Below are 40514 nucleotides of genomic sequence, written 5' to 3' on the forward strand. Positions count from 1 at the left end.
CCACCGATCCCTGCGCGATGTCAGTCCCGGTCCCACCTCCCACGGCCGCGCTGCCGGCCAGCAAGCGGGCGCGCTCGTCGACCGGATCAAACGCGTGCCATCCGAGGTCCGGCCTGACGAGAAGATGCTGGCAGCATTCGACAAACGCTTCACCCATATCGACCGTCGCCTCGCCGACCTCATCGAGACCGGTATCGAGAACGGCACGATCCTGCGCCGAACCCGACTCCCCCGCCTCGACAAGACCAGCGGCCAGCTCATCAAGACCGCCCGCGAACGCTACGCACCCATCGACCGAGCCACCGACTCCGATCTACCCTCGATCGTCCGCAACAAGCTCCGTCCAAGCCCGCACGCGGACCCGCCCGACGGTGCGGCCAGAAGTCGTGCAGACCTGTACGCAGCGATCGTCAGCAACACTCTCAGCCGCTCGGCATCCGCCCCTACGGGTCCTCGCTTCAGGCGCTGACCGCGTCCGGGCGGCCCACCGATCACGGCGACCACCAATCGCGCAACCGTCGGCCGGCCTCCTCAGCCGCCGAGTCGAGCTTGTCGAGGCGCCGCGCTCCGTCGAGCACCCACAGCCTCGCAGTTGGCCACAGCCACCACATCCTTGCCTGCGCCTGTTTGGAGTTCTTCTGGAAGACGGCCACCAGTAGTAAGGCGCGTCAGTAGGCTCCCCTCTGTTGTCAACCAGTGCTCGCGAATGACCCGGTCGCCGGGATCTTCCGGGTGGAGGGTGGTGCGGCGTAGCGTCGGGTCTGCGGGTCCGGGAGTGGCTGATCCGAAGTGTCGATTCGCGGGGGCAGGTCGACCGCGCTGGATTCTTGAGACGCCCCGCAGTGCCCTCCCGGGTCCGCCCCACCAGCGCGTGCGGCATCTTTGACGAGCTGTTTGTAGATGGCGTCGGAGATGCGTCGCTTGAGGCAACGCAGAGCTTCTTGTGGCTTCTTGCCGGCGGCTCGTTTGCGCCGGTAGTAGGCGCGTCCTTCGGTGTCGAGGCGCAGCTGGGTGACCGCGGCGATGTGGATCATGTGGTTGACCCGGCGGTTCCCCGCGCGTGAGAGACGATGCCGGTTCTGCTCACCAGAGGAGGCATCCAGCGGCGCCGTGCCGGTCCAGGACGCGAACCGGTTGCGGTCGGCGAACCTGGCGACATCGCCGACGTCGGCCAGGATCCTGGCAGCCACCACGGCACCGACACCGTGGATGTCCATCAGCCGTGACCCGCGCGCCAGGACCATCGCTTTCAGTTCAGCGGTGGCCTTCTTGATCTTCGTCTCGACCGCGATCAGCTCGGCCAGTTCCTCCGCGGCGATACGGCGCAGCGTCTTCCCGGCGATGTCACGTGGCCGCACGGTGGCCAGCATCGCCTTGGCCTGGCCGGTGGTGATGTCTCGTTTGCCCTGGCCAGGCAGGAGCTCGGCCAAGAGCGCCTGGAGTCGACACACGGTCTGTACCCGTCGACGGGTCAAGGCTTCGCGGCGGTCGGCCAGCATCCGCAGCGCCTCGAGCTCGCCGTCGACCTTCAGCACCCGCAGGTTCGAGGTCCGCACGGCCACGACCGCCACCGAGTGCGCATCGAGGGCGTCGGTCTTGCGGTTGTGACCAGTGTCGAAGAGCCGCACCCTCGCGGCGAGCTTGGCCGGCACATCAACAACCTGTTCACCAGCCTCGAGGAGACGCTGGGCGAGCGGACGACCAGCACCGTTGGCTCCCTCGACAGCCCAGACCCGATCCGGCCATGTCTTGGCGTAGTTCCGCATCGCGCAGTACCCGGCTTGGTCGGTGCTGAAGCGACCTGATCCGATCAGCTTCTCGTGCTGGTCGACGACCTCGATCGTCGCCGACAACTTGTGGGGATCGACCCCGATGACGACCTGCTCCATGCGCTACTCCCTGCGCTCGTTCCGGTTGGGACGGCGAGGTGGGCATTGCTACTACGAGCTGGGCAGTCCCCTCTTGAGCCACGCCTCGTCAGCGGTGCCCGGGGGCTGCAAACCGGAATCGAGCCACACCCGCACGGGCGGGTGGGCAGCCCAAAAGAGAGCGAACCCACCGGACACCTGGACCGAGTCTGGCCGGACGCCGGTCCTACGGGAATCCTCTAGTAGCCCAGAATGACACGGTGTAGCTCGCGTGGGTTGCGCCGCGGGTGACGGCATCAGGTTGCACGGCGCTTGACTGCTGCCCGTGCGGCGATTTTTCGGGCACCAGTTGCGTTCATGCGCCACCTGGCGAACTGGATACTGATACCGAAACGGCGAGCGACATCCGCGTCGGAAACCTTGTTGAAGGCAAGCCTCTTCGCGGCGTCCGTCGGGAGCAGCAACTCACCACTGAGTTCGGCAGCCTCGGCTTCGTGCTCGGCAATCGAGACCCGGCAGCCCTTGGTGTCCGTCAACGTCGCAGCAAAGGGGTGTTCCAATGCCACATGGGCAACCTCGTGGCTCGCGGTCGACACCCGACGCTCGGGCTCGTGTGAGTCATTCTCGATGATCACTGTGCTGCCGTCAGACTGTGGCACCAACGCACCCGAGAACCGCTCCGGCCGCGCCAATTGGAAGTGCCGCAAAGCCGCCGGCGAGCACTCGATCTCAGACAGACGAATCACCTCCACGCCGTACAACTCCGCCAGCACGAGCGGGTCAAACCGATCATAGGGGGTGAGATCGACCTCTCGCCGGAGTTCTAGCGCGAGACGCTTCAAGGCTGACTTATTCACTCACGCTCGCTTCGCCTTGCGGCCGCGCGCTTCAGGGTCGCTTGGATGACGTCCTGGAGCATGGCGATGTCGTCCTCGTCCAAATCCTTGCTGGCCCGAAGCAGCGGGACCAGTTCGGACGTCAACTCGGGCTCCTTCGCCGACACTGCGTCTTCATCGATCAGGAATCGCTCGGCCGGCATACCGAGCCACGTCACCAACGTCATGAAGCCGTCTGCGTCCGGTTTGTAGCCGTTGCGAAGTCGTGACAACAGAGAGGGCGTCACGCCCGCGTCAGCGGCGAGTTGCCGCCATGACATGTCCTTCGACAGTCGAGCTTGGTCGAGCGATCCAAGCAGCGACCGCGCATCAATCTTCGTCTTAGCCATACGTCCTCCGGGCGAGCATTCGAGAGAAGCGACGCGCCGAGTGTCGCACTTTCGGACCAGTGAGTGGATCTCGGCCCGCCGAGATGATACTTTCGATTCAGTGATCCGATATCGGATCATCCACCGTACACCCTCTAGGAGGACCAAATGTCCGTTCCACTCGGTACCAAGGCCCGCACCGGGCAGACTTGTCCGGGAAGTGGCGTCTGGAAGGTCGTGGGCTACCCCTCGACCACCGCGCCCATCGCCAGGAACAACACCATGCCGCCGTACAACAACCAGGCGGTCACCTGGGAGCTCATCCAGCACGCCTGATCTGCAACGTCGGCTCGATTGGGCAGAGTGGGGTGAACGACATCCCTCAAGAGAACTCAAGTAGCAAGCGTGCCGGCTGACGCGGCCCGCAAGTATCGAGCCCGGTTCGGCCGAAGTGCACCATTCACTTCGGCCGAATCGGGCTAGGTCGCATCTAAGCACACGCGCGTGGCCAAGTTCGTCGAGTTGCGGCTGTGAGCAGATGGACGACAGCCAACGTGCCTCAGTCCGTCTCCATCTAAGGCCCAGTCGCTGCAGCGGGACAAACGCTCGCGCCCTCGTCCCAAACGCCTGGCGCCACGGCGTCAACCACCGCGTAGAACCAGACCTCGAACTCGTCGTCGCGGGGAGGCCGGGGTCACTCACGGGATGGGACGTTACGTCCCGTAGTGCGCCAGAGGCGTCGTACCCACGATTCCGTCGCCAGTCTTGGGAATGCCCGGTAGTTGCACGGAAGCTCGCATGAATCTAGGCATGCGCTGGCCGGATCGAAGACTCATCGCTAAAGAGACGTCCAACAAGCCGCCGAGGTGTCCGGTTGTATAGATGTGTCTAGAGCCGCGTAAGCAGTGGTACCGATGCTCAGTCTCGATGCTTGCCTCGCCACGCCACTCACGCCGCGTCGGCCTCGGCGGTGCTTCCATCTTCCGGCTCGTTCTCTTCGAGTCGGTCGAGCACGTCCTCCTGCTCCTCGTCCAGACCCTGCAAAAGCACCGAGAAGTCTGGAGCCTCGGCCCGCCCCGTTGCCTGGACCGCCAGCATGACCTCGTGCCGCACGGTTACGTCTGGCTCGACGTAGAACCCCGCGGTGATCGCGCTGGAGGTGTGACCCAGGTGGGTGGCGGCGGCATCGAGACCGTGCGCCCTAGCGATGATTGTCGCGACGGTGCGGCGATACCACCGCGGCGAGATCCCCGAGTCCTGCAGATCGGCGAGCTCGAGGAAAGCGCGGAACGTACGCCTGAAGTTGTACATGCTCAGCACCCCGCCCCGGCGGTTGTGGAAGACCGTGTCCTCCTGGTCGCCCGGCCCCATCTCCTCGAGTCGGCGCCGAATCACCTCAGCGGCGAACCCAGCTACCGGGATCCGCCGGCGAGACGCATGGGTCTTGGGATGGTCCTGCCGGAAGGTGCCCTTGCCCTGCTCGTAAACCAGAGTCCCGCAGATCTCGATAACCATGCCGCTCTTCGTGTCTCTCACATCGACCGGCCGGAACGCTAGCGCCTCACCCGGCCGCATCCCGGTGCCGAGCATCACCTCCAGCGCATCGCGCACGTTGCCGTCGGGCTTGGGCCCCTTCACCCCTGGCCCGGTACGCCACTCGTTGGCCGCCTTCCGGATCGCCAGAATCTGCTCCGGTGTGAGCGCCTGCGGCTTCCCCTTCGGCTTGGCCAGCGGCGAGGTCGCCTCGACCGGGTTCCGCACCATCCCGTCGTTTCGGATCGCGAACTTGAACAGCTGGTTGAGCAAGGTGCGCGAGTGCTTGGCCATGGAGTACGACACGGCGTACTGCTGCTGAAGGAACGTCTCCACTCGCCCGGTTGTGATCTCCCCGAGCGTGTATGCCTCGAAGAACGGCATCACGTGCACTCGCAGGTCGTCGCGGTAGTTCTCCTTGGTGTTGTTCGCGATGTCACGCCCGGCGAGCTCCTGGAGCCACAGGTTGGCCAGGTCCGGGAAGGGGCTGGACAGCGAGAGCAAGCCGCTCGCCCCGAATCCAAGGCGCTCCTTCAACCGCTCCCGGAGCACTGCCTTGGCCTGGTTGCGCGAACGCGAGGTGGCCTTGGCCTCGCGAACCTTTCCGTCAGCGTCGCGGACCCGGCATCGAGCACGGTAGCGCCGCGGCGCCATTCGCTTGACGTGGATGTCGCCGTGGGTGCCGATCGCCAGGCGCGGGCGGCCGGCCATCACGCATCGCCCCCGTGCCGATCGGCGTCCTCTTCCTCGAGCCTGGCCAGCCAAGCGTCGATCTCGGAGCGCCGAAATCGCAAACAGCGACCGATCCGGAATCCGACCGGTCCGCGGCCCTGCGTGCGCAGGTCGTAGAGCGTCTGGACAGGCACCCCGAGCTCGGCGGCCAGATCCTTGATCGAATAGGACGCCTCGAAGGCGCCATGGACGACGTTGTCGACCTCATCGTCATGGACATCGTCGTGCCCGGCATCGGTCGTGGTGAGAGCTCTGGAGGTCTTCATGCACCAAAGGTGCGCGCCCGTTTCCGAGTTGATTCGCAGCCGTCCGAGACGGCGCGCAGAGATCCCGAAACCGGAACGATAAACGCGACAAAAACGGGTCAGGGCCATGTTCAAATCCTTTAGTTAGGATTCAGAACACGGCCCTGACCAGCATTTTCGGTGGAGGTGAGGGGACTCGAACCCCTGACCCTCTGCATGCCATGCAGATGCGCTACCAGCTGCGCCACACCCCCGTGGCGTTGTCCCGGTCGATCACCCCGGGCAACGAGAAGAACATTAGCGGAATCAGTTTGCGATCACGAAATCGGGGTGCCCATTCCGTACGTCGCGAGTCGCCATGGCGCTGATGGGATGAGTCCATGAGTGGACTCTCTGGCAACGAGCTCGATCCAGGCGCAGTTCGTCAGCGGGGCGAGGGTGGTGACGACGGACGGATCCCAACCGAGGAACGCAGCCAGACCCTGGCGGATGGCGCCGCCGTGAGCGACGACCACGACAGTCTCGCCGGGCTCGACGGTCTCGGCGACGTCGTGGAGCGCGGCGCTGAAGCGCGCCGCCACGGTGGGCCACGACTCCCCGCCGTAGGGCTCCCAGCTGGCCGGCATCTCACCGAAGCGCTCGTGGATCTGGGCGCGATTCATCCCCTCGGCCTCCCCCGCGCAGACCTCACGCAGCCGAGGGTCGTACGCAGCCTCGCGGCCGGTCTCCTCGGCGACGTAGGCAGCGGTCTGGCGTGCCCGCATCAGGTCGGAGGAGACGAGCCGGGTCACGGCGTACGTCGTCGCGAGCGTACGAGCGGCGGCCTTGGCCTGCTGATGGCCGGTCTCGGCGAGCTCGATGTCGGTCTGGCCCTGGTAGCGACCGTCGGCGTTCCAGCCGGTGACGCCGTGGCGGAGCAGGATGAGGCGACGGGGTTCCGCAGGCACGGCTGGCTCGCCCACCGGACCCTCAGTCCTCGGAGACGACGTCGGCGGGCAGCGAGATGGCGGGGCAGTCGCGCCAGAGCCGCTCGAGAGCGTAGAACTGGCGCTCCTCCTCGTGCTGGACGTGCACGACGATCTCGCCGTAGTCGAGCAGCACCCAGCGCCCCTCCTTGTGACCCTCACGCCGCAGCGGCTTCGAGCCGAGGTCGCGCAACTTGAGCTCGACCTCGTCGACGATCGACTGGACCTGCCGCTCGTTGGGGGCGGAGGCCAGCAGGAAGGTGTCGGTGATCGCCAGCTGGTCGCTGACGTCGAAGGCGAGGATGTGTCCGGCCTTCTTCTCCGAGGCCGCGCGGGCGGCCGTGATGGTGAGCTCGAGAGCGTGCTCGGTCGCGGTCATGGGCCATCCTTGTAATGGGGAGTCTTGAGGTGGGGAGTGGGTCGGTAGAGGTCGTGCTTGCCGATGTACTGCACCACGCCGTCGGGGACGAGATACCAGACCGGCTCGCCCCGGTGATGCCGATCGCGGCAGTCGGAGGAGGAGATCGCCAGTGCCGGGATCTCGAGCATGGTGATCCGGTCGGCGGGGATCTTCGAGATGACCTCGGGATCCATCGTGTAGCCCGGACGCGTGCACCCCACGAACTGGGCGAGCTCGAAGAGCTCGTCGGTGTCGCGCCAGGTGAAGATCTCGGCGAGCGCGTCAGCCCCGGTGATGAAGTAGAGCTCGGCCTCGGGCAGCACCTTGGCGAGATCTCGCAGCGTGTCGATGGTGTAGGTCCGGCCGGCACGTTCGATGTCCACCCGGCTGACGGTGAAGCGCGGGTTGGCGGCGGTCGCGATGACCGTCATCAGGTAGCGGTGCTCGGCCGGGGAGACGTTCCGGTCGGCCTTCTGCCACGGGTCGCCGGTGGGAACGAAGACGACCTCGTCGAGGTCGAAGAACGACTGCACCTCGGAGGCCGCCACCAGGTGGCCGTGGTGGATGGGATCGAAGGTGCCGCCCATCACCCCGACGCGGCGCTTGCCGGTCAGACCCTCCAGACCTGGCTCGGGCGCTCCCCCGCTGCCCATCTGATCAGCGCTCAGGAGTGCTCACGGCCACCGGCGAACCAGACCAGAGCCATCAGCGCGAAGAACAGGATGGCCAGGGTCACGCCACCGATGACCCACTCGATGCCAGAGGTGCCGTGCTCGGCCCCGTGCTCAGCGGAGGTGATGATGCTCGACAGAACGGAGTTCGACATGGCGCACAGATTACCTTGTGACCGCTCGGGTAGCCGCTTCGGACTAGCGTACGTGTCCCTCGCCGGTGACGATGTACTTCGTCGAGGTCATCTCGGGCAGGCCCATCGGGCCCCGAGCGTGCAGCTTCTGGGTCGAGATCCCGATCTCTGCACCGAAGCCGAACTCGCCGCCGTCGGTGAACCGCGTCGAGGCGTTGACCATCACTGCCGCGGAGTCGACCGCGGCGGTGAACCGCCGGGCGGCGCCCAGGTCGTCGGTGACGATCGCCTCGGTGTGGCCGCTCGACCAGCGCCGGATGTGCTGGACGGCAGCGTCGAGGGAAGGTACGACCGCGGCACTGATCTTCAGCGCCAGGAACTCGGCCGCGTAGTCCTCGTCGGTGACCGGCTCGACCAGGTCGTAGGTCTGGAAGGCCTCGTCTCCGTGGATCTGGACGCCTCGCTCCTGGAGCGCGGGGATCACCTTGGGCAGGAACTCCGCGGCGATGTCGGCGTGCACGAGCAGCGACTCGGCGGAGTTGCACACGCCGGTGCGCTGGGTCTTGGAGTTGATGACGATCGCGAGCGCCTTGTCGAGGTCGGCGGCCTTGTCGACATAGACGTGCACGTTGCCCACTCCGGTCTCGATGACCGGCACGGTGGACTCCTCGACGACGCTGCGGATCAGGCCGGCGCCACCGCGCGGGATGAGCACGTCGACCAGCCCACGAGCGCGCATCAGGGCCTTGACCGAGTCGTGCCCCTCCCCCGGCACGACCTGGATCACGTCGGCCGGGAGGCCGACGGAGACCACGGCGTCGCGGAGCACGGCGACGATGGCCACGTTGCTGGCCGCGATGTTGGAGGAGCCACGCAGCAGCGCCGCGTTGCCGGACTTGAGGCAGATCCCGGCCGCGTCGACGGTGACGTTGGGGCGCGCCTCGTAGATCATCCCGACGACACCGAAGGGGACTCGCACCTGCCGCAGCTCGAGTCCGTTGGCGAGGGTGCTGCCGCGGACGACATCTCCCACCGGGTCCGGAAGAGCGGCGAGCTCGCGGAGCGCGGCGGCGATGCCGTCGAGGCGCTCCTGGGTCAGGGTGAGGCGGTCGACGATGTTGGCCGGGCTGCCGGACGCCTCGGCACGAGCCACGTCTGCTGCGTTGGCCGCCAGCACCTCGTCGGCCCGGTCGAGCAGGGCGTCGGCCATCGCCTGCAGCGCCGCGTCCTTCACGCTGCGCGGCGCGACCGCAAGCTGATAGCTCGCCTCTCGTGCCTTCGCCGCCACCTCACGGATCACTGCCTCTGCACTCATGTTCAGAACCCTATGCCGTCCGGCGTACGCGGCGACCACTCCTTTCGCCGTGTGGACCGCACGGGCAGGGTCAGTCCTCGCCGCCCAGCCCCAGCAGCTCGCCCAGTCCCTCGAGCGGGCCGCGCGGGCTCTCGGATGGTTCCGCCGTCGCCATCGGCTCACCGCTCGCCGATGCGGACGGCGAGGGCCGCAGCTTTCGCGGCGGCTCCGCCGGCTTCGACTCGCTGGGCTCGCCCACCGGTCGGGCTCGTGGCGAGGCATCGAGCCTTTCCTGCTTCCCGGCCGGGCTCGCCGACGCCGATGCGCTCGCCACAGGCTCGGACTCGTTCATCGCCGGGTAGTCCACCGGTGGCTGGTAGGACCTCCTGACCAACGCGATCCCCGACATCGCACCGGCGAAGATCGCCGACAGCACCAGCGCCGAGATCCAGGGCGTCCAGCCGCGCCACCAACCTCCGGCCCCGCCGACCTCACTCGCTCCCACAACCATCCCCCAGGTCGCGCCGGCACCGTCCAGCGCGCTCCGAATCCTAGCGGCGTACCGCGCCCTCTGGGGCGATGTGGACATAACCGGATCGCGCGATCTCGAGCAGCAGCTCGTGCGCCCGGGCGGCCACCGGATTGTCGGTACGCCGCGCTCCGAGCTCCACCAGCGCGACCAGGTCCGCGGAGCGCGCCAGGTCGAGGGCGTCAGCGGTGCTGCCACCGCGCGCCGAGACGTAGCCCTCCAGCACGCCCGCGACGTACGCCTCCTGCCGGTCGAACCGCAGCAGATTGCCGAGATCGGCGAACGGGGATCCGGCATGGGCGAACTCCCAGTCGACGACCGCACGCACGTTCAGCGTCTCCGGATCGAGGATGAGGTTCTTCGGGTTGAGGTCGCTGTGCACCAGGCTCGCCCTGGCGACCGTGTCGAGCAGAAATTGGGCGTCGGCGGCCACCTCGCGCAGACCCTCCAGGTCGGCCGCTGACCAGTCGAGTCGATCCGCGTACGACTCGACCCAGTCGGTCAGGTCCAACGCGTGTGCCTCGACCCGCAGCTCCTTGTCGGCGAAGGTCCCGGCAGTCAGGAACGGCATCCCGGCGAGGGTCCCCGCGATCTCCCCGAGCTCACGTCCGAGCCTGCCCTGCTGCTCCTCGTCCAGGTCAGGAACCAGCAGGTCGCCACGGACGCCTTCGACGAACTCCGTCACCAGCAGTGCGGGTGTGCCCAGGTCGGGGTCGGCGCGGCGTACCTCCAAGACGTCCGGGACCGGGACGAGGCCCCGCACCAGACGGTGCAGGGCCTCTTGGATCTCCGCAGCCTGCGGGGGGTGGCGCGGGTCGGCGAAGACCCGCACGACCGACCGCTCACCACCGGCCTCCGCCAGGAACGTCTCTCCCGACCAGCCGCCGTCGAGCGGCTGGATGCCTCCACCGAGTTCACCGAAGCTCACCCGTGGAGGCTAACCGGTCAGGCGCAGGGACGACGCTTCGGCTGGCTGTAGACCCTGTGGGTCGCGTTCGAGCTGTTCCACATCCTGTTGAACCGGTCGGTGTAGGCGTTGTAGTAGCTCTTCGAGGTGAACCGGAAGGTGACCTCGTCGTTGCTGAACGACGGCGGCGACCAGTTCTCCGAACCGGTCCAGACGCTGTGCGTGCCACGGCCCGCGTAGGCGCCGTTGACGCTCATCCACTTGTAGTGCGAGTAGCAGCGCGAGCCGTAGACGATGCTGTCACCGCTCGTGGACTTCTTCTGGCCCCAGTCCCAGGCCGCGTCGCGCACCGGGATGCCGACCCTCTTGAGCTTGCGGTAGACCGGGTTGCTGGTCACCGAGCCGATCACCCGGACGACGCAGCCGCGCTTCTTCAGCCGGACGATCTCGTCGGCGATGCGCTCGCCACGGCGGCTGTACCACGCGTACATGTGGACTCGCAGGATCGTCTTGCCCTTGGTGCCGTAGCCCTTGGGTGCGCGGCAACCGACCTGGCGCAGCCGGTCGATCACCCGGTCGCCGGTGCCGCGGGCGTAGACCTCTTCGCTGGTCGCGCCAGGGCGGGTGCGCTGGAACCCGACAGAGGTTCCGCCACCGCTCCACGAGACGTAGCGCGGCGAGGCCTTCCGGTCGGCCTTGAGCTCGTTGAACATCCGCAGCCAGGTCCGCCACAGGCTGGCGCTGGCGTAGATCGTCTGGCCGTCGTTCCACTGGGAGCCGGCCGCGCCGCCACCGAGGTTGCCGGAGCTGTTGATCACGATGTTGCGCTTGGAGCCGACCTGGGTGAACGAGTGGATCTTGATGTGCAGGTTGCCCTTGTCGTACCCACGGCAGGCACCGGCACATCCGTAGATGAAGCTCGGCCGGTGGCGCTTGGTGCCGAGGCGCGCGGCCAGCTTCTTCTCGCCGCTGCTCCACATCTTCCGGTTGACCAGGATCTGCACGTGAACACCGCGCTTGTGGGCAGCGATCAACTGGTCGACGGTGTCGGCGCGATCCAGGTTGTAGGTGACGAACCGGATGTAGGAGCCCCGCACCGAGTGTCGGATGCTGGTGTTGATGCGGTTGACGACAGCGTTGCGCTGCGCATAGTTGCCTGTCGGATTGTTGAAGAACGGGCCAGCCGGCGGCGACCAGGGCGCCGCCGTCGCCGGTGTCGAGACCACCGACATCGTCGCCATGACCAGCGCTGCGACACATCCCGCCACTGCTGAGGCGATCGATATCTTCCGGGTCGTCTTCGACCTCAGCAAATTGACCCACATGGGCCCGGACTATACCCAGCGACGTATCGCGCGCGCGACTATTCGCCGAACCCGACACCAAACAGCAAGAAACCCGCCTCCGAGCGGCTGCTCGGAGGCGGGTTCTCAGGACGTACGTCCCGGGTAGAACGGGTTGGCTCGTCAGCCCTTCGCGGCCTTCACCGCGTCGGTGACGGCCGGGAGAACGGTGTGCAGGTCGCCCACCACACCGAAGTCGACGAGCTCGAAGATCGGCGCCTCCTCGTCCTTGTTGACCGCGACGATGGTCTTCGAGGTCTGCATACCGGCGCGGTGCTGGATCGCACCGGAGATCCCGTTGGCCACGTAGAGCTGCGGGGAGACGGTCTTGCCGGTCTGGCCGACCTGGAAGGTGTGCGGCATCCAGCCGGAGTCGACCGCGGCACGCGAGGCGCCGACGGCGGCACCGAGCGCGTCGGCGAGACCCTCGACGGCGGAGAAGTCGCCGCCGGTGCCACGACCACCGGAGACCACGATCGCGGCCTCGGTGAGCTCGGGGCGACCCGAGGCCTTACGCGGCTGGGAGGCCACGATCTGGGCGGTCTTGGCGGCGTCGGAGATGGTCACCTCGAACGGGGTGACCGCGGCGGCGCCGGCCTTCTCGACCGGAGCGGCCGAGTTGGGCTTGACCGTGATGATCGGGGTGCCCTTGGTGACCTTGCCCTTGACCGTGAAGTTGCCGGCGAAGACCGACTGGGTCGCCACGCCGGACTCGTCGAGGTCGACGGCGTCGGTGATCAGACCGGAGTCGAGCTTGATCGCCAGACGTCCGGCGACCTCCTTGTTCTCCGCGGAGGACGGCAGCAGAATCGCTGCAGGGGAGGCGGAGCCGGCCAGCTGCGCGAGCGCCTCGGCCTTCGGGGCCACCAGGTAGCCCTTGATCTGGGCGTCGTCGATGACGTAGACCTTCTCGGCGCCGTAGCCCTTCACGGCCTCCGCGGCACCAGCGGCGCCGCCGGCGTCACCGATGTAGACCGCGGACGGCTCGCCGAGCTTGGCGGCCAGGGTGAGCAGCTCGTAGGTCGGCTTCTTGACCTGACCACCCACGTGGTCGATGAGAACGAGAACTTCAGCCATGATTCTTGAATCCTTTCTCGGCCTCAGATGAACTTCTTGGACGCGAGGAACTCGGCCAGCGCCTTGGCACCCGAGCCGTCCTCGTCGGTGACGATCTCTCCGGCAGTACGCGGCGGGCGGGCCGCCGTCTCCTCGACCGCGGTGTACGCAGCACCGAGACCAACCTGACCGGCGTCGACACCGAGGTCGGCCAGCGACCAGGTCTCCAGCGGCTTCTTCTTGGCCGCCATGATGCCCTTGAACGACGGGTAGCGGGCCTCGCCCGACTGGTCGGTCACCGAGAGGACCAGCGGCAGCGTGCCGCCGATGACCTCGGTGGCGACGTCGCCGTCACGCTTGATGCGGATCTGGTCGCCCTGGGTCTCGACGACCGAGGCCAGGGTGACCTGCGGCAGGCCGAGGCGCTCGGCGAGCATCGCCGGGACGACGCTCATGCTGGCGTCGGTCGAAGCCAGACCACCGACCACCAGGTCGACCTTGGTCTCGGCGCCGATCTTCTCGATCGCCTTGGCGAGCACCAGCGAGGTGGCGATGGAGTCGGAGCCGGCGATCGCGTCGTCGACGACGTGGACGCCCTTGTCGGCGCCCATCTGCAGCGCCTTGCGCACAGCAGCCTCGGCGGCCTCGGGACCCACGGTCAGCGCGGTGACGGTGATCTCCTCGCCGTCGCGCTTCTCCTTGATCTGCAACGACTGCTCGACCGCATACTCATCGAGCTCGGAGAGCAGACCATCGACGTTCACGCGGTCGACGGTGAAGTCGTCCTCGAACTGCCGGTCCGCGGTCGCGTCCGGTACGTACTTCACAAGCACAACAATGTTCATGATGGTGCGGCCTAGCCGGCCCCTCCTGAATGGTCGTAGTTCGCCAGCGATGTTACCGGTCAGTCACATAAGGATGACAGGTGCCTTCGAGTTGAGAATGTCACACGGGGTCAGGGCCGGATGAAACCAGCCACGATCCGGCCGACGATCAGCCAGGCCAGCGCACCGATGCCCCAGTTGAAGAGCGCATTCTTGGTCGCTGCGTCCTCGCCGCCGAACTGCTTGATGCCATTCTCACGCGAGAACAGGCCGAGATCGGCCACGTCTGCCGCATCGAGCACGAAGGCGACGAGCGTGTTGCTCTGGTTGGCGTCGAGCGCGATCAGCAGGGCACCGATCGCCAGCGCCAGAGCGGCGATCAGGGCGATCACCCAGATCGCCCTGGAGGCGTAGGACCGGACGGTCTTCACCACGCCCGGACCGGAGGATGTCTTTGTGTCGGACACGAGAGTCACTTCCCTTCGAAGTTGGCTTTGCCCGGACCGTTCTCGAGAAACGATCCCATCCCGATCTGGGAGTCCTGCGTCGCGAACACGCCGGCGAACTGCTGCTGCTCGATGGCCAGCCCGGTGGCGAGGTCCACCCCGAGCCCCTTGTCGATCGCCGTCTTCGCCGCCGCCAGAGCGTACGGGGCCGCCTTCTTGAACTGGCTCGCCCACGCGAGAGCCTCCTCGTAGACCGAGGCCGCCGGCACCAACCGGTCGGCCAAGCCGATAGCAAGCGCCTCGTCTGCCTTGACGAAGCGACCCGAGAAGATCAGATCCTTGGCCTTGGACGGCCCGACCAGTCGTGCCAGCCGCTGGGTGCCCCCGGCACCGGGGATGATGCCGAGCAGCACCTCCGGCTGACCGAAGGTGGCGTCATCAGCGGCAATCCGGAAGTCAGCGGCGAGCGCCAGCTCGCAGCCCCCGCCCAGCGCGTAGCCGGTCACCGCGGCCACCACCGGCTTGGGGATCTCCGCGACCGCCGTCACCGCAGCCTGCACACCCGCGACCCGCTTGGCCATCTCGGAGTAGGACAGGCCGGCCATCTCCTTGACGTCGTTGCCGGCGGCGAACAGCCTCTCCCCGCCGTAGACGACCACCGCGCGTACGTCGTCGTCGCCCGCCGCCTCGGTCGCGACCTCGAGCAGCTCGGCCTGCACCTGGAAGCTGATCGCGTTCATCTTGGGCCGGTCTAGTCGGATCGTGCCGACGCCGTCCTCGACGGTCAGGTTGACGAAGTCACCCATCGTGGCGCTCCCTGTCTGTAAAAGGCGGTTACATGTGCCGGAAGACTATCTGGTGGCCTCCCGGCGCCGTACCCCTATCCGTTGCACAGGCGTTACATGTGGGGCGTAACCTATTTCAGCAAAGTGACGTTGGTCACACATGATCGAATCACGTTCCAATCGCACTCGGGTAGGCCTCGGTGCGGCGCTGAGCATCGCCCTCGGCGCATTAGTGCTGGCGACGCCGGTCTCGGGTGCCGCGCTCTCCACCACTGACAACGCAGACAACACGGCCGAGACGGCCCGCTCCGGCGGGCTCCTCGGTCACGAGGCCGATGCCGGCCTGGACGTACGCGACCGCGTGCTGCCCACCTCGGCCCAGGAGTCCGCCGCCAGGGCCCTCGACGCCGTCGACATCCGCTGGAACGACCACGGAACGCCGACATCGTTGATCACCTCCGACGGCGTGCTGGCCACTGCCGGGTCGTCCGACCCGGTCGCGGCCGCCCGCGGGTTCCTGAAGGAGAACGCGGCGGTCTTCGGGCTCTCCGGGAGCCAGATGGAAGACCTGGAGCTGGTCAGCGACCAGAAGCTGGCAGCCGAAGGTGGCCATGCGGTGCTGTTCCGACAGACCTACGACGGTCTGCCGGCCGCCACCGAGGGCCTGGTCACAGTCGGGGTCGCCGACGGCGACATCGCCTACGTCTCCTCCTCGCTGTCGAAGGTGACCGGCACCGCCGTGAAGCCAGAACTCACCCCGACCGAGGCGTGGCTGAAGGCAGCGGCCTCGGCCGGACGCCCGATCACCGGCTCTAAGGTCGGCGAGATCGCCACCACCGCCGCCGCGAAGCCGACCGACTGGACGAAGCTGACGGTGCCTGGCCTGGCGACCGACCAGCTCGTGCGGCTGCGGGCGTTCCCGGTCCCCGGCGAGGGCGTACGGCCCGTCTTCCAGGCCACCGTCGTCGACTCCGCCGCCGCGACCCTGCTGGGGCAGACGGTGCTGGTCGACGCGGTCACGGGTGACGTGCTCCTGCGTCAGGACAACGTCGACCACGAGAACGAGGTCGAGGGACCGTTCACCGGCACCGCGCTCAACGCCTGCGGCCCGAAGCACCCCTTCGAGATCGCCGACGACAAGACCCGCACCCTGGCCGCGGTCGCGGTCGGGCTGCCCACCGACGACTTCACCGTGAAGCTCTTCGCACCCGACGGACGGCTGCTCGTCGAGGGCGACCTGCTCTTCAACCCCGAGGCAGCCACCTACACCGCCGACAAGATCGACCCCGGGACGTACGCGGTCCAGGTCTGTCCCTTCGACGACTCGCTCCTCGTCGGCAGCTACACGGTCACCGTCGCCTCCTCCGACGCCGGCGCGGACGCCGGTGACCTGCCGGGCAGCAACCCGCGCTGGTCCTACTTCCCCGGCACTCCGGACGCCGCCTCGACCGGCGGCGACGCGGTCCCGGCCAACGACGTGATCGCCTGCTGGACCAAGGTCGACGACTGCACCGGTCCGGAGCTGAAGAGCCTGGCCAACGCCGGCCCGTGGGACACCCTGCTGAACACGACCGTCGGGGTGCCTTCGCTGACGACCATCGGCAACAACGCCAACACCCACGAGGGCTGGCTCTCACCGCTGGCCGCGGGTGGCCTCGCCCAGGCGCCGATCTCGCCGGTGCGTGACTACACGGGCACGTTCACCGACGCCTGGAACAACTCCAAGTGCTCGCCCACGACCCTGGTCCCCGGCGGCAACGACGTGAACTACGTGGTCGGCAACCTGTTCGCCGGCCACAACCGGATGCACGACTGGTCCTACTTCCTCGGCTTCACCGAGGAGAACTACAACCTGCAGACCGACAACCTCGGCCGTGGCGGCCGCGGTCTCGACGCCGAGATCGGCAACGCGCAGGCCGCCGCGCTCGACTCACAGATCATCGAGCAGAGCGGGGTGCTGACCGGCCGCAACAACGCCAACCAGCTGACCCTGATGGACGGCGTGCCCGGCATCACCAACCAGTACCTCTTCCAGCCCGCCGCCGGTGCCTTCTACGCACCCTGCACCGACGGCTCGCTGGACTTCGGGATCGTCGGACACGAATACACCCACGCCATCTCCAACCGGATGGTCGGCGGACCCGACGACGGTCTGACCTCCGACCAGGGTGGCGCGATGGGCGAGTCGTGGAGCGACCTGGCCGCGGCCGAGCACATGTTCGCCCACGACCTCTACAACGGCGGCACCCCCTGGGCGGTCGGCTCCTACGCCACCGGCAACACCGACACCGCGATCCGCAACTTCGCGATCGACAAGAACCCGCTCAACTTCTCCGACGTCGGCTACGACAGCACCGGCCCCCAGGTCCACGCCGACGGCGAGATCTGGAACGGCACCATGTGGTCGGTGCGGCAGGCGCTGGTCGACAAGTACGACGCCACCCATCCCTACGCCGACAAGGCGCTTCAGCTGCGTTGCTCGACGGGCACCACCTCGGCCTCGCCGTTGGCGCCCGATCACTGCCCGGGCAACCGGCGCTGGATCCAGCTGGTCTTCGACTCGTTCCTGCTCCAGCAGGGTGCGACCTCGATGCTGGACGCCCGCGATGCATTCCTGGCCGCTGACCAGATGCGTTTCGGCGGTGCCAACCGTGAGGTGATCGCGAAGGCGTTCGCTCAGCGCGGCATGGGTCAGTACGCCACCACGACCGCCGACGACCACGAGCCGACCCCGAGCTTCGCCTCGGCGGCCTCGGACAACGTCAAGGTCACGTTCAGCGCGCCCACCGAGACTCCCGGGAAGGTGTATGTCGGCCGTTTCGAGGCTCGGGCCACGCCGGTCGCCGACACGCTGGTCGACACCGCGATGGGGTCGGTCGCGCACTTCGTCCCGGGGACGTACGAGTTCCTCTACGTCACCAAGACCGGCGGCGCGCAGCGCAAGACAGTCACGCTCTCGGCCTCGAAGAAGGCCACGACCGTCTCCTTCGCCTCGACCACCAACCTCGCGGCTGCTGCCAAGGGAGCCACGGTGATCGCGTCGACGGAGGGCTCGCGCAACCCGGACGCGTTGATCGACGGCACGGAGGGCACCAACTGGGGCGGCGTGACCGAGGGCAACGTGGACGCGACCACGCCGTCGGTCGCCGTCGACCTGGCCGGCGGATCTCACACCGTCACCAGGGTGAACGTGAGCGCCTACCTCTCCCCCGCCACCGAGACGGACGCCGACTCGGGCTCCCGTTTCACAGCCCTGCGAAAGTTCGCGCTCGAGGCCTGCGTCTCTGCCTGTGGCACCACCGGCGCGACCTGGAAGCGCTTCTACACCTCGAGCGACGACGCCTTCCCCGGCAAGCGCCCGAGGCCGGTCGCGCCCAACCTCAACCTGCGTACCTTCGACGTCCCCGACACCGTCGCGGCCGCGGTGCGTCTGGTGGCGCTGGAGAACCAGTGCACGGGCTACGAGGGCTACGCCGGCGAGCAGGACGCCGACCCCCTCACCACGACCGACTGCAAGACCGGCTCCGACCGCGGCACCATCGTCCACGCCGCCGAGCTGCAGGTCTTCGGAAAGTGATCTGAGGGTCTCGGTGTCCCGCCCGCCGCGGGGCACCGAGGCCCTCCGGTCTTGTCGGGGCTGGTCTTGTCCGGGCCGAGCCTGTCGCCGGCGCGAGGATCAGTCGATCACCGCAGCGACGGCCTCGATCTCGACCAGCTGATCGTCATAGCCCAGGACCGTGACCCCCATCAGGGTGCTGGGAACGTCATGCTCCTCGAACGCATCGCGAACGACCTCCCACGCCGTGACGAGGTCCGCGCGCCGAGAGGAAGCAACCAGCACCCGGGTGCTGACCACGTCTTCGATCGTCGCGCCAGCCGACCTGAGCGCCTCGCTCAGCGTCTCGATGCATCTGGCTGCCTGCCCTGCATAGTCACCGACAGCGGCCGTCGACCCGTCCTTCTCGAGCGGGCACGCGCCCGCGAGGAACACGAGTCGGGCACCGCTCTCGACAGTCGACGCGTACGCGTACTGGGCGACATCACTGAGCTCGGCAGACCGGATGAGACGGACAGCGTCGACCACCCCGCAATCCTGTCACGCGCGCATGTCGAGCGCGTCCTAGTTACGTCGGGCGAACCGGATCCGTCCGTCCGGGAGGCGTTCATAGGCGTAGTTGGGGTCATGGATCCGGCGATGGTCACTGGGGCACAACAAGACCATGTTGGCCAGATTCGTGAGCCCGCCTATAGACCAGGGTTTCAGGTGATGGGCTTCGGTCCAGGCGGCTGGCGCATCGCAGTCTTCTGCTTGGCAGCATTTGTCTCGTAGCCGCAGTGCCCGGTGTTGGACCGGGTGGGCGAGCCTTGTGGTGCGGCCGAAGTCGAGGATCTCGGAGCCTGTGCCCAGGACGACGGGGATGAGGTCGGCGTTGCAGGCCATCCGACGCGCCTCGGCCGCGGTGATCTGCTCGCCATCGAACCCCAACGCAGCGGTGCCGAGGTCCTTGCGGAGGTCCTCGACGCTCATCGTGATGAACACCGTGGTGGCGTGGCCACCGTGGCGGGGCAGTTGGTCGACGTCGTAGGTCTCGATGACCCGGGCGAACGCTTGGCCCAGCAGCCGGTCATAGGGGGCTTTGCGGCCCCGGTCCTCCGCGGAGAGCTTCCGGGGCTGCGCCAGGGAGTCCAGGATGGTGCGGAGTCGGTGACCGACCGCGTACGAGACCCGGGCGTGGATGTCCACGGTCCCGTCGCCGTTGGCGCGCGAGGTGAAGAACGTGCGGCGTTGGGCGCGTTCTTCTTCGCGCTGCAGCGCTTTGGCTTCGGCGGCCTCGAACCGTTCGGGGTCGACCTCGGCCAGGATCCGTTTTCCGATGATCTCGAGCTTGGTCGCGGTCATCTCGGTGGCGTACTCGACCAGAAGCTTCTCCGCGAGCACCAGGTTCTCGGTGCTGGCTTCGGGGTCGGCCTCGACCGCCTCGAGGGCTTTGACGATCACCCGGGCCTTGTCGGGGGACACGACGCCTTCAGCCAGGCCGGCAGCGACGAGCTCGTACCTCGCCAGCCCGGCGGCCAGCTTCACCTCGGCACGCCCGACCTTCTTGTCGACCAGCAGCTCGGTCCACATCCACCCGGAGACGTCTCTCGCACCGGTCTCTTCGGCGATGTCACCCGCGACAGCGAGGACCCGGAGTCTCAGTGCGGCTTGTTTGGCCTGGATGATCTCCAGGCGTTTCAAACGGTCTTTCTTCTGGCCGGTGCGCCAGTAGGCGGGGTCTCTGGTGAGCAGGGTGTCGAGGGAGGATTCGAGGGCGGCGAGCTCTGCGTCGATCGGGTCATCGGGGTTGGTTCCCCAGTGGTTGATCTCGGGTTCGAGACTCATCGCTGCCCCTCCTCTCCGGTGTGTTCAGAGGCGTGCCGTGATGGGTCCGATTCTACTTCACAAAGCGTGGCGAATCTACCTATATGCGCAGGTCAACCGCTGTTCTCGCGGTGAGCGAACGACGTCAAACCTGTGGATGGTAAGTGGCCCGAAGGGCCACCCTCCCACCCCACGAACACCACCGTTCCCAGGAACGAATGCGCTGCGCCACACCCGGGCCGCCGCCCCGATAGCCAGCCATCTTTTTTCTCGACGTGGTCCGGTGTCCAGGACCGCGAAGCGGCCGGCGTAGCCGGCGGCCGAAGGCCGTCCTTGACTCCGGGGCATGTCGAGAACATCCTCGAAGTCGGGTCGGCGGCCCAGGCCGGCCTTCGGGCGAAAGGCCTCCGGCAGGGAGGTCTCGACAAGCTCGACCACCGGGAGCAAGAGACGTTCCGGCCGGGAACTGTGTTGGTCTCGACACGCCTCCGCCCAGCGGCTCCGGCGGCCCGACCAGCGGGGATGAGGCCTCGACAAGCTCGACCAGCAGGACGGCCCCTCATCCCCGATCGAACGACACCAACGCAACCCCAGCAAGCCCGGCACCAACCACCGCCGTCCCACCAAGAACCCAGAAGAGCCCGTCGTACCCACCCATCACAACAGCGACCCCAGCCCCCAGAGCCGGAGCGAGCGCACCCGCGATCCCGGCAGGCGCGGAGTAGACCCCGTTGAGCGCGGCGTACCTCTCCGGACCCCACACGTCGCTGACGACGGTCGCGGAGATGAGCGTGTAGAGGCCGCGAGCGGTCCCGGTGAGGATCGCGACAACGATCATCACCCAGCCGACCGCGGGCAGCAGCGGAAGCAGCGCCACCGAGGCCGCGAACCACAGCACTCCCCCGAGCATCCGGGTCCGTACGCCGAAGCGCCGCGCCAGCAGCGGGTAGAACGCCCGCCCAGCGACCTGGCCGGCGCCACTGAGCCCGAGAGCCCACGCCGCGGTGGCCGGGCTCAGCCCGTGCTCGACGAGGAACGGCACCAGGTGGACGATCGAGGCGAACACGGCCATCGTGACCAGCGTGCCCGCGAGCGTGAGCAGCACGAACCGGCGGCTCCGCAGCACGTCCCGGTCCCGCACCGGTCGACCGTCGCTCGAAGCCGTCGGCTTCCAGGCGAGGTCGAGCACCACGACGCTCGGGACGAACGTCAGCACCACGAAGGCGCCGGCCAGGATCACGTACGTCCACCGCCACTCCACCCAGCCCGCCAGCGCGTCGGTGAGCGGCGCGAAGATCGTCGAGGCGAACCCGCCGGCGAGAGTCAGCGTCGTGATCGCATCCACCCGCCGCGTACCGAACCAGTGCGTCAGCGCCGCGAAGGCCGGCGGATAGAAGGTGCCGGCGGTCGAGAGCCCGACCAGCAGCCAGCCCAGCGCGAAGATCCAGTACGAAGGCGCAGCAGCGACCACGAGCAGCGCGACCGCCCCCAGCAGGCTGGCCCCGGCCATCACCCACCGCGGCCCGTAGCGCTGGATGACCCGCCCGACGGGGATCCCCGCCACGGCCCCGAGGAGCGTGCCGGCCGAGAAGGCGGTGGTGATCGCGGCCGCCGACCACCCGGTGGCGTCGATGATCCGCGGCTGCAGGACGGTGAAGGCGTAGTAGAGGACGCCGTACGCCGCAGTGACGGTCACGCAGAGCGTGACCAGCACCGCGCGCAGCTGCCGAGCCTCGACCCGCTGATCCACTCCCAGACCTCCACCCAGCACGTACGTTCGTGATCCTTCCGTACGCGCTGCGCCGGATCGAGGTCAGCGTTCCAGATGGACCTGTCCGGCGATGCCGCTGAGCTTGGCCGGGTTGCGTACGTAGTAGAGCCCGGTGACCATGCCGTCCTCGACGTGCAGGGTGACGACGCCGTCGACCTCCTCGCCGAAGTAGAGCAGCATCCCCGGCGCTCTGTTGACACTGGTCAGCTCGAACCTGGGGATGCCGTACTTCGTCGCCAGCCCCGTGAAGAACCGCAGCACCTTGTCGGCGCCGTGGATCGGGTTGAGGGCGGCCTGCACCACACCGCCGCCGTCGGAGAAGAGCACGACATCGGGTGCCAGCACATCGAGCAGCGACTGCAGGTCGCCGCCGGTCGCGGCGTCGCGGAACCGCTCCAGGGCGAGACGCGCCTCGGCGGCCGAGACCGCCTCGCGCGGCCGCCGCTCGGCGACGTGGTCGCGGGCTCGATGCGCGATCTGCCGCACGGCGGCCGGCGACTTGTCGACCGCCGCGGCGATCTCGTCGTAGCCCAGCGCGAAGACCTCGCGCAGGACGAAGACCGCCCGCTCGGTCGGCGAGAGGGTCTCCAGGACCAGCAGCACCGCGGTCGAGAGCGAGTCGGCGAGTTCGGCGTCCTCGGCGACGTCCGGAGCGGTCAGCAGCGGCTCGGGCAGCCACGGACCGACGTACGTCTCCTTGCGGCGCGACAGCGTCCGGATGCGGTTGAGGGCGAGCCGGGTGGTGATCCGCACCAGGTAGGCGCGGTGGTCACGCACCTCCTCGAGCGGCACATCGGCCCAGCGCAACCACGTCTCCTGGAGCACGTCCTCGGCGTCGGCGGCCGAGCCGAGCATCTCGTAGGCCACCGTGAAGAGCAGGTTGCGGTGGGCGACGAAGCTCTCCGTCGCGACCTCGCTCGTCGGCTCGCTCATGCCTCGGACCCTACCGGCGCGGGAACCAGCGGGATCTCGCAGACGTCGGAGTAGCCCTGGCTCTGCAGCCCGGCGGCGGAGTTGAACCGCGAGCGCATGTTCTCCAGCGCGATCATCTGGGTCAGCTCCACCATCGCCTCGGCGCCGAGCTCGGCCAGCAGGTCCGCGACCATCTCGTCGGTGACGGTCATCGGCGTGGTCGTCATCGCCTCGGCGTAATCGATGACCTTCCGCTCGGTCTCGTCGAAGACGTCGGAGGTCCGCCACACCTGCACCTGGCTGATCTTCTCGAGGTCGAGGTTCCCGTTGCGAGCGAGGTAGTAGCCGAAGTCCAGGCACCAGCTGCACCCGATCGTGCTCGCCGCTGCCAGCTCGGCCAGCGACTTGTACGTCGGGTCGAGCGCCTTCCATTTCCCCACCTTGGTCTCGAACCCCATCACCGCGCGCAGCGCCGGCTTGTGGTGGAACAGGACGTAGCCGACGTCGGGGACCTCGCCGTACATCTTCTTGCTCATTCGCCGCACCACGGCGCCGTAGAGACCGGTCAGATCTGCCTTGGGGATCCTGAACGTGCTGGGCATCGTCGCCCTCCTCTTTCTGGGTCGAGCATCTCGTCAGCATCCAGACACCGACAACCATCAGGTTGTGACAACTCGGCTCGCTAGGGTGGCATTCGTGAGCGAGCCAGAGACGACGACCGTGGCGGAGGGCGTTGCCCGGATCGAGTGGGCCGCGGGCGAATCCGTCGATGTCGTACGCCGCGAGGTGGCCACCGCGCTGCTCACCCATCATCGGGTGGAGGCGCTGATCGACCCCGACGACCCTGCCGAGCAGCGCACCGCGACCTGGTCGGGTCTCCATCGTGAGGGCCTGCTCCGGGGCGTCTCGGGCGGCAAGGACCGGATGATCTACGCCCGGGTGGCGAGCGATGCTCCGGTGGAGGCTCCCGAGGGCTTCCGGGCGCTGCTCAACTCGTTCCTCCCGCGCAAGCGCGCGATCGGGCAGATGCTGGTGCGCGACCCCGAGGACCGGGTGCTGATGTGCCAGCTGACCTACAAGAAGGACTGGGACCTGCCCGGCGGGATCGTGGAGGTCGGCGAGTCGCCGAAGGTGGCGACCACCCGCGAGATCGAGGAGGAGCTCGCCCTCCTGATCCCCGCCGGCGACCTGCTCCTCACCGACTGGCTGCCGCCCTGGGGCGGCTGGGACGACGCCATCTGCCTCGTCTTCGACGGCGGCATCCGGCCCTCCTCCATCGTCGAGCAGACCACCCTTCAGCCGCGCGAGATCCGCTCAGTGGCGTTCTGCACCCTCGACGAGGTCCGCGACCGGGCCGCCGACTTCACCGCTCGCCGGGTCGAGGCCGCTCTCGATGCCCTGCGGGACGGCCGCGGCTACACCGAGTCGGGGCGCCCCTAGGGCGCGCCGTCTGAAGGCACGCCCCAGGGCCACTACTCATCGCGACGGTGTCAGCTCAGCGTCGACCACAGCCTGCGGTCCCGGCGAGAAGGCCAGTGGGTCGGTGGACGCTCGACTCCCTACTTGGTGGCGAACGTATACGTGCCGGTCCCGACCTCGAACTCTGCGAACCCGGAGACGGTCGACGGCACCTGACGCGCCCCGGCCGGCGTCGTGACCCGGGCACCGTCAGCTGCCGGGACCCGGACGGTCGCGGTGGTGTTCGGCGGGATCGTGACCTTGAGCCTGACCTTCCCCTGGGTCCGGACCCATGAGCTGGAGATCGTTCCCCGGATCGACTCGTACGAGGACGAGGCCGACTCGACGTCACCGACGAGGGCCGGCTCGATCACGACCTTCTCCCAGGCCACGGAGTCGTCGGCCTGGCTGATGCCCGCCACCCCGCTGGTGAACCAGGAATCGATCGCGCCGAGCATGTAGTGGTTCTGGGAGGCACCGGCGCTGGTCCAGCTCTCCGGCAGCGACGTCGCACCGGCGGCGAGGAACTTGCCGTAGCTGATCCCGTCGTCGCGCTGCACCCAGTCGTGGAGCACGTCGTCGAGCCGTTCCCTGGAGAGCAGGTCGACGGCGGCGTACAGGCCCACCTCACCGACGATGATGTGATCATCGGCATCGCGGATCTGCTGCACGAACCTGTCCAACAGGTCAGCTCGCAGATCAGCCGGGACGACGTCCGCTTGCAGCGCCAGGGCCTGGCTGGCCTGGTCGCCGTTGCCGTACAGACCAGTCTCCGGGTGGTAGAAGGTCTCGTGGAAGGCGCGGGCCACGTCCGCAGCCTTCCGCTCGTATGCGTCGGCGTCACCGTCACGTCCGAGTGCGGCAGCGATCCGGCTCATGTGGGTGAGGATCCGGTGGTAGGCCCACGTCTGGGTGAGCGCGGGCGGAGTGGCGGGAGAGGCCGGCGTGATCCAGTCCCCGAGACCACCGGACACGATTCCATCGGCGGAGTTCGAGGCCAGGTAGTCGGCGTACTCCACCATCTGCGACCAATGGGCGCGCATGGCGCTGTCGTCGCCGTACCACTGGTAGATCTGCCACGACGACACGGCCAGGGTCGCGCCCCAGTTGGCGTCGTGCCGGAAAGCCCCGGCAAAGAGAGCGTCCTCCGGCGCGGTGGTCGGGATCAGCCCGTTGTCCTGCTGGGCGTCCACGACGTCCTGCAACATCTTGCGGTAGTGAGCCTCGATGTCGTAGCCGAAGGCGACGGTGTCGAACACCAGGTTGGTCTGATCGAGCCAGCCGAGCTTCTCCCGGTGCGGGCAGTCGGTGAAGACGGAGTACATGTTGGACTGCACCGACCGGTCGATGATCCGGTGGATCCCGGTCATCTGCGGGTCGGAGGTGGTGAACGAACCGACCGCCCGATCACTGGCACGCAGGACGAGCCCCTTGACCGTCGCTGCGGTCGGAGCGGTGGTCAGGCCTTCGACCTGGAGGTAGCGGAAACCGTGATAGACGAACCTCGGCGTGAAGGTCTCCTCTCCAGTACCGGCCAGGGTGAACCGGTCCCGGATGTCGCCGCCGACGCTACCCTGGTCGACGGTGCCGTCGGCCTTGAGCTTCTCGGATGGCCGCATCGTGATCGTGGTTCCGGCCGGGCCGCTCGTCGTCAGCTGCTGCCAACCGGCGAAGTTGGTGCCGAGGTCGAAGACGTACGTCCCTGCCTTCGGCTCCGTGACGGCAACGGTCTCGAGAGTGTCGACCTCCCGGATCGGCGGGCTCTGCTGTGCCACCAATTGCGGGTCGCCCGCCGGGGCGCCGATGTCGACCGCGTCGAGCCAGCCGTTGCGGTCCGCGCCGGGCTCGTTCCAGGCGCCGAGGTCACGACGGGCGTCGTGGTCCTCACCGCCATACCAGTTCGAGAAGGTGACCTCGCCGAGCGTCGACTTGAACGAGGAACCGGTGGCGACCGTCTGGCGTCGGCCGTCGCGATAGGTGATCTCGAGTTGTCCCATCGCACGTGGGGCGCCGTGGCCAGCAGCCGCCTTCATGTAGCGCTTGGGGATCTCGGGGGTGTTGAAGACGTTGTAGATCCCGTTGCCGAGCTCGAGACCCCAGGTGTTGCTGCCCTTGCGGAGCAGTCGGGTGACGTCGTACGTCGCGTAGGGCACCCGCACGCTGTGCTCGGTGTTGCCCGGCTGCAGCAGGTCGGGCGAGACCGGTTCGCCGTTGAGGGAGGCGTCGTAGACGCCCTCGCCGGTGACGTAGAGCCGCGCGGAGGCGACGTCGCCGCTGGCAGTGAAGTCACGGGCGAGCACCGGCAGGCCCTCCGGAGCGGTGTGCAGGTTGGAGACCGCGGTGACCTTGGTGCGTGGCCCGACCTTGGTGAACGTCGTGTCGTCACCGGAGACCGAGACCTGGAAGTCGCGAGGGAAGTTCGGCGTCGTGCCGTAGTCGCTGGGGGCGTCCCACAGCGGAAAGAGCCGGACCGTGTCGATCGCCTTCGGCTCGCCGAGGTCGATCGTGATGACGATCGGCTCGTCCTGGACGTCGGTCTCCGGGTGGTAGTCGCTGCGGTAGCCGCGCGGGTCGTCCGTGGTCGTGACCTTGCCGTCGGTCAGGTAGGACGGGTCCCACACACCCGGCTCGGAGTTCTCCTCCGAGGCCGTGACAGTGGCACCCTCGGCCAGGTTCTCCCCGTCTGCGCCGCTGCTGATCTCGATCTCGCCGAGCTCGAGACGCGGCTTCCAGTTCGGGTCGTCCAGGGGTTCGCCGGGACGACCCAGGTCGACCACGGTCAGTCGTACGTAGCGGGTCTCCTGCGCGCCGATGCTGACGTCCTGATGGAGCGGGGCCGCCCAGCGCTCGTCGGTGATCCATCGGCCCTTCCACTCGGACTCATCGAGCAGGCCCATCTCGAAGGAGGCCGGCCGGCTCCACTCGCTCGCCCGGCCGTCGGCGTCCCACACCCTGACCTGCCACAGTGCCTTGTCACGGGAGGTGAGGCGATCACCGGCGTAGGAGGTCGCCATCACAGTCGAGCGGACTCGGCCGCTGTCCCACAGGTCAGGGTCGCCCAGTCGACCACGGGTCGAGGCGACCCGGACCTGGTATGCCGACTGTCGGCTGACCCCGGCGCCGTTGCGCCACTGCAGATCGGGCGTCACGTCATCGATTCCGATGGGGTCGCTCGTCCCTCCGACGCTGAGGCGCACCGGGGCGGCGCCGCCGGATGGCTCACTGGCGACGGCCGCGGACGGCATCAGGCTGAAGGTTGATGCCACGAGGGCAAGGGTGACCAGGGCTCTCATCGGGCCTCCTGAAACGATTCAATCTCCACGGAGATCCAGTATGGCGTACGTCACAGCGAACTCGGAAGGAGCTCTGCCCGACTGGCCGCATGAGGCCAGCCGGTCCAGATCCAGCGAGCGCTCAGCGTCTCTCCACGCTCTCGATGAGCTCCGGAGCCGTCGCGACGCCCTTGCCGGACCGAGGCAGACCCACCACTCCCTGCGCGACGAGCGCCCCGAGCACCAGGAGCGCGCCACCGGCGAGCTCACCGGCGCTCGGCACCTCCCCGAGCAGCAGCCACGCCGAGCCGATGGCGACCGGCGGCACCAGCAGGATCCACGGGACCACCGACGAGGCCGGATGCTTCGCCAGCAGCGAGTTGAAGATCCCGTAACCGACGAACGAGGCGAGCACCACGGTGTAGGCCGTCGAGACGAGCGCCTCCCAGCCGAACGCCGCGACCCCCTCGCGGATCCCCTCCGGCCCATCGAGAACCAGCGAGAGCGCCAGCAGCGGGAGCGGCACGACCAGTGCGGACCAGACCGTCAGCGAGAGCCCGCCAGGCACCTTGGCCGCGCGGGAGATCACGTTGCCGATCGCCCAGGACAGCGCGGCGAGCAGGCACAGCAGGAGGGCCACGACCGGCACGTGCCCACCCCGGCCCAACGCCACGACGACCAGCCCGAGGGCACCGGCGAGGACCCCGACCGTCTGCAGCCGGCTCGGCCGCTCGCGCAGCACCCCGGCCGCGATGACGATCGTGAGCACGACCTGCGCCTGGAGCACGAGCCCGGCGAGGCCGGGAGGCATCCCGGCGGCCAAGCTGGTGTAGAGCAGGCCGAACTGGCCCAGGCTCATGAAGACCCCCACGGCGGCGATCACCCGCCACGGCGCCTTCGGACGCGGCAGCAGGAAGACCGCCGGGAACGCGACCAGGACGAAGCGCACGGCGAGCAGCAGCAGCGGCGGCACCGACTGTCCGTCGCGCTCCTCGAGGCCCCAGTCGATGACGACGAAGTTGAAACCCCACAGCACGGCGACGAGAACGGCGAGCAACGAGTCACGGCGATTCACATCCACCAGGATGAAGGCAAAGACCTTGAAGCACCAGCGAATGATTCTTCATCGGACGACGTAGCATGGCTTCATGATCGATCTGGCCGCCGTCGTCGCCCTCCGTGCCGTCGACACCCACGGCTCGGTGGTCGCGGCCGCCGAGGCCCTCGGCTTCACCCCCAGCGCCGTGTCCCAGCAGGTCAAGCGGCTCGAGCGGCAGGTGGGCGTGCCGCTCCTGGAGCGGATCGGGCGCGGCGTGACGCTCACCCATGCCGGGCGGCATCTGGTCGAGGAGGGGTCGCGGCTGCTCGCCGACATGGAGTCGCTGGAGTCAGGGCTGCACGAACAGGCCACGACCGTGGCCGGCCGACTTCGGCTGACCGCCTTCTCGACCGCGATGCGCGGGCTGATCGCACCGGTCGCCGGCGAGCTCCGCACCGCCCATCCCGAGCTCGCCCTCACCCTCTCCGAGCGGGAGCCGTGGGACACCGTCGAGCTGGTCGCCACCGGCCACAGCGAGATCGGCGTGGTGCACTCCTGGGGCGACGTACCTCTCTCGATCCCCGACCATCTGGTCACGACCGAGCTCCACCGCGACATCGCCGACGTGATCGCCCATCGCGACCATCCGCTGGCCCAGCTCGCCAAGGTGACACCGCACGACCTCGTCGCCGAGGACTGGATCGCGACGCCCGAGGGCACGATCTGCCGGCAGTGGCTGAACCGGATGTACGCCGGGACGGGTCATCTGCCCCGGATCGCGCACGTCTCGATGGAGTTCGACAGCCATCTGGCGTTGGTACGAGCCGGCCTCGGGATCGCGCTCGTCCCCCGCCTGGGGCGGGCGGCGCTGGGCGAGGACCTGGTCGCCGTACGTGTCGTCGACCCGGTCCCCACCCGCGAGGTCCTCGCGTTGCACCGGCGCACGATGGCCGCCTCGCCGGCGGTCACCGCGGTGCTCGCGGCCCTGGCCGCTCGTCCGGCCCCGACGGCTCAGAACAGCGCGGAGGCCAGCGACTGACGGCCCTTGAGCACCCGCTCGTCGTCGTTGCCGACCGCGGCGAAGAGGCCCAGCAGGTGCTCGCGCGCCTGGTTGCGCTCGTCCCCGGCCGTACGCCGCACCAGCTCGATCAGCCGGATGAAGGCGTCCTCGACGTGGCCTCCGAGCAGGTCCAGGTCGGCGACGAGGGTCTGCGCCTCGACGTCGTCGGGCGCGGCCGCGGCGGCCGCACGGGCCGCGTTGAGGTCGACGCCCTGCGTACGCTGCAGGACCTTGGCCATCGCCAGTCCGGCGACAGCCTCGGAGTCAGCGGGGTTGGAGGCGATCAGCTTCTCGTACTCGGCCACGGCCGCGTCGATGTCGCCGCGCTCCAGCGCGTCCTGTGCGGGCGCGTAGCGCGGGTCCATCGCCGGCTCGTCCCCGTCCTCGGTCGCCGTGGCGCCGCCGAGGGCGTTGGGCTTGTGGCGCCCGCCGATCCCCTGGGTGGTGAGCTGCTGCCCGAGCTGCTGGAAGACCGTGCGCAGCTCCTCGAGGCCGAGCGCGCCCGGGATCGGCTGGGTGACCGGCCGGCCGTCGAGCAGGATGTAGAGCAGCGGCACCTGGGGCACCTGCAGCGCCTGCGCGATCTGCGGGTTCTTGTCGATGTCGACGAGGCCGACGAGGAACCGGCCGTCGTACTCCTCCACGACCGTCGAGACGTCGCCCGCATAGGTGACGCTCTCGGGGGCGCGGGAGGCCGAGTAGAAGACCAGGACGACCGGAGCGGTCATCGAAGCCTCGAGCACCGACTGGAAGAGCTGCTCGTCGACCTCGACGGTATAGGAGCCGACGCTGCGCCCCTGGGCGGGAGCCGCATCGGCCGGACCGCCGAACGAGGCGGCCTGTGCGGGAGTGGTGCTGGCGAGTCCGGAGAGGTCGACGGCTCCGGGGCGGGAGAACGGCTGCTGCGTCATGGCTCTCATCCTATGAGCAGGCACCAGCGCGGCGGCCACCCGATGCTGGTTTGTCAGACGCTGCCGCGCAGACCGGCGCGCTGGACGACGCGCTGGATGGTCAGGTCCCGCTCGTTCGGGCGACCGACGAAGTAGATGTTGTTGAGCCCCTGCTCCTGGGCGGCCGACTCGAAGACGAAGTGGCCGTAGTTGAACATCTGGCCCGTGAACGACTGCTTCACGGTGATGTCGAGAACTCGCGCCAGCGGCATCGTCGCCAGCTCGCTCGAGAGCACACCGTGGACGCGGAAGATCCGCATGTTGGTGACCACGAACCGGTCCCGGCTGACCACCAGCGACCGCCAGAACGCGTGCCCGACCAGCCCGAAGGCGAGCAGCACGATGATCCAAGCGACGTTCATGTTGATCGTCGCCGCCACGATCATCAGCGCCAGCCCGAGGATCACCTCCAGCACGGACTTGATGTAGGCGACCCAGTGATGGGTCACCTCGTCGACGACGACCTCACCTTCGTCACGCAGAAGGTGCTTGGAGATGTCGACGCCGAAGAAGTTCACAGGCCCAACGATAGTGATCCCAAGGCACGAGAGTCGACAGAACGAGCCGTACGCCGGGACATCCTCCCCCGAGAGGTCGGTTTCTGAGCGCGAAAGGTCAGTCGTCGGCGTCGAGAACTGACTACTGGGCGTCAGGAACCGACTTCTCGGCCAGGAGGGTGTCGGCTGCGGCGTACGGATCCCGCTTGCCTTTGACCACCTCGGCCGCCAGGGCGTCCAGGTCGTCCATCTCGCCTACGGTCGTCCATCGCGCCCGCAGGGTCTCGACGGCGATGGCCTCGACCTCGGCACGGGCCCGACGGGTACGCCGCACCTCCAGCGTCCCGCTGGAGCGCAGCCAGTCGCGGTGCTCGTCCAGCGCGGCGACGACCTCGGCCATGCCCTTGCCGGACTGAGCGACCGCGGCGAGGACCGGCGGGGTCCAGGACTCCGCCGGGCGGTCGGCCAGGCGCAGCATCCCGCGCAGGTCGCGCTGGACCTTGGTCGCGCCGTCCCGATCGGCCTTGTTGACGACGTAGAGGTCGCCGATCTCCAGGATCCCTGCCTTGGCGGCCTGGATGCCGTCACCCATCCCGGGTGCGAGCAGCACCACGGTCGTGTCGGCGAGCCCGGCGATCTCGACCTCCGACTGCCCCACGCCGACGGTCTCGACCAGCACAACGTCGAACCCGGCGGCATCCAGCACCCGGATCGCCTGCGGCGCCGACCAGGCGAGACCGCCGAGATGGCCGCGGGAGGCCATCGAGCGGATGAAGACGCCCGGGTCGGTGGCATGGTCGGTCATCCGGATCCGGTCCCCCAGCAGCGCGCCGCCGGAGAACGGCGAGGACGGGTCGACGGCCAGCACGGCCACGGTGCGCCCCGCAGAGCGCAGCTCACGGACCAGCGCGGACGTGGTGGTCGACTTCCCCACACCGGGCGCGCCGGTCAGCCCCACGATCTGGGCGCGCCCGCCGTGCGGTGCGAGCTCGGCCATCACCTGGCGGAGCCGCTCTCCCCCACCGACGGGGGCGTTCTCGACGTACGACACCAGCCGCGCGACCGCCCGGGGCTCACCGCCCCGGGCGCGCGCGACCAGGTCGCTCACATCAGCGATCAAGCGATCATCACCACCCGGCCGCGGGCGCAGCCGCGGCCCAGGCACGCACATCGCGGCGGCGACGCCGCTCACAAGACGCCCGGTATTCCAACGCGGCGTCGCCTTGCGCTGCACGCACCTGAACCACGGCTGCACTCCCCGTCCGGTCGCCGATGATCGCTCAGGCCTTGGGCACACGCACGATCAGGGCGTCACCCTGACCGCCACCGCCGCACAGCGCCGCCGCACCGGTGCCGCCGCCGCGACGCTTCAGCTCGTGCGCCAGGTGGAGCACGACGCGCGTGCCGGACATGCCGACGGGGTGGCCGAGCGCGATCGCGCCACCGTTGACGTTGACCTTCTCGGGGTCGAGGCCGAGCTTCTTGGTGGACTCGATGCCGACGGCCGCGAACGCCTCGTTGAACTCGACGAGGTCGAGGTCGGCGGCGGTGATGCCCTCCTTCTCGAGCGCCTTGGCGGTGGCGTTGGCCGGCTGCAGCTGCAGGCTCGAGTCGGGGCCGGCGACCATGCCGTGGGCACCGATCTCGCACAGCCACTCCAGGCCGAGCTCCTCAGCCTTGGCCTTCGACATCACCACGACAGCGGCAGCACCGTCGGAGATCTGCGAGGCCGATCCGGCGGTGATGGTGCCCTCCTTGGAGAACGCCGGGCGGAGCTTGCCCAGCGACTCGGCGGTGGTGTCACCGCGTACGCCCTCGTCGGCGCTGATCACGATCGGGTCGCCCTTGCGCTGCGGGATCGAGACCGGGACGATCTCCTCGTCGAAGACGCCGTTCTTCTGGGCGGCGGCGGCACGCTGGTGGGAGGTGGCGGCGAAGGCGTCCTGCTCCTCGCGGGTGAGCTTCACACCCTCGGAGTTGATCTGCTCGGTCAGCCCGCCCATCGCCTGCTGGGTGGCCTGGTCGTAGAGCGCGTCGTAGGCCATCGAGTCCACCAGAGCGGTGTCGCCGTACTTGAAGCCCTCGCGGGACTTCGGCAGCAGGTGCGGCGCGTTGGTCATCGACTCCATGCCGCCCGCGACGATGACCTCGGCCTCGCCGGCACGGATCAGCTGGTCGGCCATGGCGATGGTGTTGAGGCCGGAGAGGCACACCTTGTTGACGGTGACCGACGGGATGTTCATCGGCAGGCCGCCGGCGATGCCGGCCGCGCGAGCCGGGTTCTGACCGGCACCGGCCAGGATGACCTGACCCATGATCAGATAGTCGACCTGCTCCGGCGAGACGCCCGCCTTCTCCAGGGCGCCCTTGATGGCGACGCCGCCCAGATCGGCTGCGGACAGGCTCTTGAGCCCACCGAGGAGGCGGCCGATCGGCGTACGCGCCCCGGCGACGATGACGTTGGACATGGGTCCTCCAAGAAAGTTTGCTGGTGCTGATCCGCCCATGAGGTTACTTATTAGTAACCTCCCTGGGAAGAGTGATGGCTGCAGCTTGGTGTGGCTGTCATCACACATTGTGCCCGTTGGACCCGAGCTCAAGGAGAGTAGGCCCATGACATCAGTCGAGATCCCACCGCACCTGTTCACCCAGATCGACCACGTCGGTCTCGCCGTCGCCGACCTCGACGCCGCGATCGAGTTCTACGAGAAGACCTTCGGCATGAAGCTCGCCCACCGCGAGACCAACGAGGAGCAGGGCGTCGAGGAGGCGATGATCGCGATCGGCGACTCCGACAACAAGCTCCAGCTGCTCGCCCCGCTCAACGAGTCCAGCACGATCGCCAAGTTCCTCGACCGCAACGGCCCCGGCATGCAGCAGCTGGCCTACCGGGTCACCGACGTCGAGCAGGTCTCCGCGATCCTGAAGGAGCGCGGCGTACGCCTTCTCTACGACGCACCGCGACGCGGCACCGCCGACTCCCGGATCAACTTCATCCACCCCAAGGACGCCGGCGGCGTCCTGGTCGAGCTCGTCGAGCCGGCCGCCCAGCCCGGCCACTGAGCCCGCTCGCGGGCCCATCACCGGGCTCATCACCGGCCCAGAGCCCACCAGGACACATGAACGATCCAAGAGTCATGTGTCACATGAGGCTGGTCAAGACGGTTACTCACCAGTAATGTCCAGCGAATAGAGTCAACCGCGACCCCTACGACGACGCAGGAGCCGACCACCATGCAGAACATCCTCGACGCGATCCTCGCCGGCGACACGCCCGGCGAGGAGTTCGCGAACCTCGAGATCCCCAGCCACTACCGTGCCGCAACCGTCCACAAGGACGAGGTCGACATGTTCGAGGGCGTCGAGACCAAGGAGAAGGACCCGCGCAAGTCCATCCACGTCGAGGACGTCGCTCTCCCCGAGCTCGGTCCGGGCGAGGCCTTCGTCGCGGTGATGGCCTCGGCGATCAACTACAACACCGTGTGGACCTCGATCTTCGAGCCGGTCTCGACCTTCGGGTTCCTGGAGCGCTACGGCAAGGAGTCCGAGCTCGGCGCCCGCCACAACCTCGACTACCACGTCGTCGGCTCCGACCTGTCCGGCGTCGTGCTCGCCGTGGGAGCGGGTGTGACCAAGTGGAAGCCGGGCGACCGCGTCGTCGCCCACTGCCTCTCGGTCGAGCTCGAGGCCCCCGACGGCCACAACGACACGATGATGGATCCCTCGCAGCGCATCTGGGGCTTCGAGACCAACTTCGGCGGCCTCGCCGACGTCGCGATGGTCAAGGCCAACCAGCTCATGCCCAAGCCCGAGCACCTCACCTGGGAGGAGGCCGCCTCCCCCGGCCTGGTCAACTGCACCGCCTACCGCCAGCTCGTCTCCGTCAACGGCGGCAACATGAAGCAGGGCGACAACGTCCTGATCTGGGGCGCCTCGGGCGGTCTCGGCGGCTTCGCGACGCAGTACGCCCTCAACGGCGGCGCCAACCCGGTCTGTGTGGTCTCCAACGAGGAGAAGGCCAAGATCGTCCGCAACATGGGCGCCGAGATGGTCATCAACCGTTCCGAGATGGACTTCAAGTTCTGGAACGAGGAGGGCACCCAGCAGAACCCGAAGGAGTGGAAGCGCCTCGGCAAGGCGATCCGCGACCTCACCGGCGGCGAGGACATCGACATCGTCTTCGAGCACCCGGGCCGCGAGACCTTCGGTGCGAGCGTGTACGTGACCCGCAAGGGCGGCACCATCACCACCTGCGCGTCGACCTCGGGCTACATGCACGAGTACGACAACCGCTACCTGTGGATGAACCTCAAGCGGATCATCTCCAGCCACTTCGCCAACTACCGCGAGTCATGGGAGGCCAACCGCCTCATCGCGCAGGGCAAGATCCACCCGACGCTGTCGCGGACCTACACCCTCGAGGATGTCGGCCAGGCCTCGCTCGACGTGCACCACAACAAGCACCAGGGCAAGGTCGGCGTGCTCTGCCTGGCTCCCGAGGAGGGCCTCGGCGTCCTCGACGAGGAGAAGCGTGCGGCTCACATCGACAAGATCAACCTCTTCCGCGGAATCTGAGACACGCAGTCTAGGTAAATAGATTACGGTTGAGACTCGTTTCACGGCCGGTCTCCCCTTGCGCGAGGGGCGACCGGCCGTAGTCTTGCCCTTTGGGAGCAGAGGCAGCTCGTAGACGACCTACAGTGTGAGGAATCCGCCACAAATGACGAATGAGGGACTGTCCATCTTCAACGAGGCTTCAGAGCCTCGGAAGAACCCCGAGCAGGACTCGACCGAGACACAGGTCCTTCCCCGGGTTCCCGGCGCGTCCGGGTCGCCCAGCTCCGGCCACAACTCCCCACCACCGGCGCCAGGCTCACTCCCAGCCTTCCCGGTCGTGCGACGTGGCGGATACGACCCCGGGACGGTCAACGCCCGGGTCCAGCAGCTGCTCCAGGCCAACGGCCAGGGTCAGTCGGCCCTGCGCAACGCGCAGCGACGCATCGGGGAGCTGGAGCGCCAGGTCACCGAGCTGAAGGCCGCCGCTGCGCAAGGCACCGAAGCCCCGTCCTACGCCTCTCTCGGTGGTCGCGCGAGCGCGATGCTCCGACTGGCCGAGGAAGAGGCCGCGGCGGTCAAGGAGGCCGCCGAGAAGGAGGCCGCGGTCATCCGCGAGGCCGCCCAGCGCGAGGCCGCCGCGACCAAGGCGTCCGCCCAGCGTGACATCGAGTCGCTGCGTACGACTCACTACAAGGAGATCGACGACCACCGCGAGAAGGTGACGTCCGAGGTCCAGCAGGCCCGCAAGATGGTGCAGGCCGAGAGCGAGGAGCTGCTCGCCGCCGCCAAGCGCGAGGCCGACCAGATCCGGCTCGCCGTGCAGCAGGAGGTCACCCAGCTGCGTACGTCGACCCAGCGCGAGGTCGAGAAGGCCCGGGCCGGCGCGGACCGTGAGGTCCAGGAGGCGCGGCGGATGCTCGCCGTCGAGCGCGAGCGTCTCGCCCGCGAGGCCGCCGACCACCACGACCAGGCGATGGCCGAGACCACTCGCATCGTCACCGAGGGCGAGACCCGCGCCGCCGATGCCGAGGAGCGGGCCCGGATCGCCGCCCAGCACGTCGCCGACCAGCGCGCCGAGCTGGCCAAGGAGTCCGAGGGGATCATCGCCCGCGCCCGCCGCGACGCGGAGGCGATCCTGTCCAAGGCTCGCGCCGAGGCCGACCACCTCGCCTCCACCGCGACCGTCGAGGCCGAGAAGGGTCACGCGATCATCAAGGCCGAGGTCGACCGCCTCACCAAGCGCCGCGACGCGATCGCCGCCCAGCTCTCCTCGCTCACCGACCTGGTCTCCGGGTTCGGCAAGACCGAGGACCCGGCCGAGCTCGAGGCGCCCAAGCCGATCACCGAGGAGGAGGACATCGTCGACGGCGAGCTCGTCGACCAGGTCGAGGAGAGCGTCACCGTGGTCGACTCCGAGGATGACCTCGGTGACGACTACGACGACTACGACGAGCCGTCCGAGAAGACCGCGATCCGCGAGCCCGAGACAGCTAAGTCCGAGAGGTGAACGCCGCCGCTGCCGACCGTCCAGGGGACGGTCCGGAGACGACGTCTGCCGAGACCGGCCCCAGTGACGACGCGACGGGCGACAGCGAGGCCGCGATCCTCGTCGACGATCCGGAGCCAGAGGAAGAGACAGAAGAGAGCGAACGGGACAGGCGGTTCGGCAAGCCCGGACCGCCGTTCGACCGGCGCTCTCCCTACCTGTTCGGGCTGCTCCTCGGCCTCGGTCTGCTGACTGCGTACGCAGCGTCGAACCTCTTCACCACGATGGGGAGCGTGATCCTCCAGGTGGTGGTCTCGCTCTTCATCGCCGCGGGGATCAACCCGATGGTGGTGTTCCTGCAGAGGCGCGGCTTCCCACGGCCGTGGGCGGTCCTGACCGTCATCCTCGGTGTGCTGGGCGCGCTCGTGCTCTTCTTCGTGGCGCTCGTGCCGGTGATCAGCGACCAGATCGCCAAGATCTCGGCCAACGTGCCCGACTGGATCGAGGAGCTCCAGCGCAACCAGCGCATCCAGCAGTTCAACGACGAATACCAGATCCTCGACAAGGTGCAGGACTACGTCGCCAGCGGCGACTTCGTCAGCAGTGCCTTCGGCGGGGCGCTCGGCGTTGGTCTGGCGGTGATCAACGTGCTCGTCACGGGCTTCATCGTCATCGTCTTGACGCTCTACTTCATCGCCGCCTACGACCAGACGAAGAACGCCCTCTACCGCCTCGCCCCGGCCTCGCGCCGCGACCGGGTCAGCAAGCTGGGCGACCGGGTCTTCGAGGGCATCGGGGGCTATGTCTCCGGGGCATTCATCGTCGCGCTGTGCGCCGGCCTGTCCACGCTGGTGCTGCTCTTCGCCGTCGGGATGGGCGAGTACGCCGTCGCCCTCGCCTTCGTCGTCATGATCACCGACGTGATCCCGATGATCGGGGCCACCATCGGTGCGATCATCGTCTGCTCGATCACGTTCGCGACGACCGACCTGAAGACGGGCATCATCGCGGTGATCTTCTACATCGCCTACCAGCAGTTCGAGAACTACGTCATCTACCCGCGGGTGATGTCTCGCTCCGTCGACGTCCCCGGGGTCGTCATCGTGATCGCGGCCCTCGTCGGCGCCTCGCTCCTCGGTGTCGTCGGCGCGCTGCTGGCGATCCCGACCGCGGCCGCCATCTTGATGCTGGTCCGCGAGGTCTACGTCAGGGCTCAGGACCAGAGATAGCCAGACCCTGGGAAGTGCCGCACGCAGCCGATGCGTGCGGCGCTTCGCCTTTTCAGGAGGCAGTCGTCGACTGCTCGCCCTGCTGGACCGCGATGATGCCGGCCAGCACGACCAGCCCACCGATGAGCTGGATCAGCCCGGGAGCCTCGCCGAGCAGCAGCCAGGCGAAGACGACGGCCGAGACGACCTCGAGAAGCCCGACGAACGAGGAGAGCCGCGAGCCCAGGTTTCGGGTGGCGGCGATGCCGGTGGCGTACGCGACCGAGCACGTCAGCACGCCGAGGCCGATCAGCGGCACCCACCAGGCCACTTCCAGGCCCGCCATGACGACCGGCGCCGTCTCGATCGCGAACGGGATCGCTCCGACCAGGCAGAGCAGCGCCAGCAGGATCGTCGCGCCCGTCAGGCCGAGCCAGGCCAGCGCGAGCGGCAGCAGCGTGGTGCTGGAGTGGGCGTTGAGGACGAAGTAGCCCGCCAGGCCGACGGCCGCCCCGGCAGCCCACAGGATCCCGACCGGGTGGACGCTCGCGCCGCTGACCAGGTCGAGGACGAGCACGAGCCCGGCGATCGCGACCAGAGCGCCCACCATCGTCAGCCGGGAGGGCCGCTCACCGTGTCGCAGCCACATCCACGCGACCACGAGCACGACGCCCATGTACTCCATCAGCAGCGCCGGCCCGACCGCCATCCACTGCACCGCCGAGAAGAACGCGAACTGCGGCACCACGATCGCCAGCAGCGCGTACGCCACGACGAGCCGCCAGCTCGCCGCGACGCTCCGCCACCGCCCGGCGAGCGCCCGCACCGCGAAGGGGGCGAGCACGACGGCGCCGATGCCGACGCGGAAGATCAGCACCCCTCCCGTCGACCAGCCGGTGTCGAACAGACCGCGTCCCAGCGGACCGGAGAGGCTGAACGTGACCGCCGAGACGACCGCCAGGAGGAGCCCGGCAGCCACCAGCGGCGTCTTCTTCGCGCTCTGCGGCACCGCTTCGTCATTGGTCAAAGTCGTCATGACACATGACAATCCCATCGTCGCGGTAATGTGTCAACATGGTTTTCACCCATGACACCGAGGTCGGCCTCCAAGCAGCCGCGGCACTGGCGAACACCCTTGCCCTCTCCCCCGGCTCGACCGACGAACTGACGACGGTGGCGGCGCTCGAGGAGTTCTTCGTGACGTACGACTACACGGGGCGCCACGACCGCGACCGCGCCGAGCTCGACGAGGTCCGCGCCCTCCGAGTCCCACTGCGCGATCTGCTCACCGCCGAGCGCGACGAAGCCGTGCGGCTGACCAACGCGATGCTCGCCGAGCACCGCGCCACCCCTCAGCTCGTCCGCCACACGACCTACGACTGGCACATCCACGCCACCGAGCCCGACGCCCCGCTGGCCACGAGGATCGCCGTCGAGACCGCGATGGCCATGGTCGACGTCATTCGCGCCGACGAGCTGTCCCGACTCTCCATCTGTGCCGACGAGGGTTGCGAGGGCATCGTCGTCGATCTGTCTCGCAACCGCTCCAAGCGGTACTGCTCGCCGACGTGCACCAATCGCAATGCTGTTGCCGCTTATCGGGAGCGGCGGGCTGCGGGGGTGAAGTAGCCGCTGGGCGGAGACGCGTCGAGACCCGAGCCACCGGTGGTCGAGCTTGTCGAGACTCCCCTCCGCTGGTCGAGCCGCCGGCCCCCCGCTGGTCGAACCGCCGGCCCCCCGCTGGTCGAACCGCCGGAGCCGCTAGGCGGAGGCGTGTCGAGACCAACACGGTTCTTGTCGGGGAAACCTCGCTTGGCGACTGTTTCTTCGCTTCTAGGGTTCGCCGCCGACCCTTCCTCGAGTGTTTCTCGATCCGGCACCGCGACGCTCCTATGTCCTGTCAAGGGTTTGTGGGTGCTCGAGTTGGCGGTAGAGCTCGCGGGTGATGTAGCGCTTGAGGCAGCGGCGGATCTCGCGGGGTGTTTTGCCTTCTGTGGTGCGGCGGG

39 protein-coding genes and 1 tRNA gene are annotated in these 40514 nt (G+C 68.2%); 10 read left to right on the forward strand and 30 right to left on the reverse strand.

Translation table 11 applies throughout. The features are described from left to right. Positions 1–469, forward strand: a 469-nt coding sequence (locus H5T77_RS15905; RefSeq protein WP_292650831.1) for a hypothetical protein, incomplete at its 5' end; no start/stop codon positions are given. Positions 470–689: 220 nt separating this feature from the next. On the opposite strand, the gene H5T77_RS15910 is transcribed toward H5T77_RS15905, so the two are convergent. The 3 genes from H5T77_RS15910 to H5T77_RS15920 form a co-directional block, all read right to left on the reverse strand. Beyond that, positions 690–1889 carry an IS110 family RNA-guided transposase gene (locus H5T77_RS15910; RefSeq protein WP_292650833.1) on the reverse strand — a complete coding sequence of 400 codons (1200 nt, stop codon included), beginning with the start codon at positions 1887–1889 and terminating at the stop codon, positions 690–692. A gap of 275 nt (positions 1890–2164) precedes the next feature. Next, the gene (locus H5T77_RS15915; RefSeq protein WP_292650835.1) at positions 2165–2710 is read right to left on the reverse strand and encodes an ImmA/IrrE family metallo-endopeptidase; all 546 of its coding nucleotides are present in this window, start codon (positions 2708–2710) and stop codon (positions 2165–2167) included. An 11-nt stretch (positions 2711–2721) separates the two neighbouring features. Continuing rightward, entirely contained in the window at positions 2722–3093 is a 372-nt protein-coding gene (locus H5T77_RS15920) for a helix-turn-helix transcriptional regulator (protein ID WP_292650836.1), read from the reverse strand. A gap of 147 nt (positions 3094–3240) precedes the next feature. Between H5T77_RS15920 and H5T77_RS15925 the strand changes: the two genes are divergently transcribed. Next, positions 3241–3408 carry a hypothetical protein gene (locus H5T77_RS15925; protein WP_292650838.1) on the forward strand — a complete coding sequence of 56 codons (168 nt, stop codon included), beginning with the start codon at positions 3241–3243 and terminating at the stop codon, positions 3406–3408. 612 nt (positions 3409–4020) lie between these two features. Here H5T77_RS15925 and H5T77_RS15930 read toward each other — a convergent pair. The 15 genes from H5T77_RS15930 to H5T77_RS16000 form a co-directional block, all read right to left on the reverse strand. Further along, the gene (locus tag H5T77_RS15930; RefSeq protein ID WP_292650840.1) at positions 4021–5316 is read right to left on the reverse strand and encodes a tyrosine-type recombinase/integrase; all 1296 of its coding nucleotides are present in this window, start codon (positions 5314–5316) and stop codon (positions 4021–4023) included. Then, positions 5316–5711 (reverse strand): helix-turn-helix transcriptional regulator, encoded by a 396-nt coding sequence (locus tag H5T77_RS15935; protein ID WP_292650841.1) that lies wholly within the window; start codon positions 5709–5711, stop codon positions 5316–5318. Before H5T77_RS15935 ends, H5T77_RS15930 begins: the two co-directional genes overlap by 1 nt. Positions 5712–5763: 52 nt before the next feature. Further along, positions 5764–5836, reverse strand: a tRNA-Ala gene (locus tag H5T77_RS15940). Between the two features lie 63 nt (positions 5837–5899). Beyond that, on the reverse strand, positions 5900–6529 hold the full coding sequence (locus tag H5T77_RS15945) for a histidine phosphatase family protein (RefSeq protein ID WP_292650843.1): 630 nt from the start codon (positions 6527–6529) through the stop codon (positions 5900–5902). Positions 6530–6551: 22 nt separating this feature from the next. Next, the gene (gene rsfS / locus H5T77_RS15950) at positions 6552–6926 is read right to left on the reverse strand and encodes a ribosome silencing factor (RefSeq protein ID WP_292650844.1); all 375 of its coding nucleotides are present in this window, start codon (positions 6924–6926) and stop codon (positions 6552–6554) included. After that, positions 6923–7600, reverse strand: coding sequence for a nicotinate-nucleotide adenylyltransferase (gene nadD, locus H5T77_RS15955; RefSeq protein WP_292650846.1), 678 nt, complete (start codon positions 7598–7600; stop codon positions 6923–6925). Before nadD ends, rsfS begins: the two co-directional genes overlap by 4 nt. 11 nt (positions 7601–7611) lie before the next feature. Beyond that, a complete protein-coding gene (locus H5T77_RS15960; RefSeq protein WP_292650848.1) occupies positions 7612–7773 on the reverse strand; it encodes a hypothetical protein in 162 nt (53 codons plus the stop codon). A gap of 43 nt (positions 7774–7816) precedes the next feature. Beyond that, a complete protein-coding gene (locus H5T77_RS15965) occupies positions 7817–9067 on the reverse strand; it encodes a glutamate-5-semialdehyde dehydrogenase (protein WP_292650849.1) in 1251 nt (416 codons plus the stop codon). A 70-nt stretch (positions 9068–9137) separates the two neighbouring features. Next, positions 9138–9551, reverse strand: coding sequence for a hypothetical protein (locus H5T77_RS15970; RefSeq protein ID WP_292650851.1), 414 nt, complete (start codon positions 9549–9551; stop codon positions 9138–9140). Positions 9552–9597: 46 nt separating this feature from the next. Next, the gene (locus H5T77_RS15975; protein WP_292650852.1) at positions 9598–10503 is read right to left on the reverse strand and encodes a phosphotransferase family protein; all 906 of its coding nucleotides are present in this window, start codon (positions 10501–10503) and stop codon (positions 9598–9600) included. Positions 10504–10520: 17 nt separating this feature from the next. Further along, positions 10521–11807: a phospholipase D-like domain-containing protein gene (locus tag H5T77_RS15980; protein ID WP_292650853.1), complete on the reverse strand. Its 1287-nt coding sequence runs from the start codon at positions 11805–11807 to the stop codon at positions 10521–10523. A gap of 141 nt (positions 11808–11948) precedes the next feature. Beyond that, positions 11949–12902: an electron transfer flavoprotein subunit alpha/FixB family protein gene (locus H5T77_RS15985; RefSeq protein ID WP_179659259.1), complete on the reverse strand. Its 954-nt coding sequence runs from the start codon at positions 12900–12902 to the stop codon at positions 11949–11951. 23 nt (positions 12903–12925) lie between these two features. Next, complete coding sequence (locus H5T77_RS15990; protein ID WP_292650857.1) at positions 12926–13708, reverse strand: electron transfer flavoprotein subunit beta/FixA family protein; 783 nt, start codon at positions 13706–13708, stop codon at positions 12926–12928. A 128-nt stretch (positions 13709–13836) separates the two neighbouring features. Continuing rightward, entirely contained in the window at positions 13837–14172 is a 336-nt protein-coding gene (locus H5T77_RS15995) for a hypothetical protein (RefSeq protein ID WP_292650858.1), read from the reverse strand. 5 nt (positions 14173–14177) lie between these two features. Further along, a complete protein-coding gene (locus tag H5T77_RS16000; protein WP_292650860.1) occupies positions 14178–14957 on the reverse strand; it encodes an enoyl-CoA hydratase/isomerase family protein in 780 nt (259 codons plus the stop codon). 139 nt (positions 14958–15096) lie between these two features. Between H5T77_RS16000 and H5T77_RS16005 the strand changes: the two genes are divergently transcribed. After that, positions 15097–18513 carry a M36 family metallopeptidase gene (locus H5T77_RS16005; protein WP_292650862.1) on the forward strand — a complete coding sequence of 1139 codons (3417 nt, stop codon included), beginning with the start codon at positions 15097–15099 and terminating at the stop codon, positions 18511–18513. A 99-nt stretch (positions 18514–18612) separates the two neighbouring features. Here H5T77_RS16005 and H5T77_RS16010 read toward each other — a convergent pair whose 3' ends face one another. The 5 genes from H5T77_RS16010 to H5T77_RS16030 form a co-directional block, all read right to left on the reverse strand. Next, a complete protein-coding gene (locus H5T77_RS16010) occupies positions 18613–19020 on the reverse strand; it encodes a RidA family protein (RefSeq protein ID WP_292650864.1) in 408 nt (135 codons plus the stop codon). Positions 19021–19056: 36 nt separating this feature from the next. After that, positions 19057–20319, reverse strand: coding sequence for an HNH endonuclease signature motif containing protein (locus tag H5T77_RS16015; protein ID WP_292650866.1), 1263 nt, complete (start codon positions 20317–20319; stop codon positions 19057–19059). A 538-nt stretch (positions 20320–20857) separates the two neighbouring features. Continuing rightward, positions 20858–22048 (reverse strand): MFS transporter, encoded by a 1191-nt coding sequence (locus H5T77_RS16020; RefSeq protein WP_292650868.1) that lies wholly within the window; start codon positions 22046–22048, stop codon positions 20858–20860. A gap of 63 nt (positions 22049–22111) precedes the next feature. Next, positions 22112–23002, reverse strand: coding sequence for an RNA polymerase sigma-70 factor (locus tag H5T77_RS16025; protein ID WP_292650870.1), 891 nt, complete (start codon positions 23000–23002; stop codon positions 22112–22114). After that, positions 22999–23583 (reverse strand): carboxymuconolactone decarboxylase family protein, encoded by a 585-nt coding sequence (locus H5T77_RS16030; RefSeq protein WP_292650871.1) that lies wholly within the window; start codon positions 23581–23583, stop codon positions 22999–23001. The genes H5T77_RS16025 and H5T77_RS16030 overlap by 4 nt, the downstream gene beginning before the upstream one ends. A gap of 94 nt (positions 23584–23677) precedes the next feature. Here H5T77_RS16030 and H5T77_RS16035 point away from each other — a divergent pair, with 94 nt between their 5' ends. Further along, entirely contained in the window at positions 23678–24421 is a 744-nt protein-coding gene (locus H5T77_RS16035) for an NUDIX domain-containing protein (RefSeq protein ID WP_292650872.1), read from the forward strand. A gap of 119 nt (positions 24422–24540) precedes the next feature. Here H5T77_RS16035 and H5T77_RS16040 read toward each other — a convergent pair whose 3' ends face one another. Together H5T77_RS16040 and H5T77_RS16045 are read right to left on the reverse strand one after the other, a co-directional pair. Further along, positions 24541–27705 (reverse strand): family 78 glycoside hydrolase catalytic domain, encoded by a 3165-nt coding sequence (locus H5T77_RS16040; RefSeq protein ID WP_292650873.1) that lies wholly within the window; start codon positions 27703–27705, stop codon positions 24541–24543. Between the two features lie 148 nt (positions 27706–27853). Then, the gene (locus H5T77_RS16045) at positions 27854–28786 is read right to left on the reverse strand and encodes an EamA family transporter (protein ID WP_292650874.1); all 933 of its coding nucleotides are present in this window, start codon (positions 28784–28786) and stop codon (positions 27854–27856) included. 73 nt (positions 28787–28859) lie between these two features. Between H5T77_RS16045 and H5T77_RS16050 the strand changes: the two genes are divergently transcribed. Continuing rightward, positions 28860–29789 carry a LysR family transcriptional regulator gene (locus H5T77_RS16050; RefSeq protein ID WP_292650876.1) on the forward strand — a complete coding sequence of 310 codons (930 nt, stop codon included), beginning with the start codon at positions 28860–28862 and terminating at the stop codon, positions 29787–29789. Here H5T77_RS16050 and H5T77_RS16055 read toward each other — a convergent pair. The 4 genes from H5T77_RS16055 to H5T77_RS16070 form a co-directional block, all read right to left on the reverse strand. Further along, positions 29762–30721, reverse strand: a complete 960-nt coding sequence (locus H5T77_RS16055; protein ID WP_292650878.1) for a co-chaperone YbbN — start codon at positions 30719–30721, stop codon at positions 29762–29764. The genes H5T77_RS16050 and H5T77_RS16055 overlap by 28 nt on opposite strands. Before the next feature lie 53 nt (positions 30722–30774). Then, entirely contained in the window at positions 30775–31278 is a 504-nt protein-coding gene (locus H5T77_RS16060; protein WP_292650879.1) for a PH domain-containing protein, read from the reverse strand. 121 nt (positions 31279–31399) lie between these two features. Beyond that, positions 31400–32365, reverse strand: coding sequence for a methylmalonyl Co-A mutase-associated GTPase MeaB (gene meaB / locus H5T77_RS16065; RefSeq protein ID WP_472850347.1), 966 nt, complete (start codon positions 32363–32365; stop codon positions 31400–31402). A gap of 172 nt (positions 32366–32537) precedes the next feature. Next, complete coding sequence (locus tag H5T77_RS16070; RefSeq protein WP_292650882.1) at positions 32538–33725, reverse strand: acetyl-CoA C-acetyltransferase; 1188 nt, start codon at positions 33723–33725, stop codon at positions 32538–32540. A 145-nt stretch (positions 33726–33870) separates the two neighbouring features. Between H5T77_RS16070 and mce the strand changes: the two genes are divergently transcribed. From mce to H5T77_RS16090, 4 genes are all read left to right on the forward strand, one after another. Beyond that, positions 33871–34320, forward strand: a complete 450-nt coding sequence (mce, locus tag H5T77_RS16075) for a methylmalonyl-CoA epimerase (RefSeq protein WP_292650883.1) — start codon at positions 33871–33873, stop codon at positions 34318–34320. 171 nt (positions 34321–34491) lie between these two features. Further along, complete coding sequence (gene ccrA / locus H5T77_RS16080) at positions 34492–35832, forward strand: crotonyl-CoA carboxylase/reductase (RefSeq protein WP_292650884.1); 1341 nt, start codon at positions 34492–34494, stop codon at positions 35830–35832. Between the two features lie 319 nt (positions 35833–36151). Beyond that, positions 36152–37321 (forward strand): coiled-coil domain-containing protein, encoded by a 1170-nt coding sequence (locus H5T77_RS16085; RefSeq protein ID WP_292650885.1) that lies wholly within the window; start codon positions 36152–36154, stop codon positions 37319–37321. Beyond that, a complete protein-coding gene (locus H5T77_RS16090) occupies positions 37318–38529 on the forward strand; it encodes an AI-2E family transporter (RefSeq protein ID WP_292650887.1) in 1212 nt (403 codons plus the stop codon). The genes H5T77_RS16085 and H5T77_RS16090 overlap by 4 nt, the downstream gene beginning before the upstream one ends. Positions 38530–38581: 52 nt before the next feature. On the opposite strand, the gene H5T77_RS16095 is transcribed toward H5T77_RS16090, so the two are convergent. Further along, on the reverse strand, positions 38582–39544 hold the full coding sequence (locus H5T77_RS16095) for an EamA family transporter (RefSeq protein ID WP_292650889.1): 963 nt from the start codon (positions 39542–39544) through the stop codon (positions 38582–38584). 38 nt (positions 39545–39582) lie between these two features. Between H5T77_RS16095 and H5T77_RS16100 the strand changes: the two genes are divergently transcribed. Continuing rightward, a complete protein-coding gene (locus H5T77_RS16100) occupies positions 39583–40137 on the forward strand; it encodes a CGNR zinc finger domain-containing protein (RefSeq protein ID WP_292650890.1) in 555 nt (184 codons plus the stop codon). Positions 40138–40514: the final 377 nt, after the last annotated feature.

The sequence above is a fragment of the Nocardioides sp. genome (assembly GCF_014360585.1).
GTDB lineage: Bacteria > Actinomycetota > Actinomycetes > Propionibacteriales > Nocardioidaceae > Nocardioides.

What these genes read in the sequence shown, in the direction of transcription:
- H5T77_RS15985 (WP_179659259.1), bottom strand. Translation starts at nt 12,902, where the DNA reads ATGGCTGAAGTTCTCGTTCTCATCGACCACGTGGGTGGTCAGGTCAAG.
- H5T77_RS16000 (WP_292650860.1), bottom strand. Translation starts at nt 14,957, where the DNA reads ATGGGTGACTTCGTCAACCTGACCGTCGAGGACGGCGTCGGCACGATC.
- H5T77_RS15925 (WP_292650838.1), top strand. Translation starts at nt 3,241, where the DNA reads ATGTCCGTTCCACTCGGTACCAAGGCCCGCACCGGGCAGACTTGTCCG.
- H5T77_RS16030 (WP_292650871.1), bottom strand. Translation starts at nt 23,583, where the DNA reads ATGCCCAGCACGTTCAGGATCCCCAAGGCAGATCTGACCGGTCTCTAC.
- H5T77_RS15935 (WP_292650841.1), bottom strand. Translation starts at nt 5,711, where the DNA reads ATGGCCCTGACCCGTTTTTGTCGCGTTTATCGTTCCGGTTTCGGGATC.
- H5T77_RS16005 (WP_292650862.1), top strand. Translation starts at nt 15,097, where the DNA reads ATGATCGAATCACGTTCCAATCGCACTCGGGTAGGCCTCGGTGCGGCG.
- H5T77_RS15980 (WP_292650853.1), bottom strand. Translation starts at nt 11,807, where the DNA reads ATGTGGGTCAATTTGCTGAGGTCGAAGACGACCCGGAAGATATCGATC.
- ccrA (WP_292650884.1), top strand. Translation starts at nt 34,492, where the DNA reads ATGCAGAACATCCTCGACGCGATCCTCGCCGGCGACACGCCCGGCGAG.
- H5T77_RS15910 (WP_292650833.1), bottom strand. Translation starts at nt 1,889, where the DNA reads ATGGAGCAGGTCGTCATCGGGGTCGATCCCCACAAGTTGTCGGCGACG.
- H5T77_RS15960 (WP_292650848.1), bottom strand. Translation starts at nt 7,773, where the DNA reads ATGTCGAACTCCGTTCTGTCGAGCATCATCACCTCCGCTGAGCACGGG.
- H5T77_RS16050 (WP_292650876.1), top strand. Translation starts at nt 28,860, where the DNA reads ATGATCGATCTGGCCGCCGTCGTCGCCCTCCGTGCCGTCGACACCCAC.
- mce (WP_292650883.1), top strand. Translation starts at nt 33,871, where the DNA reads ATGACATCAGTCGAGATCCCACCGCACCTGTTCACCCAGATCGACCAC.
- H5T77_RS16100 (WP_292650890.1), top strand. Translation starts at nt 39,583, where the DNA reads ATGGTTTTCACCCATGACACCGAGGTCGGCCTCCAAGCAGCCGCGGCA.
- H5T77_RS16070 (WP_292650882.1), bottom strand. Translation starts at nt 33,725, where the DNA reads ATGTCCAACGTCATCGTCGCCGGGGCGCGTACGCCGATCGGCCGCCTC.
- H5T77_RS15930 (WP_292650840.1), bottom strand. Translation starts at nt 5,316, where the DNA reads ATGGCCGGCCGCCCGCGCCTGGCGATCGGCACCCACGGCGACATCCAC.
- H5T77_RS15920 (WP_292650836.1), bottom strand. Translation starts at nt 3,093, where the DNA reads ATGGCTAAGACGAAGATTGATGCGCGGTCGCTGCTTGGATCGCTCGAC.
- H5T77_RS16095 (WP_292650889.1), bottom strand. Translation starts at nt 39,544, where the DNA reads ATGACGACTTTGACCAATGACGAAGCGGTGCCGCAGAGCGCGAAGAAG.
- nadD (WP_292650846.1), bottom strand. Translation starts at nt 7,600, where the DNA reads ATGGGCAGCGGGGGAGCGCCCGAGCCAGGTCTGGAGGGTCTGACCGGC.
- H5T77_RS16055 (WP_292650878.1), bottom strand. Translation starts at nt 30,721, where the DNA reads ATGACGCAGCAGCCGTTCTCCCGCCCCGGAGCCGTCGACCTCTCCGGA.
- H5T77_RS16025 (WP_292650870.1), bottom strand. Translation starts at nt 23,002, where the DNA reads ATGAGCGAGCCGACGAGCGAGGTCGCGACGGAGAGCTTCGTCGCCCAC.
- H5T77_RS15965 (WP_292650849.1), bottom strand. Translation starts at nt 9,067, where the DNA reads ATGAGTGCAGAGGCAGTGATCCGTGAGGTGGCGGCGAAGGCACGAGAG.
- rsfS (WP_292650844.1), bottom strand. Translation starts at nt 6,926, where the DNA reads ATGACCGCGACCGAGCACGCTCTCGAGCTCACCATCACGGCCGCCCGC.
- H5T77_RS16015 (WP_292650866.1), bottom strand. Translation starts at nt 20,319, where the DNA reads ATGAGTCTCGAACCCGAGATCAACCACTGGGGAACCAACCCCGATGAC.